Source organism: Nocardia sp. NPDC024068, assembly GCF_040638875.1.
GTDB lineage: Bacteria > Actinomycetota > Actinomycetes > Mycobacteriales > Mycobacteriaceae > Nocardia.
In genome coordinates, this window is the sequence record NZ_JBEZYU010000051.1 from 1 (window position 1) to 40,401 (window position 40,401).

At 67.1% G+C, this 40,401-nt stretch carries 37 protein-coding genes and 1 tRNA gene; 20 read left to right on the top strand and 18 right to left on the bottom strand.

Features of this window, described 5'->3' with window-relative positions; genetic code table 11:
* Positions 1-148: 148 nt before the first annotated feature.
* A complete protein-coding gene (locus AB0F41_RS25885; protein ID WP_357428114.1) occupies positions 149-3,400 on the top strand; it encodes an arabinosyltransferase domain-containing protein in 3,252 nt (1,083 codons plus the stop codon).
* A gap of 122 nt (positions 3,401-3,522) precedes the next feature.
* Positions 3,523-3,684 (top strand): hypothetical protein, encoded by a 162-nt coding sequence (locus tag AB0F41_RS25890; protein WP_357428116.1) that lies wholly within the window; start codon positions 3,523-3,525, stop codon positions 3,682-3,684.
* A 180-nt stretch (positions 3,685-3,864) separates the two neighbouring features.
* On the opposite strand, the gene AB0F41_RS25895 is transcribed toward AB0F41_RS25890, so the two are convergent.
* Positions 3,865-4,644 carry a decaprenylphospho-beta-D-erythro-pentofuranosid-2-ulose 2-reductase gene (locus tag AB0F41_RS25895; RefSeq protein ID WP_357428118.1) on the bottom strand — a complete coding sequence of 260 codons (780 nt, stop codon included), beginning with the start codon at positions 4,642-4,644 and terminating at the stop codon, positions 3,865-3,867.
* Complete coding sequence (locus AB0F41_RS25900; protein WP_357428120.1) at positions 4,641-6,116, bottom strand: FAD-binding oxidoreductase; 1,476 nt, start codon at positions 6,114-6,116, stop codon at positions 4,641-4,643. Before AB0F41_RS25900 ends, AB0F41_RS25895 begins: the two co-directional genes overlap by 4 nt.
* Positions 6,117-6,427: 311 nt before the next feature.
* Here AB0F41_RS25900 and AB0F41_RS25905 point away from each other — a divergent pair, with 311 nt between their 5' ends.
* On the top strand, positions 6,428-6,856 hold the full coding sequence (locus AB0F41_RS25905) for a GtrA family protein (protein ID WP_357428122.1): 429 nt from the start codon (positions 6,428-6,430) through the stop codon (positions 6,854-6,856).
* A 147-nt stretch (positions 6,857-7,003) separates the two neighbouring features.
* Here the strand turns inward: AB0F41_RS25905 and AB0F41_RS25910 are convergent, their stop codons facing one another.
* Complete coding sequence (locus AB0F41_RS25910) at positions 7,004-7,498, bottom strand: hypothetical protein (protein WP_357428124.1); 495 nt, start codon at positions 7,496-7,498, stop codon at positions 7,004-7,006.
* Positions 7,499-7,712: 214 nt separating this feature from the next.
* On the opposite strand from AB0F41_RS25910, the gene AB0F41_RS25915 reads away from it, so the two are divergent.
* A complete protein-coding gene (locus AB0F41_RS25915) occupies positions 7,713-8,345 on the top strand; it encodes a DUF4282 domain-containing protein (protein ID WP_357428126.1) in 633 nt (210 codons plus the stop codon).
* Positions 8,346-8,389: 44 nt separating this feature from the next.
* On the opposite strand, the gene rfbC is transcribed toward AB0F41_RS25915, so the two are convergent.
* Positions 8,390-8,944 (bottom strand): dTDP-4-dehydrorhamnose 3,5-epimerase, encoded by a 555-nt coding sequence (rfbC, locus tag AB0F41_RS25920; protein ID WP_357428128.1) that lies wholly within the window; start codon positions 8,942-8,944, stop codon positions 8,390-8,392.
* 7 nt (positions 8,945-8,951) lie between these two features.
* Positions 8,952-9,824, bottom strand: a complete 873-nt coding sequence (gene rfbA, locus AB0F41_RS25925; protein ID WP_357428130.1) for a glucose-1-phosphate thymidylyltransferase RfbA — start codon at positions 9,822-9,824, stop codon at positions 8,952-8,954.
* A 366-nt stretch (positions 9,825-10,190) separates the two neighbouring features.
* Between rfbA and AB0F41_RS25930 the strand changes: the two genes are divergently transcribed.
* Both AB0F41_RS25930 and AB0F41_RS25935 read left to right on the top strand, forming a co-directional pair.
* Positions 10,191-11,432, top strand: a complete 1,242-nt coding sequence (locus tag AB0F41_RS25930) for a carboxylate--amine ligase (RefSeq protein WP_357428183.1) — start codon at positions 10,191-10,193, stop codon at positions 11,430-11,432.
* A gap of 39 nt (positions 11,433-11,471) precedes the next feature.
* Positions 11,472-13,451: a hypothetical protein gene (locus AB0F41_RS25935; RefSeq protein WP_357428132.1), complete on the top strand. Its 1,980-nt coding sequence runs from the start codon at positions 11,472-11,474 to the stop codon at positions 13,449-13,451.
* A 7-nt stretch (positions 13,452-13,458) separates the two neighbouring features.
* Here AB0F41_RS25935 and AB0F41_RS25940 read toward each other — a convergent pair whose 3' ends face one another.
* Both AB0F41_RS25940 and AB0F41_RS25945 read right to left on the bottom strand, forming a co-directional pair.
* Positions 13,459-14,280, bottom strand: a complete 822-nt coding sequence (locus tag AB0F41_RS25940; protein ID WP_357428134.1) for an LLM class F420-dependent oxidoreductase — start codon at positions 14,278-14,280, stop codon at positions 13,459-13,461.
* Positions 14,281-14,385: 105 nt separating this feature from the next.
* The gene (locus tag AB0F41_RS25945; protein WP_357428136.1) at positions 14,386-15,087 is read right to left on the bottom strand and encodes a hypothetical protein; all 702 of its coding nucleotides are present in this window, start codon (positions 15,085-15,087) and stop codon (positions 14,386-14,388) included.
* 303 nt (positions 15,088-15,390) lie between these two features.
* Here AB0F41_RS25945 and rfbB point away from each other — a divergent pair, with 303 nt between their 5' ends.
* A complete protein-coding gene (gene rfbB / locus AB0F41_RS25950) occupies positions 15,391-16,401 on the top strand; it encodes a dTDP-glucose 4,6-dehydratase (RefSeq protein WP_357428138.1) in 1,011 nt (336 codons plus the stop codon).
* 144 nt (positions 16,402-16,545) lie between these two features.
* Here the strand turns inward: rfbB and AB0F41_RS25955 are convergent, their stop codons facing one another.
* Together AB0F41_RS25955 and AB0F41_RS25960 are read right to left on the bottom strand one after the other, a co-directional pair.
* The gene (locus AB0F41_RS25955) at positions 16,546-18,066 is read right to left on the bottom strand and encodes a DUF2142 domain-containing protein (RefSeq protein ID WP_357428140.1); all 1,521 of its coding nucleotides are present in this window, start codon (positions 18,064-18,066) and stop codon (positions 16,546-16,548) included.
* The gene (locus AB0F41_RS25960) at positions 18,063-19,067 is read right to left on the bottom strand and encodes a glycosyltransferase (protein WP_357428142.1); all 1,005 of its coding nucleotides are present in this window, start codon (positions 19,065-19,067) and stop codon (positions 18,063-18,065) included. Before AB0F41_RS25960 ends, AB0F41_RS25955 begins: the two co-directional genes overlap by 4 nt.
* Positions 19,068-19,238: 171 nt before the next feature.
* On the opposite strand from AB0F41_RS25960, the gene AB0F41_RS25965 reads away from it, so the two are divergent.
* Positions 19,239-19,778 carry a GtrA family protein gene (locus tag AB0F41_RS25965; protein WP_357428144.1) on the top strand — a complete coding sequence of 180 codons (540 nt, stop codon included), beginning with the start codon at positions 19,239-19,241 and terminating at the stop codon, positions 19,776-19,778.
* Positions 19,779-19,858: 80 nt separating this feature from the next.
* Positions 19,859-21,760, top strand: coding sequence for a glycosyltransferase (locus AB0F41_RS25970; RefSeq protein WP_357428146.1), 1,902 nt, complete (start codon positions 19,859-19,861; stop codon positions 21,758-21,760).
* A 54-nt stretch (positions 21,761-21,814) separates the two neighbouring features.
* Here the strand turns inward: AB0F41_RS25970 and AB0F41_RS25975 are convergent, their stop codons facing one another.
* The 6 genes from AB0F41_RS25975 to AB0F41_RS26000 form a co-directional block, all read right to left on the bottom strand.
* A complete protein-coding gene (locus AB0F41_RS25975; RefSeq protein WP_357428148.1) occupies positions 21,815-22,666 on the bottom strand; it encodes an NAD(P)-dependent oxidoreductase in 852 nt (283 codons plus the stop codon).
* 173 nt (positions 22,667-22,839) lie between these two features.
* Positions 22,840-23,553, bottom strand: a complete 714-nt coding sequence (locus AB0F41_RS25980) for a hypothetical protein (protein WP_357428150.1) — start codon at positions 23,551-23,553, stop codon at positions 22,840-22,842.
* Positions 23,554-23,667: 114 nt separating this feature from the next.
* The gene (locus AB0F41_RS25985; RefSeq protein ID WP_357428152.1) at positions 23,668-24,621 is read right to left on the bottom strand and encodes a glycosyltransferase family 2 protein; all 954 of its coding nucleotides are present in this window, start codon (positions 24,619-24,621) and stop codon (positions 23,668-23,670) included.
* A gap of 71 nt (positions 24,622-24,692) precedes the next feature.
* Positions 24,693-25,574, bottom strand: coding sequence for an ABC transporter ATP-binding protein (locus AB0F41_RS25990; RefSeq protein ID WP_357428154.1), 882 nt, complete (start codon positions 25,572-25,574; stop codon positions 24,693-24,695).
* A gap of 13 nt (positions 25,575-25,587) precedes the next feature.
* Positions 25,588-26,415, bottom strand: a complete 828-nt coding sequence (locus AB0F41_RS25995) for an ABC transporter permease (RefSeq protein WP_357428185.1) — start codon at positions 26,413-26,415, stop codon at positions 25,588-25,590.
* Between the two features lie 238 nt (positions 26,416-26,653).
* Positions 26,654-27,244, bottom strand: a complete 591-nt coding sequence (locus AB0F41_RS26000) for a bacterial proteasome activator family protein (RefSeq protein ID WP_357428156.1) — start codon at positions 27,242-27,244, stop codon at positions 26,654-26,656.
* 215 nt (positions 27,245-27,459) lie between these two features.
* Between AB0F41_RS26000 and AB0F41_RS26005 the strand changes: the two genes are divergently transcribed.
* The gene (locus AB0F41_RS26005) at positions 27,460-28,662 is read left to right on the top strand and encodes a cysteine desulfurase-like protein (RefSeq protein WP_357428158.1); all 1,203 of its coding nucleotides are present in this window, start codon (positions 27,460-27,462) and stop codon (positions 28,660-28,662) included.
* A gap of 45 nt (positions 28,663-28,707) precedes the next feature.
* Here the strand turns inward: AB0F41_RS26005 and AB0F41_RS26010 are convergent, their stop codons facing one another.
* A complete protein-coding gene (locus tag AB0F41_RS26010; protein ID WP_357428160.1) occupies positions 28,708-29,709 on the bottom strand; it encodes an NAD(P)H-quinone oxidoreductase in 1,002 nt (333 codons plus the stop codon).
* A gap of 70 nt (positions 29,710-29,779) precedes the next feature.
* Between AB0F41_RS26010 and AB0F41_RS26015 the strand changes: the two genes are divergently transcribed.
* From AB0F41_RS26015 to AB0F41_RS26040, 6 genes are all read left to right on the top strand, one after another.
* On the top strand, positions 29,780-30,955 hold the full coding sequence (locus AB0F41_RS26015) for an alpha-hydroxy-acid oxidizing protein (protein WP_357428162.1): 1,176 nt from the start codon (positions 29,780-29,782) through the stop codon (positions 30,953-30,955).
* Positions 30,956-31,044: 89 nt separating this feature from the next.
* Positions 31,045-31,132, top strand: a tRNA-Ser gene (locus AB0F41_RS26020).
* A 147-nt stretch (positions 31,133-31,279) separates the two neighbouring features.
* Positions 31,280-31,606 (top strand): type VII secretion target, encoded by a 327-nt coding sequence (locus AB0F41_RS26025; RefSeq protein ID WP_357428164.1) that lies wholly within the window; start codon positions 31,280-31,282, stop codon positions 31,604-31,606.
* Positions 31,606-32,331, top strand: coding sequence for a WXG100 family type VII secretion target (locus AB0F41_RS26030; protein WP_357428166.1), 726 nt, complete (start codon positions 31,606-31,608; stop codon positions 32,329-32,331). Before AB0F41_RS26025 ends, AB0F41_RS26030 begins: the two co-directional genes overlap by 1 nt.
* A gap of 1 nt (position 32,332) precedes the next feature.
* Entirely contained in the window at positions 32,333-32,821 is a 489-nt protein-coding gene (locus AB0F41_RS26035; RefSeq protein WP_357428167.1) for a hypothetical protein, read from the top strand.
* Entirely contained in the window at positions 32,818-33,411 is a 594-nt protein-coding gene (locus AB0F41_RS26040; protein ID WP_357428169.1) for a hypothetical protein, read from the top strand. The genes AB0F41_RS26035 and AB0F41_RS26040 overlap by 4 nt, the downstream gene beginning before the upstream one ends.
* On the opposite strand, the gene AB0F41_RS26045 is transcribed toward AB0F41_RS26040, so the two are convergent.
* Both AB0F41_RS26045 and AB0F41_RS26050 read right to left on the bottom strand, forming a co-directional pair.
* The gene (locus AB0F41_RS26045) at positions 33,384-34,265 is read right to left on the bottom strand and encodes an alpha/beta hydrolase (protein WP_357428171.1); all 882 of its coding nucleotides are present in this window, start codon (positions 34,263-34,265) and stop codon (positions 33,384-33,386) included. The two genes, AB0F41_RS26040 and AB0F41_RS26045, sit on opposite strands and share 28 nt — an antisense overlap.
* Positions 34,262-35,542 carry an amidohydrolase/deacetylase family metallohydrolase gene (locus AB0F41_RS26050; protein WP_357428173.1) on the bottom strand — a complete coding sequence of 427 codons (1,281 nt, stop codon included), beginning with the start codon at positions 35,540-35,542 and terminating at the stop codon, positions 34,262-34,264. The genes AB0F41_RS26045 and AB0F41_RS26050 overlap by 4 nt, the downstream gene beginning before the upstream one ends.
* Positions 35,543-35,845: 303 nt before the next feature.
* Here AB0F41_RS26050 and AB0F41_RS26055 point away from each other — a divergent pair, with 303 nt between their 5' ends.
* The 4 genes from AB0F41_RS26055 to AB0F41_RS26070 all read left to right on the top strand — a co-directional run bounded on the left by AB0F41_RS26055 (position 35,846) and on the right by AB0F41_RS26070 (position 40,264).
* Entirely contained in the window at positions 35,846-36,544 is a 699-nt protein-coding gene (locus AB0F41_RS26055; protein ID WP_357428175.1) for a FadR/GntR family transcriptional regulator, read from the top strand.
* 228 nt (positions 36,545-36,772) lie between these two features.
* On the top strand, positions 36,773-37,825 hold the full coding sequence (locus AB0F41_RS26060) for an aromatic ring-hydroxylating dioxygenase subunit alpha (protein ID WP_357428177.1): 1,053 nt from the start codon (positions 36,773-36,775) through the stop codon (positions 37,823-37,825).
* Positions 37,803-38,807, top strand: coding sequence for a PDR/VanB family oxidoreductase (locus tag AB0F41_RS26065; protein ID WP_357428179.1), 1,005 nt, complete (start codon positions 37,803-37,805; stop codon positions 38,805-38,807). Before AB0F41_RS26060 ends, AB0F41_RS26065 begins: the two co-directional genes overlap by 23 nt.
* 122 nt (positions 38,808-38,929) lie before the next feature.
* Positions 38,930-40,264 carry an MFS transporter gene (locus tag AB0F41_RS26070; RefSeq protein ID WP_357428181.1) on the top strand — a complete coding sequence of 445 codons (1,335 nt, stop codon included), beginning with the start codon at positions 38,930-38,932 and terminating at the stop codon, positions 40,262-40,264.
* Positions 40,265-40,401: the final 137 nt, after the last annotated feature.

Genomic DNA, 40,401 nt, shown 5'->3' on the forward strand with positions numbered 1-40,401 from the left:
GACCAGAGGGAGGGAGCGCAGCGACTGACCGGCGGGAGTGAAGAACCGGGTTAATAGGGCCCCACCCTCGAGCGGCGGAGCCGCTCCAAAATTACCGCCCACCCTCGAGCGGCGGAGCCGCTCCAAATTACCGCTAGAGTCGAGCCCCGTGCGACCGGACCGATCTCCCCGAGCGATTAACCGTATCCGTCTGCTGGCCCTGGTTTCCGGACTACTGGGGTTCGTACTGGCGATTCTGGCGCCGTTCCTGCCGGTCCGGCAGGAACGTACCGCGCTGGAGTGGCCGCAGGCGGGGACCGTCGATGTCGAGGCGCCGCTGGTGAGTTATCAGCCGCAGCGGCTGGACCTGACCGTGCCTTGCCCGGTATTGAACACCGCCGAGGGGACGGTGGTGACCACGGTTCCGGATGAATCGGGTAAAGCGTCCGCCAGGGGTTTGCGGGTCACGGTGACCGGCGACACGCTGTCGGTCGTGCTGCGTGATGTTCCGCTGCTGTCGGCCGACCGGGCCGAACTGGGCGGCTGTGAATCGCTCACGGTGGCCTCCACCGCCGCGTCGACCACCGCGGATCTGCAGGGCGGGGCACGGGCGGACGGCACAGCGTTCCGGGCGGGGGTGGATCGGGATATCCGCCCCCAGGTGGTCGGCGTCTTCACCGATCTTCCCGAATCACAACTGGCCGGGATCCGGTTGCACGCCGATATCGATTCCCGTTTCACCTCGTCACCGAGCCCGCTGAAACTGGCCGCGATCATCGGCGCGGCCGTATTCACGGTGATCGCGCTGCTGGCCTTGCATGTGCTCGATACCGCCGACGGCCGGCGCGCCCGCCGGTTCCTGCCGGCGCACTGGTGGCGGTTCCGGATCGTCGACGGCGCGGTGCTCGGCATCCTGGTGATCTGGCATTTCATCGGCGCCAACACTTCCGACGACGGCTACATCCTGAATATGGCCCGGGCCTCGGAGAAGGCCGGCTATATGGCCAACTACTACCGCTGGTTCGGTGTCCCGGAGGCGCCGTTCGGCTGGTCCTACGAGGTGCTGGCGTGGATGGCGCGGATCTCGGAGTCCAGTCCGTGGATGCGGCTGCCCACCCTGCTGGCCGGGATCGTCTGCTGGCTCGTGATCAGCCGGGAGGTGCTGCCCCGGCTCGGCGCCCGGGTCCGCGACAACCAGGTCGCGCTGTGGACCGCGGGGCTGGTGTTCCTGGCCTTCTGGCTGCCCTACGACAACGGTCTGCGCCCGGAGCCGCTGATCGCCGCGGGCGCGCTGCTCACCTGGTGTTCGATCGAACGGGCCATCGCCACCTCCCGGCTGCTTCCGGCCGCGATCGCGGTGCTGATCGCCGCGTTCTCGCTGGCCGCCGGTCCGACCGGCCTCATCTGTATCGCGGCCCTCATCGCCGGATCGCGGCCGATTCTGCAGATCATCATCAAACGGGCCCGCGGCGGTTCGGGCGCGGGGGCGGTGTGGCGCTACGCGAGCCTGATCGCGCCCGGTCTGACCGCGGGGACCCTGGTGCTGGTGGTTGTCTTCGCCGATCAGACGCTGTCGACGGTGATGGAGGCGACGCGGGTGCGGACCGCCGTCGGCCCGAATGTGGCCTGGTTCGACGAACGCACCCGCTGGGATTCGCTGCTGATGCTCTCCCCGGACGGTTCGCTGGCGCGCCGGTTCGGTGTCCTGCTCATGCTGCTCTGCCTGCTGGTATGCGTCCTGCAGGTGCTGCGTAAGGGCCGGATCCCCGGTACCTCGCGGGGGCCGTCGGTGCGCATTCTCGGGATCGTTTTCGCCTCGCTGCTGCTGATGATGTTCACCCCCACCAAATGGACCCACCATTTCGGTGTGTATGCGGGTCTGGCGGGTTCGCTGGCGGCCTTGGCCGCGGTGGCGGTGGGTACCAACGGTATCCGTGCCCCACGCAACCGGGCGCTGTTCGCGGCCGCGGTGCTCTTCCTGCTGGCGATCACCTTCACCGGGTCCAACGGCTGGTGGTACGTCTCCAGCTACGGTGTCCCGTGGTGGGACAAGGCGCCGCTGATCGCGGGCAAGGGGCTGTCCACATTGTTCCTCGGGCTCAGCGTGCTGGCCCTGCTGGCCGCCCTCTGGCTGCACTACCGGGCCCCGTACCGCAGCGGTCCGCCGTCGCGGTCGGCGCGCTTTGCCTCGGCCCCGCTGACGATCGCCGCGGGACTGCTGGTGCTGTTCGAGATCGCCTCGCTCACCAAGGCCGCCGTCGGTCAGTACCCGGCCTATTCGATCGCGAAGTCCAATATCCGCGCGGTGGCCGGTGATTCGTGCGGGCTGGCCGATGACGTACTCGTGGAGACGAATACCGCGGATTCGCTACTGCAGCCCTACGAGGGCGATCCGGCCAACGGCCTGATATCCACCGAACCCGATACGACGACAACCGGTTTCACCCCGGACGGCGTGGCCGAGGATCTGACCGCCGACGCGGAGGAGACCGTCTCCGGCGGTGCGAACTCCATCGAATCCGATACCGAGAACAAGACCACCTCCACCACCGGCGCCGGTACCGGCGGCGGCACCTCGGTGCAGCCCGGGATCAACGGTTCCACGGTGGCACTGCCTTTCGGTCTCGACCCCGCCCGCACGCCGGTGCTCGGCAGCTACCGGTCCGACGACCAGCAGCAGGCGAAACTGACCTCGCAGTGGTATCGGCTCGATCTGACCGACGAGATGCGGGCCGATCCCGCCTACCGGGTGCTCGCGCTCACCGCCGCCGGCCGGATCAAATCGGTGGACGCCGACGGTGTGATGACCTACGGCCAGGATGTCACGGTGGAATACGGGACCCGCGCCGATGACGGCACCATGCGGGTGCTGGGTGCGGTGACTCCGCTGGATATCGGACCGAATCCGTCCTGGCGCAATCTGCGGGTGCCGCTGGACCAGCTGCCCCGCGAGGTGAACGCGATCCGGGTGGTCGCCGTCGACAACGACATCACCAGCCGGCAGTGGCTGGCGCTCACTCCGCCCCGGCTGCCCCGGCTGGCCACTCTGGATTCGGTTGTCGGCCATACTGATCCGGTGCTGCTGGACTGGCATGTCGGACTGGCTTTCGGCTGCCAGCGCCCGTTCGACCACAGCCACGGGGTGGCCGAGGTTCCGCGCTGGCGCATCCTGCCCGACCGGGTCGGTTCGGATGCCTCCAACGCGTGGCAGGACCATATCGGTGGCGGTCCGCTGGGCTGGACGGAGCTACTGCTGGAGGCCGATTCGGCCGCGACCTATCTGTCCGACGACTGGGCCCGTGACTGGGGTTCCCTCGAGCGCTTCACCCCCTACCGGCCCGACGCTCGACCCGCGGAAACGACTGTCTCCGAGGAGACCCGGGGTGGCATCTCGGTCGAAGATCCCATCAAGATCGGGTGAACTGGCTTGTGCTACATCGAAACTCGTCTATCATGTGGCGTTCCTCACATGTTGGTTTATTGCCAGGTGAGGGAATTCCCGAACGGATGACGGGAGCGTCGCGGCGCCGTACCCTGGAATCCATGAACTCGGCCTTCGATGATATGGATCTGCGCGATCTCGTCGGCTTGCTCACCGACGAGGAGCAACGAGAACTACGACCGTCGGTATTACGCGTCCTCGGACGCCTGCCGTCTCAGGAGGTGCTGCGCCGGGAGCTGGGCCAGCGGATGACACGAGTGTGACAGCCGCCGCGACCACGGGCGACCGTGCGCGGGGGGTAGGACCGAATACCACGAGGGCCGCCGCACCGGAGAGATCCGGAGCGACGGCCCTCGAAGTTTTCGTCGGAGATCCGTTCGGGACGGCGGTGCCCGGCGCATCAGCCGGGCGGACGTGGATACCGGCCGCCCGGCGGGCGCGAATCAGACGGGGAGCCTGCGGAAGATCGGGCGCGGAATATGGCGCAGGATCATCATCACGTACCGGAACACGCCCGGCGCCCAGATGAGCTCCTTGCCCTTCTCGGAGGCATCCACCGCCAGCGCGGCGACCTCTTCCTTGTCCACCGTGAAGGGGGCCTCTTTGGCGCCGGTGGCCTTCCAGTGCTCGACGGTGGTCGTCGTGCGGACCTGGCCCGGCCGGATCACCAGCACCCGCGGCCCGTGCGGGCGCAGTGCCTCGCCGAGGCCGAGGTAGAAACCGTCCAGCCCGGCCTTGGTGGAGCCGTAGACGAAGTTGGAGCGGCGCACCCGCTCACCGGCCGCCGAGGACATCGCGATCACGCGACCGAAGCCCTGCGCCTTCATCTTCTCGCCGATCAGCACCCCGACCGATACCGCGGCGGTGTAGTTGATCTGCGCGATCTGCACCGCTTTACGCTGGTCCTGCCACAGTTCCTCGGCATTGCCGAGCAGGCCGAACGCCACGATCGCGACGTCGATATCGCCGTCGGTCCAGGCCTGATCGACAACCTTCGGGTGACTGTCGGTGTCGAGGGCGTCGAAATCGATCACATCGACCTGGTTCGCGCCGGCGGTCTTCATCTGGGCGACCGCGGTATCGCGTAGCGGATCGCCCGGCACAACCGCCAGGATCACCCGCGCCGGACCCTTTTTCAGGTATTCCGCGCAGATCGCGAGGCCGATTTCCGAGGTCCCGCCGAACAGCAGAATGGACTGCGGATTGCCTACCGCGTTGATCACTGAAGCTCCAGCCTTCTCGCCATATCGGACATGAAAACGCCTGTGGGATCGACGCTGCGGCGTACCTTGATCCACTCGTCGATCCGGGGATACATCTGATGGAAGGTTTCGGCGGTGGTGCGCGAATCCTTGCCGGTGTAGAGCCGCCCGCCGAATTCCAGTACCCGGCGGTCCAGTTCGGTGACGAACTCGTTGAGACCCGGCGCGATCGGGAAGTCCAGGCAGACGTTCCAGCCGGGGATCGGGAAGCTCAGCGGGGCCTGATTACCGGCGCCGAAGAGTTTGAACACGTTGAGGAACGAATAGTGCCCGCTGGCCTGGATATCGATGAGGATCTTCTTGAACTCCTCGACCGCTTCCGGCGGGACCACGAACTGGTACTGCAGGAAGCCCCGCGTCCCGTAGGCGCGGTTCCACTCGCCGAGCATATCGAGCGGATGGTAGAAGGCGGTCAGATCCTGCGGCTTCTGCCGGTAGGTCGCGCCCTTGCGGTACCAGATCTCGGTGGCGAGGGTGAAGGTCTTGTTGTTGAGCAGGCCGTTCGGGAACACGTCGGGGAAGGTGAGGTAGGTCTTCCCGGTGAATCCCAGCGGGTTCTTCTGCAGTTTCGCGGGCAGCTGGTCCAGGGTGGCCAGCGACCCCCGCGAGATCACCGCCCGGCCCAGTTTGGGCATCGGGCTGAGCGCGTCGAACCAGGCGGAGCTGTATTCGTAGTTGTCCTCGGTACCGTCGCTGTGGAAGGCGATGGTCTCGTCGAGCCCGTGCGTGACATCGCCGTCGGCGATGAAGTACGCGGTCTCGGTCGGGGTCATCTCGATGGTGGCCCGCAGGATGATGCCGGTGAGCCCGCAACCGCCGACCGTGGCCCAGAAGAGTTTGGCGTTCTTCTTGGGGCCGATGGTCTGGACCTGGCCGTCGGCGGTGAGCAACTGGATCGACCGCACATGGTTGCCGAAGCTGCCGGCGCTGTGATGGTTCTTACCGTGGATATCGGAGCCGATGGCGCCGCCGACGGTGACCTGCCGGGTGCCCGGGAGCACCGGAACCCACAGTCCGAAGGGCAGCGCGGCCTTCATCAGCTGATCCAGATTCACGCCCGCGTCGACGTCCACCAGGCGGGTGTCCTGGTCGATGCGGTGGATCTTGTTCAGCGCGGCCATATCGATGACCAGACCGCCCGCGTTCTGCGCGTTGTCACCGTAGGAGCGGCCGAGACCGCGGGCGATCACACCGCGCCGCAGATGCGCCGGCTTCCCGTCGTTGTCCTCGGCGACCATGGCCACGGCCTTGGCGATGAGTTCCGGATCACTCGTGGAGAGCACCTCGGCGGACGTCGCCGCCGTACGCGCCCAACCGGTGAGGGTCCGGGTCTGGGTGGGTAGCGTGAACCCGGTACCTCCGGTATCGGGTTCACCGGCTGCCGAGTTTTCGGTACCGGACGCCTGAGTCGAGGTCGGAGCTTTCGTGGACATCGGCTAAGAGGCTACAGGCATCGGCGGATTCCGGTTCAACTCGTTACCCATCTTCGGATTCGCCTCCGTGACATACCTGTGATTCCGCGTTCGCGGCCGGGGACATACCTGTGATCCCGCGTTCGCGGCCGGGGACATATCTGTGATCCCGCGTTCGCGGGCGCGGACCCCACCCGTGATCCCGCGTCGACGCGCGGGCAAGTACATTTCGGTCGGTGCCCCCTGAAAGCAACGCAGTAGACCGGAGCGCCCGGGTTGCGCCGGGTGACGCCGCAGAAATAACCGACACATCCGCGGATCGGGTCGGCGCGGTGACCGAATCCGAGGCTCCCGGACAGGAGAGCACGCAGATCGGCCTGAAGACGCAGCTGTTGCGGTTCGTGGCCACCGGCGCCCTGTCGGCGGTGGTGGATTTCGGCCTGTATCTGCTGTTGCTCGAAGCGGTGGACCTGCCGGTGAACCTGGCCAAGGCGATCGGCTTCATCGCGGGGACCACGACCGCCTATCTGCTGAACAGGCGCTGGACCTTCAACGCCCCGCCCAGCCGGGCCCGGTTCCTGGCGGTGGTCGCGCTGTACGCGGTGACCTTCACGGTGCAGGTCGGTATCAACTGGGTCTTCTATCAGGCTTTCGACGAGGGCCTGTGGTGGCGGGTCCCGGTGGCCTATGTGATCGCGCAGGGCACGGCGACGGTCATCAATTTCGTGGTGCAGCGGCTGGTCATCTTCCGTATCCGCTGAGGACTCCGCCGGAAGTCCGCGGGGTATGCCCCGCGCCCGGCCGCGGGCCGGGTCGCGTGCATCGCCGAGATCTACACGACGAGGACCCCGGTCCTCCCAGGACCGGGGTTTCTGGTATTCGGTTCTGATGGGCCGACGGCCCGGATATCAGCAGGCGACGCTGGTCAGCCGACGGGACCGGCGGGCGAGCGAGGACCGTACCGCCGCGCCGAGGGCGACCACCGGGGGTACCCAGCGGGCCTCGTCGGGGCCCACACCCCAGTTGGCCGAACCGGCCGAGAGGTGGGTGGGCGGCAGCGGGATTCCGTCGCCGTCGGTGTGGACGACCGCACCGGCCTGCCGCAGCGCCTCGATGGCACGCTGGGCCTTGCGCATTCCGGTGACCAGATGGATTTCACGGCGCTCGGCACCCGGGATCTCGATCACCGGACCGGTCAGATCGTTCGCGCGCAGATACCGGCGGACCGACGCGGCCAACTCCCCGGTGACCTCGACGGCGGACAGGTCTTCGTCGGTGATCAGGCACAGGCCGTTGGTCGTTTCGGCGACAGTCCAGCCACGCTGGGCATAATCCCGCGCGGCAGCGGACTTGGCGGCCGCCGAGACGGAAGTCGGAAACGTCGTACGCACTGTCATCTCCATTCCCCGGTATAGATAAGCTCCGGCTTTCATGGGTCGTATCGGTGCCGGGTGCCCGCGGCGTTACGCCCTTCCGGGGAATTTTTTCCATTGTTGGGTTCCTCTCATCTTCGCCCCCCGGCTATGTCCGTTCCGCACAAGTCGATCGGAGCGTTCGCCGGACCGGATCGGCGGGTCACCTGTTGGCTTCCGGCCGGAATCCGGGGAGGATCCCGATATGGCCAGTGACTCAGCCGACGATGCTCCGAGGGCCGGCCCGGCGGCGACACCACCCGGGCCGCCGGAAACGCCGAAATCGGCGAACGGGACCGGAACCGGCCCGTCCGAGGCGCCCGGCTCGGCGGGGCGCCGGCGCCGGCTCAGCTGGCGGGCGGAGGCGGCGCAGCGGTTCGCCGACGCGGCGGCGGCCGAGGAGGACGAGCGGCAACCGGCACGGGGCCCGGCGACCGTGTGGCAGTGGGGTGCCGACACGGTGCGCGGCCTGCTCGATGTCCAGTTCCGCCGGCCGGTCACTCGGACGCTGCTGCCGCTGGTCTATCTGCTGGGTCTGGCGTTCGCTCTCGCCGTGCCGGTCGTGCTGACGGTGCTGGCCTGGCAGATGTCGGCACTACTCGGTGTGCTGGCGGCGCTGGTGGCGATACCGCTGGCGCTCTCGATCGCCGCGGCAGTGCGGCTGCTGCTGGAATTCCTGGTGAACGCCTCCCGGCTCGCGACCCGGGTCGAGCACATCAGCGATATGGCCGACGACCTCTTCCACGCGCTGTCGGATGTGGCCGAACCGATGAATCAGCTCTCCGAGGATGTGCGGGCGGTGCAGTTCTGGCGGTTCCGCCGCGGAACGCGCAGATAGCTGCCGCGCAAACGTCGGCCGCGGCGGGCGCTGCCGGCGCCGGATCAGAGGTCGGCCAGCCGCGGGGCCGCCTCGTCCTTTGCCGAACGCAGGTAGGTGAGTGGGCGGCCGTCGCGGCCGGTGACCGGCCAGTCGATCGCCAGATCCGGGTCCAGGGCGTCCAGATCGTGGTCGTGACCCGGACTGTACTCGAGCGAGCACAGGTAGGTCAGGACCGAGCCGTCCTGTAGCGAGAGAACAGCATGTCCCAGCCCTTCGGACAGGAAGACCGACCGGCGGTCGAGATCGTCGAGTAGCACGCTGTCCCAGCGGCCGAAGGTGGGCGAGCCCGGCCGCAGATCCACCACCACGTCGAGAAAGGCGCCGTAGGTGCAGGTCACGTATTTGGCCTGTCCGGGCGGGTCGTCGGTGTAGTGGATACCGCGCAGCACCCCGGCCGCGGAGACCGACGTGTTCACCTGCAGCAGATCGAGGGTTCGGCCGGTCACCTTCTCGAATTCGGAGGCACGGAAGGTCTCGGCGAAGGCGCCCCGGGCGTCGCCGTGTACCTGGGGAGCGAACACCCAGGCGCCCGGGACCGACATCTCACTGATCCGCACTACACACTCACCAACTTCGTCCGTGCTCGAGCAGGTCGAGCAGGTACTTACCGTAACCGGAGCGGGTCAGCGGGTCGGCGAGCAGGCACAGCTGTTCGTCGTCGATGTAGCCCATCCGCCACGCCACCTCCTCCGGCACACCGATCTTCAGGCCCTGGCGTTCCTCGATGGTGCGCACATAGTTCGCCGCGTCCAGCAGGGAATCGAAAGTGCCGGTGTCCAGCCAGGCAGTGCCGCGGGCCAGCACATCGACGCTGAGCCTGCCGGCCTCCAGATAGGCCCGGTTGATATCGCTGATCTCGTATTCGCCGCGGGCCGACGGGATGAGGCCGCGGGCTATCTCCAGCACGTCGTTGTCGTAGAAGTACAGGCCGGGCACCGCGTAGTTCGACCGCGGGACCTTCGGCTTCTCCTCGATCGAAATGGCTTTGCCGTCGGCGAATTCGACCACGCCGTACGCGGTCGGGTCGGAGACCCGGTAGGCGAAGATCGCACCGCCGTCGAGTTCGGCGAAGCGGTGCAGACTGGTGCCCAGTCCGGGGCCGTGGAAGATGTTGTCGCCGAGCACCAGCGCTGCGGAATCGGTGCCGATATGCCCGGCACCCAGCACGAACGCGCGGGCCAGCCCGTCGGGAACCGGTTGGACGACATAGCTGATCGCGATCCCGAACTGGGACCCGTCCCCGAGCAGCCGGATGAAGGATTCGGCATCCTCGGGTGTGGTGATCACCAGGACGTCCCGGATTCCGGCGAGCATGAGGGTGGACAGCGGGTAGTAGACCATCGGCTTGTCGTAGACCGGGACCAGCTGTTTGCTCACTCCGCGCGTGATCGGATGCAAACGCGACCCGGTGCCGCCCGCCAGAATGATTCCGCGCATATCCGATCAGTCTGCCAGCCGGGGTGCGCGGCGCCGCGTGCGGCAGCGGTCCCGGCCGGGACCGGGGCCCGGACCAGGCCCGGATGGACGAGCAGCGGCGGCCGGGGTGGGGCGCAGAGCCGGTAGGCGTACGGTGAGGGCCGGGTTACGGGGCGGTGCCGGTTTGGTTTCGCCTGTTCCGGGTATCCCTGAATAATGAGGGCGATAAGAGGATCCGGTCCGGAATAATATCGATAAATTTGACACGGATTCGGGTGAGTGGTCGCCCGAGGCCCGTTCCGTCAGGGCAGCCGGGACGCGGTGATGAGATCGCGCCCTCCCGAATCCGACGCTGTGAAAATGGATTGAGAGGGGCTCGTCTTGTCGATTCCGGAAAAAGAATCCAGAAACCGAAATCCCGATAAGGGATATATCGCACTTCTGGGTTGGAGTCTCAACGCCGTCGAGGCTGTGGACCGTTTCGATCGCCGCTATGTCGTCGTCGCACCCGACTGGGCACGAGAATATTGCGAAGAGTACGAAATTCCATATGTTCCCTGGAACTTCGAGCGGCTCAACGATCGGTCGATGGAAATCGCCGAGACTCTGCAGGATATGGGTGTCGACGTCGCGATTCCGATCTTCGAGGAAACCGTCGAGTGGGCGGGTGCGATCAATTCCGTCCTGATGGACAACCCCCGTTTGTTCGGGCAGGCCATGTTGTTGCGCGATAAATCGCTGATGAAGCGCCGGGCGCAACTCGGTGGAATTCGGGTCGGAATTTTCGAAGAGGCCCATGAGCGGGACGACGTCATCCGGTTCCTCAAGCGGGTGAACCAGACGCTGATGAAACTGGACGGCGATCCCAACGACCCGATTCATGTCAAGGCCTTCGACAAGGCCGGCTGTCTGGGGCATCGGGTGATCCGCACGCCCGATGAGATCGATACCATCCCCGACGACGAATTTCCGGTGCTGATGGAATCCCATCTCGACGGCTGGGAATTCGCGGTGGAGGCGTGGATTCACGACGGGAAGATCCGTTTTCTGAACATCTCGGAGTATGTGACTCTCGGGTATTCGGTGTTTGTTCCCGCTACGCCGGAACTGGAAAAATACCGTCCGGAGATAGTTCGTCAGGTCGAACGTCTCATCAAAACATTCGATATCGAATTCGGATTCGTGCATCCCGAGTATTTCGTAACCAGCGACGGCGAGATGTACTTCGGCGAGGTCGCCTACCGGCCGCCGGGTTTCAAAGTATTCGAACTGCTCGAGCGGGCCTACGGGTTCAACGCCTACCATGCGCTGGTCCTGGCCTTCGATCCGAAGACGACCGAGGAAGAGATCACCGAATTCTTCCCCAGGGAAGTGGTGGACGCGGAGGGGCACGCGGGCACCTTCGGGGTGTACCCGCGCCGACGTGTGGTGAGCCAAATGTCCCTACCGGAGGAGACCGAAGATCATGAATACTTCGAATCACACGAGTTGTCCTCGCCATTGGCCGAGAAAGTAACCAAACGCACCGCGTTCGGAAACCATTGGGGTCTTCTGTACTTCTTCGGGGACGACCCGTACACTTTGCGGGATCTGTTGAAACGACAGGAAGAACTTGATTTCTATATCTGAGCCGTTCGGCACAACGGCTCGGCCGGGGAGGTTCGGCTCTTGAGTCCAGTCAACGGCGGCGGGACGTCCCTGGACCGGCATCTGGCCACCTTGGACGGCGCCACCCAGGCACTTGCGGACGCCAGCGATTTCGGCAAGCAGGTGAAGCTGGCGCGCGTGCTCACCGCGCTGCGCCGGGTGCTGGCGCAGCCCGGTGGCTGTGCCGCGGTCCGGGTGCGTGCGGCCGGGCTGGAAGCGGCGGGATTGTTCCTGGGTACGGACTGGTCGCGGCCGCAGATCCTGATCCCCTCGCTGAGCACCGGGTCGTTGCGCAGTGCCAACGGCGACACCGTGGTGCTGGAGACGGTGAGTAATCTGCGGCTGCTGGCCGTCGCCAAGGGCGAGTACGTGCACCCGATGGTCTCCGCGGAGCATGCGCACCACCACCTGTCGCATGTGCTGGCGATCAACATCACCATGCTGTTCTCGCCACCGTCGGAGTCCGAACGGGTGCAGCAGGGCCGGATGGCGCAGGTATCGCGGGAACTGTTGCGGCATCTGGTGGAGGAGATCGGCTACGAGAAGGTACTCGAGAACCTCGTCGACGAGATCTGGCGAATCCTGCGCCAGCGCCCGATCCAGGTGGAACCGGTCAAGCAGATGATCACCCAGATCGCGGTCGCCCGCAGCAACCCGGAAATCGATCTGGGCGCCAGCGGGCTCGGCGCGGACCGGTTGATCAGCAGTCTGTACGGCACCACCGACGCGTGCCGCGAGGACCCGGGTGTGGAGGTCTACCGCACCCGCCTGGAATCGATGGACGATTCCGCCCTGCAATACGAGACCGCGGGTTTCGCCCGGTCCATGCACGACACCGGGCTGGTCTCGCCGTACCACGCGGTGCTGGTGCGGTTCCTGCTGGGCAAGGGGGAGTACCTGCTCGGGGAGGCCCTGGGCCTGTCGAGCACCGGCCGGGAATCGCTGCTGTGCTACCACGAACTCGTCCGCCGGCTCATCGACGAGGCCGTGCACGTGGAGACCGCCCAGTGTCTCTACGGGCTGGCACTGATGCTCGAACGCGGGATCCTCTACCAGGGGCCGGTCGCACCGGCGCTGTGGCGGCAGCTGGTCCTGCAGCTGTCACCGTACGCCCAGCAGCGCCTGACCCAGGCATTCGGGCCCTCGCCCTCGCCGCGGGCCCGGTTGCTGTCGGGGCTGCTGTCCATCCTGGGCCTGCCGCTGGGGGTCGGCCAAGGCGACAACCCGACCTGTCAGTCCGCGCGGGCGTTGTCGATGTGGGCCTACAACGACCCCGACTACCTGCTGCAGACCGTGGTCTGGGCCGCGCGCGACGACGAGGTCGTCATGCATTTCGAGGGCCGGCCGATCTCCTCGCGCCACAGCGCCGCGGGCCTGGCGACCGAACTGCCGGTGGGCCTCGATCCGGTATCGCTGCTGGTGGTGCCCCATCTGGACCGAATCTACGCGGAGATGGGCCGGGCTTGCGCGGATCGCGAAGGCGATCCGCACCGCTGGGTGAACCCGGAGTTCCACGGCTGGTGGTCGGGGCGCGGATTCCGGATCAACGTCGACGTCGCCACCGGCAACCTGGTCGATCTGGACGAGTTCTTGCGGCATTTCTACGCCAGTTACCACCCCTACTACAACGGCAATCAGCCGCTGATCCACCCGCAGCCGGCCGGGATCGCGGTCACCGACAGCGCCGCCCGTTTCGTCGGCTGGCATGCGATCACGATCCTGCGGGTCACGCTCGATCCGCAGGAGCAGATGCGGGTCTACTTCTACAACCCCAACAACGACAGCGGTCAGGATTGGGGCGACGGCGTGGTCGTGGGCACCGCCGGGCAGGGCGAACGGTTCGGTGAGGCGTCGTTGCCGTTCGAACAGTTCGCCTCCCGCCTCTACATCTTCCATTTCGATCCACTGGAGCCGGGTGAGCTGGCATCGGTGAACCGGGAGGAACTGGACCGGGTGGTCGGTTACGTCCAGCGCAGCTGGGGCGCCGACCGCCTGCCGTAATGGCCGCTCAGCCGCGGTAGCGCTCGGCCACCGCCGCGAATTCGTCGAGTGTGCGCAGCGTTTCGGCCTCCGGTCGCGTCGGCAGCCGCAGGGTGACCCGCTCGACACCGGCGGCGGCGTAGGCGTCCAGGACCGCCGGATCGGGCGATACGGCCGTCACGGTGACCGGGACGTTGTGGCCATCGACCTCGGCCAGCTGACCGGCGACCGCGCCCGCCTCGGACACTCCGTTGGGTATCCAGCCCAGTCCGAGCCGGATCGCCCGCCGGGCGGCGACCTCGCCGCCACCGATGAAAATCGGCGGATGCGGCGTCTGGACCGGTTTGGGCCAGGCGTACATCGGGTCGAAATCGATGTATTTGCCGTGGTATTCGGCGAGGTCGTCGGTCCAGATGCGGGTCATCGCCGCCAGCTGCTCGTCGAGGAGAGCGCCGCGGGTGCGCGGATCGGTGCCGTGATCGGCCATCTCCTCACGGTTCCACCCGACGCCGACGCCGAACACCGCCCGCCCGCCGGAGATGTGGTCCAGGGTGGCGACCTCCTTCGCGGTGTGGATGACGTCGCGCTGGATCAGCAGCGTCACACCGGTGCCGAGGATCAGCCGGTCGGTCACGGCGGCTATCGAACCCAGCGCGACGAAAGGATCGAGGGTGCGGAAGTAGACCCGGGGGAGTTCACCGCCACCGGGATAGGGCGACTGCCGCGCGGCCGGGATATGCGAATGCTCGGCGAGGAAAAGCGAGTCGAAGCCACGCTCCTCGAGTGCCGGCCCGAGCGCGGTACCGCTGATTCCCTCATCGGTCAGGAAGGTATTGACTCCGATCAACATGTCAGACCGAACGCCACACCCGCCGGAGAATATTTCTGGGCCCGCCGCCGGGACCTCCCGGGTACGGTCCGCACCCCGGACGGAGCCGGGGCGCGGACCGGGCGATCACTTGGCAGGGAAGGGGGAATTGACCGTGCTGAGGTACTGGATGGCCGCGCCGATGGCGACCGGCGCGGTGACCAGCAACTGGCCCGCGACCGTGCCGAGCGCGCCGATTGCGATCACCCCGCCCAAGCAGCCGATAACCGCGGCGGGGACAAAGGGGCCGAAGAGGCCCACGATCGTCGCAGCGGCCACGGTCGCCCCCGCGATACCGCCGAGCACACATCCGAGCCCGGCGCCGCCCAGGCCACCCACCAGAGTGCCGATAGAGGCGCCGGTGGCAATGGTGTCCTTGAGCCGGGTGAATGCGGCGACCTCACGGTCGTAGGGGGACTTCCAGGGTGCCGATTCCTCGTAGGGCAGGGCGACCGGACGGTAGACGGCGCGCGCCGGGTCCAGAACCGGGGTGAGAGTGGCCGTATCACCAGAGATGTCGGCGGCGATCGGCAGTTCGAAATCGTCGAGCCGGAAGGTCAGTGGTGTCCCGGCCAGGACCGTCCCATCGGGGGCGCTGATGGTGAAGACACCGTTGTCCGCGGCCATGGTGCCGGAGTCGACGGTGATGACGGACTGGTTCCCGACGGCCTGCGCGGTGAAACCCACCCGATCGGGCGTGGTGACGGGTTCGGCGTGGGCGCTACCGGTCGCGATACCGAGCGCCGCGATGAGCAGTGCCGAGGTCGCGGTGAATTTCTTGACGAACATATGGTCACCTCGTGAAATTGTCTGAATGGAATGGGGATATTGCACTCGGATTCCGCTAACCGGCCGTGAACCATCCGTATCCGTTGCTTCACGTTCTATTCACAGATCCCCGGCATTCGATGTGGGGTTCCGGAAACCTTTTCGGCGCGTGAATACGAACCGTCCGCCCGGTTATTCGTTTTGTCCGGATTCGGGACGGCCGGTCGGCCGGAGTGGGATCGGCCGCCGGTCCGTACGCCGGTGTCCCGCTCACACGCCTGCCGCAGTGGTGGGAGTGGGTACAACGGGACGTATTGTGGACGGGTGCGTTTACTCGTGACCGGCGGAGCCGGGTTCATCGGAGCGAACTTCGTGCAGCACACCGTCGCCGAACGACCGGATGTGGCGGTGACCGTGCTGGACGCCCTCAGCTACGCGGGTAATCGCGCCTCACTGGATCCGGTGGCCGATCGGATCGACTTCGTGCACGGCGATATCGCCGATATGGACCTGGTGGACGAATTGGTCGGCGGAGCCGACGCGGTGGTCCATTTCGCCGCGGAGTCACACAACGACAATTCGCTGGCCGAGCCGTGGCCGTTCGTGCAGACCAATATCGTCGGCACGTATTCGCTGTTGCAGGCCGTGCGGCGCCATGATGTGCGCTACCACCATGTATCCACCGACGAGGTGTACGGCGATCTCGGGGCCGGCGACCCCGCGTTCACCGAAATCACCCCCTACAACCCGTCCAGCCCCTATTCGGCCACCAAGGCGGCCAGCGATATGTTGGTGCGCGCCTGGGTGCGTTCGTTCGGCATCCGCGCGACCCTGTCGAACTGCTCCAACAACTACGGGCCCTACCAGCACGTGGAGAAGTTCATTCCGCGCCAGATCACCAATCTGATCGACGGGGTACGTCCGCGCCTGTACGGCGGCGGACACCAGATCCGGGATTGGATACACGTGGACGACCACAACCGCGCGGTCTGGGCGGTGCTCGAACGCGGCCGGATCGGGCAGACCTATCTGATCGGGGCCGACGGCGAACTGGACAACCGCACGGTGGTGGAGTTCATCCTCGCGGAATTCGGGCGCGCGCCCGGCGATTTCGACCACGTCACCGACCGGGCCGGACACGACCAGCGTTATGCGATCGACTCGACCCTGCTGCGCTCCGAACTCGGCTGGACCCCGCGCTACGGCGATTTCCGGACCGGGCTGGCGGCGACCGTCGCCTGGTATCGCGAGCACGAATCCTGGTGGCGGCCGGTGAAGGAGTCCACCGAACGCGCGTACGCCGCGGCGGGGGAACGCACGATAGCCGTTCCCTGAACTGCCCGTTCGCAACCGGCGCGCGGCCCGCCTCGGCGCTTGCCGAGACGGGCCGTCGGGTGTCGGTTCCTACGGGCGGCCGCCGGGGCGCGCCCGGCGGGCGAACCGATCACGGGTAGGGTCGCCGATCCGTCCGGCCGCCGGTCAGGCCCAGACGTACAGGTGGTATTTCGACACCGTGGTGACCAGCGCGATCAGGGCCGCGGCCACGATCGTCCACTCCGCGCCGCGGCCCGGTGGCCGGTCGCCCGGGCCGCGCAGCCGCAGCGGCATCCAGCGCAGCAGCACCGCGAAGAACACGATGGCCAGCGGGATGAAATACCGGCCCTGGACGCCGTCGATGATGTAGTAACCCACCGGTGTGAACGACATGTACAGGGTCACGTAGATCATGGCCACACTCGCCGCCACGGTCAGCGCGACCACCAGGGTGCGCCGGAGGTCCGGCAGCTCGAACCGTTCCGCGATACCCACCGCCAATGCGAACGCCAGCAGGCAGGCGACGATCGCGGTCGCCGGAACGTTGATGTAGGAGAACCCCAGTTCGCCGAAGAACTCCGTGAACCATTCCTGATCCCGGCGCAGGATGCTCTCCCAGAACGTCCGCAGGAAGCCGAACGGGCCGGTGAGGATGCCGGTCAGCTGTTCGCCGGTGTCCACGGTGTACCACTGATCTCGGGGCCGCATCAGGCTGGTGCCCTCGCCGGTCGGCGCGGCGATCTTCATCCAGACCGCGAAGGCGAGCGCGCCGAGCGCGGCGCAGACCCAGGTGAGCCACCGGCGCCACCCCGTCAACCCCAGCCGTTCGGCCGGGATCAGCACCACCAGCAGCGCGAGCAGCACATAGGTCGGTTTGCACAGCGGGAGCAGTATCGCTGTGGCAAGAACGGCCACGGTTTCCGCGCGACCCAGCCGGTCACCCAGGAACAGGCCCTTCACCAGTAGCGCGGACACCAGCAGCGCCAAGGCGTTGGTGAGGGTGTCGGCGGTGATGGTGCCGGCCTGGAACACCGTGATCGGGAGGACGGCGACGGTGAAGGCCAGCCATTGGATCCGGTGCGCGCGCAGGGCCCACAGCGCGAAACCCACCACCAGCAGGTAGGCCGCCAGACCGGAGAGCCGGGTGAGGCGCACCAGGGTTCCGGCGTCGGCGTCCACGAGTTCGGCGAAGCGGATGCCGATCGCGTTCGGAATGTAGGGGACCGCCGAATAGGCGGCGGTATTGGTGAACCAGACGATCTTCTTGTCGTCGGTGACCGGTGCTTCGCTGAGCCGCTGGTAGGTGCCGGGTTCGGCGACCATGGGGAACGGTTCGCCGGGATTGTGGGTGTAGTCGTCCAAGGCGAAGCCCATGAGGGCCTCGACCGCGGCCGGCACTTCACCGCCGTAGGCGACGCCGCGGCCGTCCTCGATCTCGGCCGGCAGCAGACCGCCGTGCGCGACCTGGTAGGCCCGCCCGAACTGGGTGAGTTCGTCGTGACCCCAGAACGGCGGGCTCATCACCGCGAAGACCAGGCCGAAAATCCCGGCCAGCAGCGTGAACGCGACGGTCGCCGGTCCGGCCCGGCCGATCAGCGCCTTCCCGGCGCCGCGCGGTCCGGACAGGCGGGAACGACCCGCGGTCTGCTCGGAATCGGCAGAGCGGGTCTCGGTTCCGGCGGTCAACGGATGTCCTCGGCAACCACTCCGGGCCGGTCGGTCCCGGCCGGGTACGCCGGTGCGGCCGGCGCCTCATAGCGCAGGTAGATCAGCCGGGCGGCCTCGTGCCGGGAGCGGCGGATCCCGTCCAGGATCAGGCCCGCGGTCCAGGCCAGGAAACCGACCAGCAGCAGGGTGCAGGCCAGGAAGAGAGTCGGGAACCGCGGAACCGTATGCGATTCGTAGAATTCCGCGATGATCGGGATGGTCAGCCCCACCGATATGATCCAGCTCAGGGTGCCGAACAGCCCGTAGAACGCGACGGGCCGTTCGTGCCGGGCCAGGCCGAATATCAGCGCCAGGATTTTGAATCCGTCGTGGTAGGTGCGCAGTTTGCTCTCGCTGCCGGCGGGGCGGTCGCGGAAGCCGACGGGTACCGCGGTCTGCGGAATCCGCAGGTGCAGCGAATGGACGGTCAGTTCGGTCTCGATCTCGAATTCGCGGGAGACCGCGGGGAAACTCTTGACGAAACGCCGGGAGAACACCCGGAATCCGCTGAGCATATCCTCGACGTTCTCGCCGAAAACCTTGCCGACCACGCCGTTGAGAACTTTGTTTCCGGTTTCGTGACCCGACCGGTAGGCGGATCCACCCACATCCTGTTTCCGGACACCGAGGACGTGGTCGAACGGGCCCGAGAGCAGGGTGTCGATCATCTGCGGTGCCGCGGACGCCTCGTAGGTGTCGTCGCCGTCGATCATGAGGTACACATCGGCTTCGATATCGGCGAAGGCGCGCCGCACCACATTGCCCTTGCCCTTGGCCATTTCCGCGCGCACGATCGCTCCGGCGGCGCGCGCCTTCTCCGCGGTCGCGTCGGTGCTGAGGTTGTCGTACACGTACACGACAATTCCGGGCACCGCGGCTCTGAGGTCGGTGACGACTTTGGCGACCGACGCTTCTTCGTTGTGGCATGGGACCACGGCGGCGATGCGGAGTGTGTCCGGCGTGTGATCGGTGGATTCCACCTGGTCAAATCCTCGAAATCGGCTGATAGTGGGAACACGGGGAGAGTACCGGGTCGGGGTTCGTCAGGCATGCGCGAGGCCCCGCGTGGTGCCGCTTCGCTACCGCCTTCGGGCCTGACTCGCTCATGCGGACCGGTGGGGAGGCTCAGGTCACTGCGGTACCGTCGGCGCGTGTCATCTGGTGAGTCATCGGCCGTGGTCGCCGACGCCCCGGCTCCGCGTTCGCTGGTCCAGCGAGTGCGCACCGGGCTGCGGCAGAGCGCGGCGTTCCTGGTGGTCGGCGTGGTGGGTTTCCTGGTCGATGCCGGGACCTACAACATGCTGGTGTTCAACCTGGGCGCCTGGGGCGGCGAGGGTCTGATGTACGACTTGCCGCTGCCCGCCAAGATCATCGCGATCGCGGTGGCGACGGTGGTCACCTACTTCGGCAACAAATGGTGGACCTTCTCGCACAAGCAGTCCGGCAGCCCGCTGCGCGAGTACCTGATGTACGCGGTGATCAATGTGATCGCGATCGGCCTGCAATTGGGTTGCCTGGGCTTTTCGCGCTACATCCTGGACCTGTCGAGTCCGCTTGCGGACAATATTTCCGGAACATTGGTGGGTCAGATAGTGGCCGTGGTGTTTCGGTATTGGGCGTATGACAAGTTCGTTTTCACCGGTGAACCCGGTTCGGAAACGACCAAGCGGGCGACCGGCGTGGCTGATTGATATCCTCGGCCCCGCCGCGAACCGTATTCAGGGACATGTCTGTTCCGTCGGCACACAGCATTGAGGATTTCGAGGACTTCATGGACCAGTCGGCTATGCAGGCCGTTACCGAGACGAACGATCACCCTGCGGTCGCACCCGAGTCGCTCCGCGCCGAACACCACGTGGCGCCGGACCGCCTGGTGCTCGCCAGAGGTATCTTCACCGGACCTTCGGCGAAGATCAGCGATGAGCTGTACGTGGTGGTCAAGGGCCGCGCCACCCGCGACCGGCTGAGCCTGCGCCTGGACAAGGGGTCCAGCGCGCATACCAACACCTACTTCGGCCGTCTGGCGGCCAGCTACTGGCAGCGCTGGACCGTGGTGACCGAGGTGCAGGCGACGATGACGTTGCACGTCGGCAAGAAGGCGAGCGTGCGGATCGTGGCCTCCGATATCGCCGGGCACCGGCGGATCGTCGGGACCGCCGAGGTCACCGCCAGCGGCCCGCTCACCCTGACCGCACCGCTCGACCAGTTCGTCGACGGCGGTGCGGTGTGGCTGGAGTTCGACGCCGTCGGCGGTGACCTCGCGGTCTCCGAGCTCACCTGGACCGCGCAGGCCCCCGAGACGGTCCGTCCGGTCGCCATCGCGATCTGCACGTTCAACCGGGCCCAGGATTGCGCCGAGACCGTGGCCGCCCTGGCCGCGGACCAGGCCGTGCTGAGCGCGATCGACGCCGTCTACGTGGTCGATCAGGGCACCGACCTGGTGGCGGACCGGCCGCTGTTCCAGCAGATCCAGCCGGGTCTCGCCGATAAGCTGCGCTATATCCGCCAGCCCAACCTGGGCGGCGCGGGCGGTTTCACCCGCGGCCTGTACGAGGTCTCCGCGGCCAACGAGCACGCCGACGTCATCCTGATGGACGACGACATCCTGTGCGAACCCGAGACGGTGCTGCGGTTGCAGGCATTCGCCAATCTCACCGTGGAACCGACCCTGGTCGGCGCGCAGATGCTCTTCCTGCTCAACCCCGACTACCTGAACGTCGGCGCTGAGGACGTGCATCTGCACAAGCTGATGCACGGCCAGAAGGTCCCCAAGGCGTTGCGCAACACCAGCATGCTGAAGAAGAACCAGGAGCGCCGGGTCGACGCCGGTTACAACGCCTGGTGGACCTGCCTCATCCCGGCCGAGGTGGTGAAGAAGATCGGGTTGCCGCTGCCGATCTTCTTCCAGTGGGACGATGTCGAGTACGGAGTCCGGGCCCGTGAGCACGGGTTCGTTACCGTCACCCTGCCGAACGCGGCGGTCTGGCACGCGGATTTCTACTGGAAGGATTTCGACGACTGGGCGCGCTACTTCAGCACCCGGAACTCGCTGATCGTCAGTGCCATGCACGCCGATCTGGACCCGAGCACCGTCACCCGGCAGTTGTTCCGCAATATCACCGAATACCTGGTCGGGATGCAGTACGGGCTCGCGCACACCACCCTGCAGGGCATCGAGGATTTCCTGCAGGGGCCCTCGATCCTGTCCGACGGCGGCGTGGAAGTGCTCAAACGCGCGCGGACCAGTCGTGCCGACTACGCGGAGACCGTCAAACATCCGGCCGCCGAGCCGACTGTGCCCTCCGCCGATATCCGGGTGCGCCGGGCCGGTGGCGAACCCAGCCGGCTGCTGCTGGTGCTGGTCAAACGGGCCATCCAGCAGTGGACCGGCAGGGTCCAGCCCGGGCTGGTCGGAGTGACGCGCGAAGACGCGCACTGGTGGCATGTCTCGCTGTTCGACCATGTGGTGGTGACTGACGCGTCGCAGTCGGGAGTGCGGGTGCGCAAACGCGACAAGGCGCGGGCCCGAGCCCTGCTGCTGCGCACGCTGCGGGCGCTGCGCACCCTGTACCGCGAGCTGCCCACTCTGCAGCAGCGCTACCGGGCCGCGCACGCCGAACTCACCAGCCGCGAGAACTGGGAGCGGCTGTACGGGATCGAGCACCGGAACTGACCCCGGTGGGTGGCGGCCTCGGGCACGCCACCCACCGGGCGGTCCCGGTCCGGATCAGAGGAACAAGTCCGTGGTGAGCGGTTCGTCGCCCGGCGTCACCCGGTACTTGTCCAGGTCGGTGATGCCGTGGGCGGCCAGCACCTCGTCGTCGAGGAAGAAGTTGCCGGTGGTCTCGGCCGCCGGCGAGGTGAGCACCAGGTAGGCGGCGTCGGCGTAGATATCCGGCGTGCGCGAAGTGCGCACCATCTCCTCGCCGCCCAGCAGATTGCGCACGGCCGCGGTGGCGATGGTGGTGCGCGGCCACAGTGAATTCACCCCGATACCCGCGGATTTCAGTTCCTCGGCCAGACCCAGCGTGGTCAGCGACATCCCGTACTTGGCGATGGTGTAGCCGAGCGAGGAACCGGCCCATTTGGGGTCCAGATTCAGCGGCGGCGACAGGGTGAGGATATGCGGGTTGCGCCCGGCCGCAGCGGATTCGCGCAGCGCCGGGATACTCAGTTTGGAGAGCAGGAAACTGCCCCGGCAGTTGATGTCCTGCATCAGATCGTATTTCTTCATCGCCAGCGTCTCCGTCGGGGAGAGATCGATCGCGGAGGCGTTGTTCACCACCAGGTCGATTCCGCCGAAACGCTCGGTCGTCTGCCGGACCGCCTCGGCCACCGAATCATCGAGCCGGATATCGCCCACGAACGGCAACACCGTGCCACCGGCCGCCTCGATCTCGGCCGCCGCGGTATGGATGGTGCCGGGCAGTTTCGGATGCGGCTGATCGGTTTTGGCGATCAGCGTGATGTTCGCGCCGTCGGCGCCGGCTCGTTTGGCGATTTCCAATCCGATACCGCGACTGCCGCCGGACATGATCAGCGTCCGGCCCTTCAGCGGTGTGCCCTCGGTTCCTGCCATGGCCTGCCCTCCTGTTGTCGCGACCACGCCACGAACCCGCGGCGCTGCCGTTCCGAGGTTAGGCAACCGGTCCGGCGTTGCCCAGGGGGCGCGCGATCACCGCAGGTCCCGGCGTCGCTCACCGCAAACCCGGAGCGCTCCGCGGCAGGCCGCGGAGCGCTCCCGGTCCACTGTCACATCGTGGCGATCAGCAGGATGTTCAGCAGGAACATGAGCGCGATGAACGCCCAGATCACATACATGATGACCATGCCCGGGGTTTTCTGCGGCCCCGGGCCGATCGCGCCGTTCAGGAAGATGATCGCGGGCGTCCGGTAGAAGTAGCGGACTCCGGGGCCGGGCGCCACCGAGGCCGCGATCTCGGCCGGACCCATATCGAACAGCCAGGGCGTGCTGACCCGGATGTGATAGTTGCCGGGACCCACGGGGACGTGGTTGTCACCCCAGCGGGTGTTCGGCACCTGCTGGCCGTTCACGATGATCTTCGGTTTGGTGATGGCCAGCAGGAAGGCCAACGGGGTGTAGGAGCAGTTCACCGTGATGCCGGGCGGATCGTTCGGCGCCGGCTGACCCGGCTGACCGTACGGTCCGGGCTGTGGTCCGCCGGGTCCGAACTGGGCCGGCGGCTGTCCCACCGGCTGGGCGTACGGCCCGCTGGGGAACTGCTGCTGCGGTGCGCCGGGCGGGCCGAACCCGCCCTGCGGCGGCTGTCCCTGTGGCGGCTGCCCGGGCGGCGGCGCCCCCCACGGCTGCTGCTGACCGCCCTGCGGCCCCCCTGGAAACTGTGGCTGCCCACCCGGGTTCGGCGGTGCGAACTGTGGTTGCGGTGCCGGGTACTGGCCGGGTGCGGGCTGGCCCTGTGGCGGCTGGCCGCCGGGGTAACTCATCGATCTCCTCCCGAATCTGCGGATTGCCAGCCGAACTTACCCGGCGCGGAGGAAACTCTCGCATCGGCCGTCAAGACCTGTTGCGGGATCGGTGGCCGATATGTGCCCTACGCCTTATTCCGGCTTCTGGAATTGCTCGTTGCGGCCGAGACTGCGCAGATGGAACCACTCGCGCAACCCCGCCGGATCGCGCCGGGTCACCAGGAAGAACCAGGAGAAACGAATCCATTCCTGCGGCAGCAGCTTTCGCATACCGGGCTGCGACATCAGATAGCCGCGATTGCGGTAGGTGAAATAGCGCTTCACCGGATCGTCCGGGTACTGGGTGTGCATCCGGCCCCCGAGGATCGGCTTGAACTCGGCCGCACCGTTGGGGTGCAGGTACGCCGTTTGCAGACAGGTGCCGAAGGGTAATCCAGAGCGCACCAGCCGCCGATGGACCTCCACTTCGTCACCGCGGACGAACAACCGCAGATCCGGAACGCCGATCACATCCACCGCCTGCGCCGAAATCAGCGCCCCGTTGAACAAGGAGGCGATCCCGGGCAGGAAATCCTCGCGGCCCAGCTCCGAACGCAGCCGCCGCCACACCACACCACGCCGCAACGGGAAGGCCAGCCGGTCCGGTTCGTCGATATCGCACACCACCGGTGACACCTCCACCAACTGGTGCCGACGGGCGCAGTCGAACAGGGTGGACAGCACCTCGGGGCCCTCGGGGCGGCCGTCGTCGTCGGCCAGCCACACCCAGTCGGCGCCCAGGCTGAGGGCGTGCAGGATGCCGAGCGCGAAACCGCCCGCCCCGCCCAGGTTGTGCGCGGAACCCAGATAGGTGGTCGGCAGCGGCTGATCGGCGACCAGATCGGCGACCTCGGTTTCGTTGCCGTTGTCCACGACGATCAGATGATCGACCGGCCGCGACTGGGTGGCCACGGCTTTCAGCGATTCGGCGAGCAGATCACGCCGCTTGTGGGTCACCACGACGGCGACAATGGTGGCGCCGGTGCCGTAGTCGGCCTCCGGGAGTACGGCTGCGGACGCTTCCGCCTCCGGGCCTGACTCGCTCATGCTCTGTTGACCGGGCATGAGCGAGGGCCCTTCGTGGTCACGCTTCGCTACCGCCTCCGGGCCTGACTCGCTCATGCCGTGTTGTTCTCCAGTTCTCGTTCGCTGCCCGACGGCGCGTCCGCCGGTCCGGCGGAGGGTTTCGTGGTCTCGCCGACCCGTTCGGCTTCCAGTTCCCGCAGGACCGTCGCCACATGATTACCCGCTTCCGGGCCCTCATAGGCGCGGACGACCTCTTCGATCCCGCCGCGCAACCGGATCTGGCCGTGATCGATCCACATCGCGGTATCGCAGAGCTGGGCCAGGAACTCGTTGGAATGGCTGGCGAACACCAGCAGGCCGGACCGGGCGACCAGCTCCTGCAGGCGCACGCGGGCCTTCTTCATGAACTCGGAATCGACCGCGCCGATCCCCTCGTCCAGCAGCAGGATCTCGGGATCGATGGACGTCACCACGCCCATCGCCAAGCGCACCCGCATACCGGTGGAATAGGTGCGCAGCGGCATGGACAGGTATTCGCCGAGTTCGGTGAAATCGGCGATCTCGTCGATCTTGGCCAGCATCTGCTTACGGGTCTGGCCCAGGAACAGGCCGCGGATGATGATGTTCTCGTACCCGGAGATCTCCGGATCCATCCCGACACCCAGATCGAACACGGGCGCAACCCGGCCGCGGATCCGGGCGCTGCCGCGGGACGGTTCGTAGATGCCCGAGAGCAGCCGCAGCAGGGTCGATTTACCGGCGCCGTTGTGGCCGACCAGGCCGACCCGGTCGCCCTCCTTCAGCGACAGGGTGATGTCGCGCAGCGCTTCCACGACCACGACGTCGGATTGGTTGCGGCCGATCGCACCACCGGCCTTGCCGAGGAAGGCCTTCTTCAGCGACCGCGATTTGGCGTCGAAGATGGGGAACTCCACCCACGCGTCGCGGGTTTCGATACTCACGTGATCGGTCATGATCGCCTGACTCCTAAACCCAGTAGGGCACGCGCGAACGGTACTGCCGCATGGCGATTGCGGCGGCGATCCAGCCCACCACGGTGATGGCGCCGACGATCACCCAGTGATACAGCTTCTGGTCGTCGCCGAGCAACGGCGCGCGCACGATCTCCAGGTAATGGTAGGTGGGGACGATCTCGGCCAGCCGGGCCCGTTCGGCCACATCGCCGCCCTGGGCCTCCAGGCTCTTGGTGTTCCACATCACCGGTGTGAGCACGAACAGCATCAGGGTCATGCTGCCGAGGATCGGCGCGATATCGCGGTAGCGGGTGCTGAAGATCCCGAACAGCACCGCGACCCACATCGCGTTGAGGAACAGCAGTATCAGTGCGGGTATCGCGAAGATCGCGGTCCAGTGCAGATCACGCCACACCCCGAACAGCGCCAGAACCGCCACATAGATCAGCAGGTTGTGGGCGAAGAACAGCACCTGCCGCCAGACCAGGCGATAGATGTGCACACTCAGCGCCGACGGTAGCTGTTTGATCAGCCCCTCGTTGGCGATGAAGACCTCCGCGCCCTCGAGGATCGAGGCGTTGATGACATTCCAGACGATCAGGCCCACCGCCACATACGGCAGATACTGCTGCAGCGGCTGGCCCAGCAGCGCCGCGTACAGGATGCCGATGGCGGTGGCCTGCACTCCGGTGGCGATGGTGATCCAGAACGGACCCAGCACCGAGCGCCGGTAGCGCTGCTTGATGTCCTGCCAGCCCAGCGAGAGCCATAGTTCGCGCTGTCCGAACCCGTCGCGGAAATCGCGCCAGGCCCGGGTCCAGGATTGTGAATCGGACCGGATGGGCGCGGGTTCGGTCGTCGCGGTGTCGGCGGTTACGGCGCCGGCGACCGGGGTCTGCTCGGAACTCACGGGCGTCTCATCTGCGGCGGAGGTGGGGTCGGAGCGCACCGTGCTCTCGTCGGTGCGCTCCGTGGATTCGGTGTTTACCAGGTCAGAGCGAGCGGAAGCTGCAGGCACGGTGCACGACACTACCCCGACCGGCAGTCCCCGGTAGCGGGAGGCATATACACCACCGCCGTCACAGGTACTGCCCGGTGCCCCCGATCGTCTGCCCGGGCTGCGCGCCCCGGCCGTCGGCGGCGTGGATACCCGGCGGAAGGGCGCCCTGGCGCATCTGCTCGAGCTGCGCCCGCGCCGCCATCTGCTGGGCGAACAGCGCGGTCTGGATGCCGTGGAACAAACCTTCCAGCCAGCCCACCAGCTGCGCCTGCGCGATACGTAGTTCGGCATCGGAGGGGACCGCGTCCGCGCCGAACGGCAGGGCCAGACGTTCCAGTTCCGCACGCAGTTCCGGGGCCAGCCCCTGCTCGAGTTCCCGGATCGAGGATTTGTGGATCTCGGCCAGGCGGGTGCGGCTGGCGTCGTCGAGCGGCGCCGCCCGGACCTCCTCCAGCAGCTGTTTGATCATGGTGCCGATACGCATCACCTTGGCGGGCTGCTCGACCATATCGGCCAGCGATTCGGAGGCGTCGCGCTCCGCGGCCTCCTCGGGGGATTCTTCCCGGCCGGGGTACGACGCGCTCGTCGCGGCGCCCGCGGGCAGCACCACGGGCCGGCCCTCCGGGCCGATCACGACAACGGGATCCGATGCGTCATCCGATTGCGTCATGGTCTCCATCATGTCGTGTTCGCCGCGAACGCGCTAAGCCGGTCCACCAGCGGCGCTCACCGCAGGTCGGTGCCGCGAGTCGGCGCGGCCGGTGACGCACGTGGCGCCGGGGGAGTTATGCGTATTGCGCACAGCTGGGTCATAGGCGTTGTGCACAGCACACTGGGCTGGACCAGGGTTACCGGGCCGGGCCCTGTGGCCTTAAAGTGACCTGCATGACTTACGACGTCGCGCGGGTCCGGGGGCTGATCCCCGCTCTGGCCGACGGCTGGATCAATCTGGCTCCACAGGCAGGCATGCTTGTTCCGGATTCCGTATCGCGCGCGGTGTCCATCGGTTTCCGCACGTCGTCATTCACCCATCTGGGCCGCCATCCGGCGGCCAAACGCAGCGCGGAGGTCCTGCAGGACGCCCGGGTCGCGGTCGCCGACCTCGTGGGCGCCGACCCCAGCGGGGTCGTCCTGGGCCCGGACCGCGCGGCACTGCTGGCCTGGCTCGCCGAATCGCTGAGTTCCCGGCTCGGCCTCGGGACCGGGATCGTGCTCTCGCGCCTGGACGACGAGGCCAACGTGGCGCCGTGGCTGCGTATCGCCAACCGCTACGGGGCGCATGTGCGCTGGGCCGAGGTGGAGATCGAGACCTGCGAGATGCCGGCCTGGCAGTACGAGGAACTCATCGGCCCGACCGCCCGGCTGGTCGCGATCACCGCGGCCTCCCCGATCGTGGGCTCGGCGCCCTCGGTGCGGGTGGCGGCCGAACGGGTGCACGAGGTGGGCGGGTTATTGGTCGCCGACGCGGTCGGCGCGGCGCCGTACGCGCTGATCGATATCGATGATCTGAACGCCGATGTGGTCGCCTTGAGCGCCCCCAGCTGGGGAGGTCCCCAGCTGGGGGCGCTGGTGTTCCGGGACCCGGCCTTCCTGGATCGGATCCCGTCCATGGCGTTGAATCCGTACGCGAAGGGACCCGAGCGGCTCGAGGTGGGCGGGCACCAATACGCGCTGCTGGCCGGACTCACCACCTCGATCGACTATCTGGCCGGGCTGGACGAACGCGCCACCGGCACCCGGCGGGAACGGCTGGAACTGTCGGTCACCTCGCTGCAGGACTACCACGATCAGCTGTTCGAACATCTGATGAGCACTCTCGAAGGTGTTACCGGACTCACCGTGATCGGACGCGCCTCCACCCGCATCCCGACGGTGAGTTTCACCATCGACGGGATGCAGGCCGAGAAGATCGCCGCGCAACTGGCCGATAAGCGGATCAATGTCCTGGCCGGCCCGCACGGCGGTAGCCGGCTGCTGGACGCTCTGGGTGTCAACGACGAGGGCGGCGCGGTGACCATCGGCCTCGCCCCGTACACGACCCGGCGTGAGATCGATCTGTTCGGCCGGGCCCTGTCGGCCCTCGGCTGATCGAGCCGCCGGGCCCCTCGATCGTCACCGATCGGCGGGATCGCCTCAGCGGTCACCGATCCGCAGGATCACCTTGCCGAAGGTCTCGTGCTCGTCGAGCATCTCGTGGGCCCGCGCCGCCTCGGTCACCGGGACCTCGGCGTGTATCACCGGTACGACCGCCCCCTTCGCGAGCAGCGGCCAGAGCCGTGTCCGCACCTCGGCGATGATGTCGGCCTTGCTGCCGCGGCCGGTGGCCGGGCGGTCACGCAGTTTGAGAGCCCGGACGGTCCCGCGTTTGGCCATCAGCGCGCCCAGGTTCAGTTCACCGTTCACCCCGCCCTGCATCCCGATCACCAGCAGCTGCCCGTCCAAGGCCAGTGAATCGATATTGCGGCCCAGATAGGCGGCGCCCATATTGTCGAGGATGATGTCCGCGCCCGGACCGCCGAGTCCTTCTTCGGCGCGGATGAGGTCCACGAAATCGTGGTCGCGATAGTTGATCAGCACGTCCGCGCCGAGTTCGGCGCACCGCTCGAGTTTGGCCGCCGATCCGGCCGTTACCGCGACCCGGGCGCCCAGCTGCACCGCGACCTGGATCGCATGGGTACCGATACCGCTACCGCCCCCATGGATCAGCAGCAGGTGACCCGACCGCAGTCCGGCGGTCATCACCAGATTCGACCAGACCGTGGCCGCCACCTCGGGCAGACCGGCGGCCGCCACCAGATCGAGCCCGTCCGGCACCGGCAGTACCTGCCCGGCGGGTACCACGACCTTCTCCGCGTAACCGCCGCCGGAAAGCAGCGCGCACACCCGGTCGCCGGGCGACCAGTCGCTCACGCCTTCGCCGACCTCGGCCACCACACCGGAACATTCCAGACCCGGTACCGCCGTCGTTCCCGGCGGTGGGGCGTAGAGGCCGCGCCGCTGCAGCAGGTCGGCCCGGTTCACCCCGGCCGCCGCGACCTCGATCACCACTTCACCGCGGCCCGGTGCCGGGTCGGGCGCCTCGGACCATTCCATGACCTCGGGTCCGCCGTAGCCGTTCAAGTTGATCGCGCGCATCGCCCCATACTGCAACAGAAACGGCCGAGGGACTGCCCACCGTGCCGGGACACGGCTAGCGTGACTGTCCGTGAGCAGCTTCATCGACTTCCAGAACGAGATCTACCTCCAGGGAATGGGCGGTGCGATACCCGACCTGCCGATGACGGCCGACGGCTTCGCCGATAAGGCCCGGGAGCTGCTCGACGCCCGCGCGTACGCCTATGTGGCCGGAAGCGCGTCGAGCGAGCGGACCGCCGCCGCCAACCGCGCCGCGTTCGAGCGCTACCGGCTGGTCCCGCGGATGCTGTGCGGGACCAGCGGCCCCGGCGCCCGGGATACCGCGGTGGAGGTGCTGGGCACGAAATTGGCCGCGCCCGTGCTCACCGCGCCGGTGGGAGTGCTGGAGTTGCTGCACGAGAAAGGTGAGGTGGTCGTCGCGCAGGCGGCGAAGGAACTCGGGGTGGGCAGCATCCTGTCCACCGCCGCTTCGTCGACCATCGAGGAGGTCGGCGCGGTCGCCGGTGACTGGTGGTACCAGCTGTACTGGCCCGCCGACGACGAACTGGCGCAATCGTTCGTCCAGCGGGCCGAGCGGGCCGGGGCCGCGGCGATCGTCGTCACCGTGGACACCCCGTCGCTGGGCTGGCGCCCCCGCGACCTGGAGCTCGGTCATCTGCCGTTCCTGCTGGGCAAAGGTATCGCCAACTACCTGTCCGACCCGGTCTTCCGGGCCAAGCTCCCCGCCCCGCCGGAGGAGAGCGACGACGCCATGCGAATGGCGATCCTCACCTGGGTGGGCCTGTTCGGTAACCACAGCCTGCGGGTCGCCGATCTCGCCAAGCTGCGGGAATGGACCGATCTGCCGATCGCGGTCAAGGGTGTGCTGCACCCCGACGACGCCCGTGCGGTCGTGGACGCGGGCGCCGACGGTGTGCTGGTGAGCAACCACGGTGGCCGTCAGATCGACAATTCGATCCCCGCACTCGACGCGCTCGGCCCGATCGTCTCCGCGGTCGGCGACCGCGCCGATGTGCTGTTCGACTCCGGGGTCCGCACCGGCTCCGATGTGCTGGTCGCCCTCGCCCTCGGTGCCAAAGCGGTCTGCTACGGGCGGCCGTGGGCCTACGCGCTCGGTATCGCCGGGCAGGCCGGAGTCCGCCACGCGCTGCGGCTGCTGCTCGCCGACTTCGATTCCGCCATGGGACTTTCCGGTTGCGCCGGTCTCGCCGGAATCACCCGCGACCTGCTGGCCGTCCCGCGCTGAACCCCGCCCGCTCGTACCGGCCGGGAGCTGCCTACCCGGTACCCGGGATTTCGGTGACCTGCGGGTGTATCGGTTACCATCGAGGCCCTGGAGACGTGGCAGAGCGGCCGAATGCACTCGCCTTGAAAGCGAGAGTCGTGAGAGCGACCGGGGGTTCAAATCCCTCCGTCTCCGCCAGCAATCCGTAGTTCGGAGCCCTTGCCGGGTATTCCGTACGCGCGAGGGCCTTCGCCGGTGACTGCTTGCCCCGAGACCACGGCTGTGCCAGGGTTTGCCGGAGTCGTATGCGGTGTGTGGGAGCACCGCCGGAGGGAGGGGTCCAGAATGCCGGACGATCTCAGGGTCGATCCCGAGGAAGTGAACAAGTTCTCCGCGAGCATCAAGAAGCTGGCGGACGAGAACGCGAACGCCACGGCTTATATCGATAAGTGGCTGGTGGTCGACAACACGGTGTGGGGTGACGGCGGCCTGCTACGCGTCGGTCTCGGTGCCATCAGCGAGGCACACGAGAAGTTGAAGGCGAATTACGAGACGATCGGAAACCTGTCCGCGGCCGCGGCGACCGAACTCGCGGCAGTGGCGCAGATGTACCGGACGACCGATAAGGGGAACGCCGAGGCATTGGATCGCACTTATCCGGGCGGTGAATGATGGGCGCGGCACCCGCCGAGAAGCTGGTGGAGCCGGCTCTCGAAGATCCGATGAACGACAAGTTCGAGTTTCTCGTCACCGCCAACGAGATCTCACCGACCTACTGGGCCTGCACGTGGAGCAAGAATGTCCTCGGTGTGGATCCCGTGGAGTGGTTCGCGCAGAAGATCTCCGGTGACTGGGAGGCCCTGCAGAAAGCGGGCAAGGCCGTCGAGAACCTCTCGGCCTACAGTTCGGGTTTCGCCGGCGAGATCGAGAACGCGGCCAAGGCCGTGGACGCCACCTGGGACGGCAACGCGGCGAACAGCGCCCAGACCTATTTCGCGGAGCTGGCCACCGCGGTATCGGCGCAGATCGATTCCCTGAACACGATCGCCGACGAGATCAACAACTTCGCGAACGCAGCCTATTTCGGCGCCAAGACGATCGGCGATACCGTGCAGACCCTGCTGGATCTCGCGGCCGTCGCCATCATCGAATGGGTCGCGGTGGAGATTTCCGCGGCCACGGGAGTCGGTCTCGTCGCGACCGCGGCGCTGGTCGCGGCCGCCACCCTGAGCACCCTGAAGGTCATAAAGGAATTCGGGCTGGTCGTCGCGGCCTTCTCGTCGATCTACACCGTGCTGGAAGGAATAGCCGGGGTCATCTACTCGGGTATCGGCACGCTGCAGTCCGGCGAGTTGCCCGCCCTGCCTCAGAAGTCCTACGACCATCCGGGAGCCTGATATGAGTTCACCGGAACCGATACACGATCTCGCCCGGGGGGATGTCGCGGTATCGCGCCAGCTCTCCAGCGCACTGCGGGTCATCCGGGACCGTTCGGCGGACCCGCAGTTGAAGAAGCAGATCGGCGATATCCTCGCGGGCCGCGGAAGTGCCCGGGAACTAATGCACAGCACCGCTTTCCATGCGGTGCTGGATCGGACCCTTCCCGCGGCCATGCAGCGGTTCACGCAGATGCCGGAGGACGAACGGGAGCGGCTCGCGGAGCAGGGCCGGGCCCAGCTCGACCAATTCCGCGAGCAGCCGCCGGAGTGGCCGGTGCCTGCGGAAGAGGCACCGGCGCCACCGCCGCCGGAACCGCCCCCTTCGCCGGCCGCGGCGGCTCCGCCGGTTCGGCGCAAGTCCTACCGGGATCAGGTCGTCACCCCGGACGAACCCGATGAGGACGATCTCTACTACCGGGATCGCCGGGAGAACGGCTGGCTGCGGTGAGTGGGCGGGACAAAGTGCTGTTCGCGACGGAGGTGGACGTGGACCGGCCCCCGGTTCTCACCGATGGACCGCTCGAGCTGAAGCTGGTCGAAGCCCTGCCCGATATGTGCAGTGAACACGGCCTTCCTTCCGTGGAAGATCGCCCCTTCGTGGTGAACTCCCAGGGGATGCCGCTATCGGAGATTCCGACCGCACGGGTGTTCCTCAGATCCATGAGACCGCCGTGGCGGCCCGACGACAACTACGGGATACAGGCCCGGCTCCGGTTCGACTGCCCCGCCTGCGAATTCTGCCTCCAGGACGTCAAGCGGTACCGGCGGATCGCGCAGGTGGCCCTGCTCGCGGTCGTGGCGGTATTCGCGGGGCTTGCTGTCGCGGTCCCCCTCCACCTGGAACAGCTCTATGTTCCGCTGGCACTTGCGGTGGTGCCCGGATGTTTCTTCGCGCTGGCCGTTGCCGTGGTGTCCTGGTCCCGATCGGGCTTCTTCGCCGATGTCTGGCTCACCCACGAGACCGAACACCTGATCGTGTCCGCACACCCGGATTTCGTCGCGGCCGTGGATCAGCTGCGGGCGGAATCACCCGATTGATGCCGGTGGGCCCGCACGATATCCAATGCGGCGCCCACCAGCACACCGCCGGGCCGGCGGAATTCCTCGAGGATCGTGAAATGATCCGCGCCCTCGACCGGCAGTAATCGTGAAGGCGCTCCCGCGGCGATCCGGTGGGCGTGCAGTGCCGCCGAATCTCCGATCAGGGCCGGTAGTTCGGCCGTCCCATAGGCGACGGTGAGGGGAGTGGTATCGCCTACGGGGCGGTGCAGGGGGGAGAGACCGGCGATCTCGTCGGGGGTGAGGGCGAGGGCTGCGCCGAACCCGGTTTCGGTGAGTGGCCTTAGCTCGTACACCCCCGATACCGCCAGGCCGCCGATCACGCCGGGCAGGTCGAGGGCGAGGGAGATCAGGTGGGCGCCCGACGACCATCCCGATACGACGATCGGCCCGGCCGCCCCGTGGTCGTCTCCGTGCCGGGCCAGCCAGCCGATCGCGGCGCGTATCTCGGCCACGATCCGGGTCAGCGACGCTTCCGGCGCCAGGGTATGTCCGGGCAGCGCCACCGACCAGCCGTGCGCGTGTAACCCTTCGGCGACGGTGGCGAAGCCCTGGCGGTCGTTGCGCTGCCAGTACCCGCCGTGGACGAACGCCAGGCAGGGCGCGGTGGGATCGGCCGCGGGGTAGATATCCCATTTGTTGGCCGGGAGCGGGCCGTACGGGATATCGAGGTGCCCGGGGTGGCGGGCCCGGAACCGCCGGGAGTGTTCGAGGCGCTGCCGGATGAGCGCGGCCGCGGCGGGTACCGCGGCGTTGCTGTCGTAGTCGGCGTGGCGTGGGATCACAGTGCTGCCGGTGTGTCGGGATTCCGTCGTGCCTGCGGTGTCGGTCATGCCGGGACCGCGACGGGCAGGATCGGGGAGTCGGCGTCGTGACGGATACCGCCGCGCAGGCAGAACGCGGGCCGCAGCAGCCGGTCGGCCTCGGCGATCGTGCCCTCGTTGTCCTGCAACGCGAACGCGCCCCGCTCGTCGTCGAGCACCGTGATATCGGCCGTCCGGCCTACTTCGAGCACGCCGAGTTCGTGGGAGAGCCCGAGCATTTCGGCGGCGTTCGAGGTCGCCATCGCCACGACCCGCGGTAGGTCCAGTCCGAGGGCGAGCATGGAGCTCATGGCCTGGGTGAGGCTGAACCGTGCCTGGCCCTTGAACGGATGGTTCTCATCGTCGGGATGTTCGGCCGGTGTACCGGCGGGGGGCGGCACCTCGGTGTTGTAGCCGTGCATATCGGCGCCGAGGGTATGCGGTATCACTCCGGCCGCGATGGCCTTCGCGGCGATCCGGTAGGAGAAATGACTGCCGTGCCCGACATCGACCTTGAGTCCGCGGTCCAGCGCGGCCCGGATGACGGTGTGCACGTTGCCGTCGTGGTCGACGAAACCGCCGGGATGCCGGGTGAACGGATGCGCCAGTACGTCTCCGGGCTGCAAGAGTGGGATGACGCGCTCCAGGATCGTATCGGCGTCCTCGCCGTTCGCGCCGCCTTCGGGCAGCTTCCACAGCTGGCCGAAATGGACGTAGAGCGGGAGGTCCACCCGGTGCGCGATCTCGGCGGCCATTTCGATCACCCGGATGCCCCAGCGGGCGAAACCGCCGATCTCGGCGTGGGCTTTGATCCCGCGCACGAGGTCGCGGTTGCCCTCCACGGCCGCGACCGTGGCGTCGATGTTCACGCCGTCGGGGCTGTAGAGGTTCTCGTAGAGGTGACCCTCGAGACCGCCCACGAGGTACGCGGACAGGAACGCCAGCACCCGGGTATCCGCGGGTTCGGCGATGTAGTGCCGGAACCCCGGCAGCGTCATACAGGAGGGCCCGCCCTGGTCGACGACCGTGGTGACGCCGGAACGGACGCCGACCATATCGGGGTCGAGGCCGAAGCGCCCGGAGACGTAGCGGAACACGTGCGCGTGGGTGTCGATCAGCCCGGGAACCACGAGCTTTCCGCGGACGTCGACGACCTCCCGGGCGCTCGAGTCCAGGATCCGCGGTTGTATCGCGACGACTCGTCCGTCGCGGACGGCCACGTCCATCCGGTCGTCGAGGCTGTTGGCTGGGCTGATCACCCGGCCTCCCCGCAGCAGGATGTCGTAGCGATCCGGCGAGTGGTTCATGCGATCACCTCAATTTGCCCGTAGGTACTCGTCGGTGCCGTGTTCCAGCCGACCCGCGCGCGCTGGTTCGGGCGCTCTGCCGAATGGCTCCGATTGATCCAGAATTGGTCCGACCACATCGACTGTAGGGAGCCGCGATCATCCCGGGCGACCCGCCGGAGCGAAACGTAACCTGCGAAACAGGAACGTAACTGTGCGGCGATTCGGCCGCTCGATGCGCTGTCGGCAATCGAGAATCGGCGGATTTCTCCATCGCGTGAACCGATTCTGGTCCGGGTGCGAAGGTGCGGTTATCGTCGTTGCATGAGGCCAGTTTCGGTTCCACCTCTGAATCGCCGCACGCGCAGCGTCGGCTCCGAGGTGGCCGCTCATATCGAGCAGATGATCGTCTCCGGGGAACTGTCGGCGGGTGATCGCCTGCCGGCCGAACGCGAGCTCGCCTCCAGTCTGGGTGTCTCGCGGACCTCGTTGCGCGAGGCGATGTTCGAACTCGAACGGAAACAGCTGGTGGTCCGGCATCAGGGCCGGGGCAGTATCGTCGCCGCGCCGCCCGCGGCCGCCGCCGAGCTGTTCGGCGGCCTGTCCGAACTCGATGCCGAACTGGGTAACGCGGTCGAGTTGCGCGATATCGTCGAACCCCGGATCGCGCAGTTCGCGGCCCTGCGGGCGGTCGAATCGAACCTGCTGTCGCTCTCGCGGGTCCTCGACGAATCCGATGAACAGCTGGCGGTCGCGGAATCCATCCGCCTCGACGTCGAATTCCACACCCTGCTCGCGCATGCCGCGCAGAACCCGCTGCTGGTGGCGCTGTGCGCGATGACCACCAGCTGGACCGAGCGCACCCGCGAACTCTCGCACAAAACGCAACTGGGCCGCCGCATCTCCATCCAGGGCCACCACGCGATCTACGCGGCCGTCGCGTCGCACGACGGCGCGGGCGCCTGCGCGGCGATGGAACAGCATCTGCGCGATGTGAAGGAGATCGGCCTGCGCCGGTTGTGACACCGGCGGGTCGCGCGACGGTGATAGGTTCCGCTGCGCGGCAACGGGTGGCCGTACCTCGTTCGTGAAATTCTCTGCGGCAGCGAATCGGCCGGGCACCTGCGCGAATTCAAATGCTGTTTACATCGCTTCGTGCGACGTTTACACGATCGGTTGCTGGTCCGACCAATCCGGTTTACCTTGGGCCTTGCGTGATCTCCGCGCCTATAGAATTTCCGAGGAGCCCGTATGTCGGCACCGTCAATTGTTGACCTCGAATCACCCGGGTGCACCGATGCCGTCCTGCTCGGCGACTGGCATGTCGTGGCGACCTCCGCCGAAATCGGATACGGCGATCTCCACGCCACCACATTGCTGGAACGAGATCTCGTGCTGTGGCGGGATCGGGAAGGCGAGATGCACGCATGGGACGATCTGTGCGTTCATCGGGGCGCGCGCCTGTCGAAGGGTTTCGTCAAGGACAACCGTGTCGTATGCCCCTACCACGGCTGGAATTACGACGGCGAAGCCAAATGCGTGTTCATGCCCGCCGCGCCCTCGGAGAAACCGATGAAGAAGGCCCGGGCGATACCGCACCACGTCCAGGAGAAATACGGGTTGGTGTGGGTGTGTATCGGAACTCCCGCACACGATATCCCGTCCTTTCCGGAATGGGATGACCATTCCTACAAGAAGGTGGTGTGCGGCCCGTACCGGTTCCGGTCCGGATACCGCGCGGTGGAGAACTTCATCGACGCCTCGCACTTCCCCTTCGTGCACGCGGGGGTCAACGGGGTGATCGACGATCCGGACCCGATCGCGCCGTACGAGGTGTACGAGGACGACCAGGGCATCTATTCGACCGAGGTGCGGGTGACCCAGCCCTACGGCGACCCCCGCGGGATCCCGGTGATCGCCTACTACGCCTACCGGGTGTTCCGGCCACTGGTGGCCTACTTCAAGAAACGGGTGGTGATCGCCGATCCGGCCCGCGCGCACGAGGGCGACGAGGCCGACCGGTTCTGCACCTTCCTGACCGCCCAGCCCGTCGACCAGACCACCAGTATCGTGCGGATCTGCTGTGCGATGAATTTCGATCCGGCGCCCAGCGACGAGGATGTGCGGCGCCGCCAGGATCTGGTGTATGCCCAGGACAGCGCCATCGTCGATACCCAGCGCCCCGAGCGCATCCCGGTGGAACTGCGCTACGAACTGCATCACCGCAGCGATCTCATGGGCCAGAAATATCGCAGCTGGCTGAAATCGGCGGGAGTCACCTATGGCGCTTTCGGCAGTCTCTGAAGTCCCCGCCGCGGCGCTGACCGGCCCCGGAACCTGCACTCCGGTGCGGGTGCGGCGGATCGAGTACGCCGCCGTGGACACCCATCTGGTCGAACTCGAATCGCTGGACGGCCGCGACCTTCCGGCGGTATCGGCCGGCGCGCACGTGGATATCCGGCTGCCGGCGGCGGCCGCCCTGGCGACCACCTCCCGGGTGCGGCAGTACTCACTGGTCCGGCCGCTGTGCTCGGGTTCCCGGTACGTACTGGGCGTCCGGCGCGACGACACCGGCCGCGGTGGTTCCCGCTGGATCCACGACGAGCTGCGGGTCGGATCGACCCTGGAGATCGGCGCCCCCCGCAACACCTTCGCGCTCGACGAGAGCGCGGCATCGTATGTGCTGATCGCGGGCGGTATCGGCATCACCCCGGTGATCTCGATGCTCGACCGGCTGACCGAACTGGGGCGTCCGGTGCGGATGCATTACTTCTGCCGGTCTCCGGAGCACGCGGTATTCGCGGACCTGCTCGCCGGCGACCACCGGGTCGCGGTGCACTACGGCAGGGGCGATGGAACCCGGTTGCGCACCGCCCTCGTCGCGGCCGATCGGGACGCGGCGGTCTACTGCTGCGGTCCGGAAACCATGACCGGCGAGGTCACCGCGCTGGCCGGGGAACGCGGGCAGCCCGTGCACGTGGAGCGGTTCGCGAACGCGGCCCCGGCGCCGGCCGACCGGGGCGGTTTCACGGTCGTGCTGGCGGGGCGGGGGGTCGAGATCGGCGTGGCGGCCGGTCGGTCGATTCTGGAGGCGGTGCTCGACGCCGGTGTCGATGTGCCCTTCTCCTGTGAGGAAGGCGTCTGCGGGGCCTGCGAGACGACGGTGGTCTCCGGTGAACCCGTGCACTTCGACACCGTGCGTGCGCCCGCGGAGCACAACGAACGACGCACCGTGATGATCTGCTGCGCCCGCAGCCGGTCCGAGAAATTGGTTCTCGATATATAAGAGCGGAATCCGCTGTTTCCGGTGCGGTACAGCGCTGTGCCCACGCGTCCGCCGAATGGTTATCGGTATCGGCCGCGGTGTATTCGTGCGCCGTTTCAGAAATATGTGATCGGAATGAACAAATGAATTCAGAAACGCTCGGGGAAACCCGGAAAAGAGAACGCCGCTCGACCTGGGGTGCGTTCATCGGAACCGCCATCGAATGGTACGACTTCTTCATATTCGGGACGGCCGCCGCCCTCGTTTTCAGCAAGGTCTTCTATCCCGAATTCGCGCCCGGTTCGGCATTGATGGCATCTTTCGCCACCATGTGGGTGGGATTCATCGCGCGCCCGGTCGGCGGCATGATCTTCGGGCATTTCGGCGACAGATTCGGACGGAAGAATGTTCTCGTCCTCACCCTGGTGATCATGGGTTCGGCGACCACCCTGATCGGCCTGCTACCCACCTACGCCCAGATCGGGGCCCTGGCGCCGGTGCTGTTGATCGTGCTGCGCGCGGTCCAGGGGCTGGCCGTCGGCGGTGAATGGGGCGGCGCGGTCGTGATGGCGACGGAGAACGCCTCGGACAAGAACAAGATCACCGCCGGGACCTGGGTGCAGCAGGGCTCACCGGCGGGGTCGATTCTGGCGACGCTGGCGTTCATGGCCGTGGGACTGCTGCCCGACGAACAGTTCCTCGCCTGGGGCTGGCGGATCCCCTTCCTGCTGAGCGCGCTGCTCGTCGGTGTCGGTGTCTACATCCGCTTCCGGGTGGAGGAGACCCGGGAGTTCGAGGAGGTACGGAAAGCGGACGCGACGGTCGACATACCCGCCGTGGAGGTGTTCCGGAAGAACCCGAGAATCCTGGCCCTGGCCATGGCCGCCTCCATCACCGGGGTCACCACGGTGTACTTCAACAACACCTTCCTGCTGTCGTGGACCACCAGCGAATTGAAGATGGACCGGTCGGTCATCTTGAACGTGTTGCTGGGGATGGCGATCCTGCAGTTCGCCTGGGCGCCGTTCACCGCCCGGCTGGCCCGCCGGTTCGGCGCGTACCAGGTGCTGTCGGCCGGGCTGGTGGTCATGGTGGTGCTGGCGGTGCCGTTCTTCGCCGCCATTCAATCGGCCGATCCGGTGGCCATCGCGGCCGCGCTCTATGTCAGCACCCTCGGTTACGGCGCCTACTGGGCGCTACTGGCGAGCTGGCTGGCCTCGGCATTCCCGGCGCGAGTCCGGTATTCGGGGGTTTCGCTGGCCTACCAGTTGTGCTCCTCGGTCGTGGGCGGCTCCACGCCGTTGCTCGCGCAGTGGATCCTGACCTCCACCGGCGGGAGCCCGTGGGCGGTGGCCACCTATTTCGTCTGCCTGCAACTGGCCACTCTCGCGGGCACCTGGGCGCTGCGGGCCAAGATGGGCGATCGCCCGGCCAGGCCCGCGCCCGCACCGGAAGTCGGACTTCCGGCGCGCGCGTGACCTGCGTGCTCTCGTCGCCCGCCGACCCGGCCCGGCCCCTGCCGCGGCCGGTTCGCTCCGCCCACGTACCCGCTTCGTCGAGACGCCGCAGCGATATCCGAGGCTTACCACCAGTTCACGTACATCTGCGAACAGCC

What these genes read in the sequence shown, in the direction of transcription:
- AB0F41_RS25890 (WP_357428116.1), top strand. Translation starts at nt 3,523, where the DNA reads ATGAACTCGGCCTTCGATGATATGGATCTGCGCGATCTCGTCGGCTTG.
- AB0F41_RS25900 (WP_357428120.1), bottom strand. Translation starts at nt 6,116, where the DNA reads ATGTCCACGAAAGCTCCGACCTCGACTCAGGCGTCCGGTACCGAAAAC.
- AB0F41_RS25910 (WP_357428124.1), bottom strand. Translation starts at nt 7,498, where the DNA reads ATGGAGATGACAGTGCGTACGACGTTTCCGACTTCCGTCTCGGCGGCC.
- AB0F41_RS25915 (WP_357428126.1), top strand. Translation starts at nt 7,713, where the DNA reads ATGGCCAGTGACTCAGCCGACGATGCTCCGAGGGCCGGCCCGGCGGCG.
- rfbA (WP_357428130.1), bottom strand. Translation starts at nt 9,824, where the DNA reads ATGCGCGGAATCATTCTGGCGGGCGGCACCGGGTCGCGTTTGCATCCG.
- AB0F41_RS25940 (WP_357428134.1), bottom strand. Translation starts at nt 14,280, where the DNA reads ATGTTGATCGGAGTCAATACCTTCCTGACCGATGAGGGAATCAGCGGT.
- AB0F41_RS25945 (WP_357428136.1), bottom strand. Translation starts at nt 15,087, where the DNA reads ATGTTCGTCAAGAAATTCACCGCGACCTCGGCACTGCTCATCGCGGCG.
- AB0F41_RS25970 (WP_357428146.1), top strand. Translation starts at nt 19,859, where the DNA reads ATGGACCAGTCGGCTATGCAGGCCGTTACCGAGACGAACGATCACCCT.
- AB0F41_RS25975 (WP_357428148.1), bottom strand. Translation starts at nt 22,666, where the DNA reads ATGGCAGGAACCGAGGGCACACCGCTGAAGGGCCGGACGCTGATCATG.
- AB0F41_RS25980 (WP_357428150.1), bottom strand. Translation starts at nt 23,553, where the DNA reads ATGAGTTACCCCGGCGGCCAGCCGCCACAGGGCCAGCCCGCACCCGGC.
- AB0F41_RS25985 (WP_357428152.1), bottom strand. Translation starts at nt 24,621, where the DNA reads ATGAGCGAGTCAGGCCCGGAGGCGGAAGCGTCCGCAGCCGTACTCCCG.
- AB0F41_RS25990 (WP_357428154.1), bottom strand. Translation starts at nt 25,574, where the DNA reads ATGACCGATCACGTGAGTATCGAAACCCGCGACGCGTGGGTGGAGTTC.
- AB0F41_RS26000 (WP_357428156.1), bottom strand. Translation starts at nt 27,244, where the DNA reads ATGACGCAATCGGATGACGCATCGGATCCCGTTGTCGTGATCGGCCCG.
- AB0F41_RS26005 (WP_357428158.1), top strand. Translation starts at nt 27,460, where the DNA reads ATGACTTACGACGTCGCGCGGGTCCGGGGGCTGATCCCCGCTCTGGCC.
- AB0F41_RS26010 (WP_357428160.1), bottom strand. Translation starts at nt 29,709, where the DNA reads ATGCGCGCGATCAACTTGAACGGCTACGGCGGACCCGAGGTCATGGAA.
- AB0F41_RS26025 (WP_357428164.1), top strand. Translation starts at nt 31,280, where the DNA reads ATGCCGGACGATCTCAGGGTCGATCCCGAGGAAGTGAACAAGTTCTCC.
- AB0F41_RS26030 (WP_357428166.1), top strand. Translation starts at nt 31,606, where the DNA reads ATGGGCGCGGCACCCGCCGAGAAGCTGGTGGAGCCGGCTCTCGAAGAT.
- AB0F41_RS26035 (WP_357428167.1), top strand. Translation starts at nt 32,333, where the DNA reads ATGAGTTCACCGGAACCGATACACGATCTCGCCCGGGGGGATGTCGCG.
- AB0F41_RS26045 (WP_357428171.1), bottom strand. Translation starts at nt 34,265, where the DNA reads ATGACCGACACCGCAGGCACGACGGAATCCCGACACACCGGCAGCACT.
- AB0F41_RS26050 (WP_357428173.1), bottom strand. Translation starts at nt 35,542, where the DNA reads ATGAACCACTCGCCGGATCGCTACGACATCCTGCTGCGGGGAGGCCGG.
- AB0F41_RS26055 (WP_357428175.1), top strand. Translation starts at nt 35,846, where the DNA reads ATGAGGCCAGTTTCGGTTCCACCTCTGAATCGCCGCACGCGCAGCGTC.
- AB0F41_RS26060 (WP_357428177.1), top strand. Translation starts at nt 36,773, where the DNA reads ATGTCGGCACCGTCAATTGTTGACCTCGAATCACCCGGGTGCACCGAT.
- AB0F41_RS26065 (WP_357428179.1), top strand. Translation starts at nt 37,803, where the DNA reads ATGGCGCTTTCGGCAGTCTCTGAAGTCCCCGCCGCGGCGCTGACCGGC.
- AB0F41_RS26070 (WP_357428181.1), top strand. Translation starts at nt 38,930, where the DNA reads ATGAATTCAGAAACGCTCGGGGAAACCCGGAAAAGAGAACGCCGCTCG.